This is a genomic window from Saccharospirillum alexandrii (assembly GCF_004000275.1).
In the GTDB taxonomy this organism is placed as follows: domain Bacteria; phylum Pseudomonadota; class Gammaproteobacteria; order Pseudomonadales; family Natronospirillaceae; genus Saccharospirillum; species Saccharospirillum alexandrii.
Map to the genome: position 1 here is coordinate 1 of NZ_RCIP01000003.1, position 57,671 is coordinate 57,671.

Annotated in this window: 51 protein-coding genes, 3 tRNA genes and 1 pseudogene (1 of these 55 running past the window's edge); 31 read left to right on the forward strand and 24 right to left on the reverse strand. The window is 58.1% G+C overall.

Annotation, left to right across the window (positions count from 1 at the left end; genetic code table 11):
* The 14 genes and pseudogenes from EP166_RS21755 to EP166_RS13680 form a co-directional block, all read right to left on the reverse strand.
* Positions 1 to 76 (reverse strand): annotated as a pseudogene (locus EP166_RS21755) (GTP-binding protein); the annotation flags it as partial.
* A gap of 100 nt (positions 77 to 176) precedes the next feature.
* Positions 177 to 251 (reverse strand) — tRNA-Thr (locus EP166_RS13620).
* Positions 252 to 313: 62 nt separating this feature from the next.
* Positions 314 to 387: transfer RNA gene (locus EP166_RS13625), tRNA-Gly, on the reverse strand.
* A 21-nt stretch (positions 388 to 408) separates the two neighbouring features.
* Positions 409 to 493 (reverse strand) — tRNA-Tyr (locus EP166_RS13630).
* 228 nt (positions 494 to 721) lie between these two features.
* Positions 722 to 1,378, reverse strand: a complete 657-nt coding sequence (locus EP166_RS13635; RefSeq protein WP_127558008.1) for an SPOR domain-containing protein — start codon at positions 1,376 to 1,378, stop codon at positions 722 to 724.
* Positions 1,375 to 2,106 (reverse strand): type III pantothenate kinase, encoded by a 732-nt coding sequence (locus tag EP166_RS13640; protein WP_164743945.1) that lies wholly within the window; start codon positions 2,104 to 2,106, stop codon positions 1,375 to 1,377. The genes EP166_RS13635 and EP166_RS13640 overlap by 4 nt, the downstream gene beginning before the upstream one ends.
* A 22-nt stretch (positions 2,107 to 2,128) precedes the next feature.
* Positions 2,129 to 3,094, reverse strand: coding sequence for a biotin--[acetyl-CoA-carboxylase] ligase (locus tag EP166_RS13645; RefSeq protein ID WP_127558012.1), 966 nt, complete (start codon positions 3,092 to 3,094; stop codon positions 2,129 to 2,131).
* A 150-nt stretch (positions 3,095 to 3,244) separates the two neighbouring features.
* Complete coding sequence (locus EP166_RS13650; RefSeq protein ID WP_127558014.1) at positions 3,245 to 4,081, reverse strand: ABC transporter permease subunit; 837 nt, start codon at positions 4,079 to 4,081, stop codon at positions 3,245 to 3,247.
* The gene (locus tag EP166_RS13655) at positions 4,078 to 4,980 is read right to left on the reverse strand and encodes an ABC transporter permease subunit (RefSeq protein WP_127558016.1); all 903 of its coding nucleotides are present in this window, start codon (positions 4,978 to 4,980) and stop codon (positions 4,078 to 4,080) included. Before EP166_RS13655 ends, EP166_RS13650 begins: the two co-directional genes overlap by 4 nt.
* The gene (locus EP166_RS13660) at positions 4,977 to 6,119 is read right to left on the reverse strand and encodes an ABC transporter ATP-binding protein (protein WP_127558018.1); all 1,143 of its coding nucleotides are present in this window, start codon (positions 6,117 to 6,119) and stop codon (positions 4,977 to 4,979) included. Before EP166_RS13660 ends, EP166_RS13655 begins: the two co-directional genes overlap by 4 nt.
* A 296-nt stretch (positions 6,120 to 6,415) precedes the next feature.
* Positions 6,416 to 7,507 carry a polyamine ABC transporter substrate-binding protein gene (locus tag EP166_RS13665; RefSeq protein ID WP_127558020.1) on the reverse strand — a complete coding sequence of 364 codons (1,092 nt, stop codon included), beginning with the start codon at positions 7,505 to 7,507 and terminating at the stop codon, positions 6,416 to 6,418.
* Between the two features lie 109 nt (positions 7,508 to 7,616).
* Positions 7,617 to 9,011, reverse strand: coding sequence for an aspartate aminotransferase family protein (locus tag EP166_RS13670; protein WP_127558022.1), 1,395 nt, complete (start codon positions 9,009 to 9,011; stop codon positions 7,617 to 7,619).
* Positions 9,012 to 9,170: 159 nt separating this feature from the next.
* Positions 9,171 to 10,523, reverse strand: coding sequence for a glutamine synthetase family protein (locus EP166_RS13675; protein WP_127558024.1), 1,353 nt, complete (start codon positions 10,521 to 10,523; stop codon positions 9,171 to 9,173).
* A gap of 18 nt (positions 10,524 to 10,541) precedes the next feature.
* Positions 10,542 to 11,282: a gamma-glutamyl-gamma-aminobutyrate hydrolase family protein gene (locus tag EP166_RS13680; RefSeq protein ID WP_127558026.1), complete on the reverse strand. Its 741-nt coding sequence runs from the start codon at positions 11,280 to 11,282 to the stop codon at positions 10,542 to 10,544.
* A 366-nt stretch (positions 11,283 to 11,648) separates the two neighbouring features.
* Here EP166_RS13680 and EP166_RS13685 point away from each other — a divergent pair, with 366 nt between their 5' ends.
* The 6 genes from EP166_RS13685 to EP166_RS13710 all read left to right on the forward strand — a co-directional run bounded on the left by EP166_RS13685 (position 11,649) and on the right by EP166_RS13710 (position 19,795).
* On the forward strand, positions 11,649 to 13,100 hold the full coding sequence (locus EP166_RS13685) for an NAD-dependent succinate-semialdehyde dehydrogenase (protein ID WP_127558028.1): 1,452 nt from the start codon (positions 11,649 to 11,651) through the stop codon (positions 13,098 to 13,100).
* Between the two features lie 89 nt (positions 13,101 to 13,189).
* The gene (locus EP166_RS13690) at positions 13,190 to 14,554 is read left to right on the forward strand and encodes a glutamine synthetase family protein (RefSeq protein ID WP_127558030.1); all 1,365 of its coding nucleotides are present in this window, start codon (positions 13,190 to 13,192) and stop codon (positions 14,552 to 14,554) included.
* Positions 14,555 to 14,852: 298 nt separating this feature from the next.
* The gene (gene aguB / locus EP166_RS13695; protein WP_127558032.1) at positions 14,853 to 15,722 is read left to right on the forward strand and encodes an N-carbamoylputrescine amidase; all 870 of its coding nucleotides are present in this window, start codon (positions 14,853 to 14,855) and stop codon (positions 15,720 to 15,722) included.
* 1 nt (position 15,723) lies between these two features.
* On the forward strand, positions 15,724 to 16,821 hold the full coding sequence (gene aguA / locus EP166_RS13700) for an agmatine deiminase (RefSeq protein ID WP_127558034.1): 1,098 nt from the start codon (positions 15,724 to 15,726) through the stop codon (positions 16,819 to 16,821).
* A 277-nt stretch (positions 16,822 to 17,098) separates the two neighbouring features.
* Entirely contained in the window at positions 17,099 to 17,758 is a 660-nt protein-coding gene (locus EP166_RS13705) for a hypothetical protein (protein ID WP_127558035.1), read from the forward strand.
* Positions 17,759 to 18,379: 621 nt separating this feature from the next.
* On the forward strand, positions 18,380 to 19,795 hold the full coding sequence (locus tag EP166_RS13710) for a DUF4397 domain-containing protein (protein WP_127558037.1): 1,416 nt from the start codon (positions 18,380 to 18,382) through the stop codon (positions 19,793 to 19,795).
* An 81-nt stretch (positions 19,796 to 19,876) separates the two neighbouring features.
* On the opposite strand, the gene EP166_RS13715 is transcribed toward EP166_RS13710, so the two are convergent.
* The 6 genes from EP166_RS13715 to aptA form a co-directional block, all read right to left on the reverse strand.
* Entirely contained in the window at positions 19,877 to 20,305 is a 429-nt protein-coding gene (locus EP166_RS13715; RefSeq protein ID WP_127558039.1) for a CBS domain-containing protein, read from the reverse strand.
* A gap of 80 nt (positions 20,306 to 20,385) precedes the next feature.
* Positions 20,386 to 21,039 (reverse strand): hypothetical protein, encoded by a 654-nt coding sequence (locus EP166_RS13720; RefSeq protein WP_127558041.1) that lies wholly within the window; start codon positions 21,037 to 21,039, stop codon positions 20,386 to 20,388.
* Between the two features lie 93 nt (positions 21,040 to 21,132).
* Positions 21,133 to 21,588, reverse strand: a complete 456-nt coding sequence (locus tag EP166_RS13725; protein ID WP_127558043.1) for a YaiI/YqxD family protein — start codon at positions 21,586 to 21,588, stop codon at positions 21,133 to 21,135.
* A 292-nt stretch (positions 21,589 to 21,880) separates the two neighbouring features.
* Complete coding sequence (locus EP166_RS13730; protein ID WP_127558062.1) at positions 21,881 to 23,167, reverse strand: NAD(P)/FAD-dependent oxidoreductase; 1,287 nt, start codon at positions 23,165 to 23,167, stop codon at positions 21,881 to 21,883.
* A gap of 250 nt (positions 23,168 to 23,417) precedes the next feature.
* Entirely contained in the window at positions 23,418 to 24,905 is a 1,488-nt protein-coding gene (locus EP166_RS13735; RefSeq protein ID WP_127558064.1) for a CoA-acylating methylmalonate-semialdehyde dehydrogenase, read from the reverse strand.
* 41 nt (positions 24,906 to 24,946) lie between these two features.
* Complete coding sequence (aptA, locus tag EP166_RS13740) at positions 24,947 to 26,308, reverse strand: omega-aminotransferase AptA (RefSeq protein WP_127558066.1); 1,362 nt, start codon at positions 26,306 to 26,308, stop codon at positions 24,947 to 24,949.
* A 292-nt stretch (positions 26,309 to 26,600) separates the two neighbouring features.
* Here aptA and EP166_RS13745 point away from each other — a divergent pair, with 292 nt between their 5' ends.
* From EP166_RS13745 to EP166_RS13845, 21 genes are all read left to right on the forward strand, one after another.
* Positions 26,601 to 28,091, forward strand: a complete 1,491-nt coding sequence (locus tag EP166_RS13745; RefSeq protein ID WP_127558068.1) for an aldehyde dehydrogenase — start codon at positions 26,601 to 26,603, stop codon at positions 28,089 to 28,091.
* A gap of 102 nt (positions 28,092 to 28,193) precedes the next feature.
* Positions 28,194 to 29,021, forward strand: a complete 828-nt coding sequence (locus EP166_RS13750; protein ID WP_127558070.1) for a hypothetical protein — start codon at positions 28,194 to 28,196, stop codon at positions 29,019 to 29,021.
* A gap of 424 nt (positions 29,022 to 29,445) precedes the next feature.
* Positions 29,446 to 32,241 carry a monovalent cation/H+ antiporter subunit A gene (locus EP166_RS13755; RefSeq protein ID WP_127558072.1) on the forward strand — a complete coding sequence of 932 codons (2,796 nt, stop codon included), beginning with the start codon at positions 29,446 to 29,448 and terminating at the stop codon, positions 32,239 to 32,241.
* Positions 32,241 to 32,606, forward strand: coding sequence for a Na+/H+ antiporter subunit C (locus EP166_RS13760; RefSeq protein WP_127558074.1), 366 nt, complete (start codon positions 32,241 to 32,243; stop codon positions 32,604 to 32,606). Before EP166_RS13755 ends, EP166_RS13760 begins: the two co-directional genes overlap by 1 nt.
* Positions 32,606 to 34,111: a monovalent cation/H+ antiporter subunit D gene (locus EP166_RS13765; RefSeq protein WP_127558076.1), complete on the forward strand. Its 1,506-nt coding sequence runs from the start codon at positions 32,606 to 32,608 to the stop codon at positions 34,109 to 34,111. The genes EP166_RS13760 and EP166_RS13765 overlap by 1 nt, the downstream gene beginning before the upstream one ends.
* Positions 34,108 to 34,596 (forward strand): Na+/H+ antiporter subunit E, encoded by a 489-nt coding sequence (locus EP166_RS13770; RefSeq protein ID WP_127558078.1) that lies wholly within the window; start codon positions 34,108 to 34,110, stop codon positions 34,594 to 34,596. The genes EP166_RS13765 and EP166_RS13770 overlap by 4 nt, the downstream gene beginning before the upstream one ends.
* Positions 34,590 to 34,859 (forward strand): K+/H+ antiporter subunit F, encoded by a 270-nt coding sequence (locus EP166_RS13775; protein WP_127558080.1) that lies wholly within the window; start codon positions 34,590 to 34,592, stop codon positions 34,857 to 34,859. The genes EP166_RS13770 and EP166_RS13775 overlap by 7 nt, the downstream gene beginning before the upstream one ends.
* Before the next feature lie 46 nt (positions 34,860 to 34,905).
* Positions 34,906 to 35,283, forward strand: a complete 378-nt coding sequence (locus tag EP166_RS13780; protein WP_127558082.1) for a Na+/H+ antiporter subunit G — start codon at positions 34,906 to 34,908, stop codon at positions 35,281 to 35,283.
* Between the two features lie 256 nt (positions 35,284 to 35,539).
* Positions 35,540 to 36,673 (forward strand): hypothetical protein, encoded by a 1,134-nt coding sequence (locus EP166_RS13785; protein WP_127558084.1) that lies wholly within the window; start codon positions 35,540 to 35,542, stop codon positions 36,671 to 36,673.
* Complete coding sequence (locus tag EP166_RS13790) at positions 36,670 to 37,302, forward strand: tetratricopeptide repeat protein (protein WP_127558086.1); 633 nt, start codon at positions 36,670 to 36,672, stop codon at positions 37,300 to 37,302. Before EP166_RS13785 ends, EP166_RS13790 begins: the two co-directional genes overlap by 4 nt.
* A 41-nt stretch (positions 37,303 to 37,343) precedes the next feature.
* Positions 37,344 to 39,134 (forward strand): OmpA family protein, encoded by a 1,791-nt coding sequence (locus EP166_RS13795; RefSeq protein ID WP_127558088.1) that lies wholly within the window; start codon positions 37,344 to 37,346, stop codon positions 39,132 to 39,134.
* 34 nt (positions 39,135 to 39,168) lie between these two features.
* Positions 39,169 to 39,633, forward strand: a complete 465-nt coding sequence (locus EP166_RS13800; protein ID WP_127558090.1) for a hypothetical protein — start codon at positions 39,169 to 39,171, stop codon at positions 39,631 to 39,633.
* A gap of 38 nt (positions 39,634 to 39,671) precedes the next feature.
* Positions 39,672 to 40,451: a hypothetical protein gene (locus EP166_RS13805; protein ID WP_220432582.1), complete on the forward strand. Its 780-nt coding sequence runs from the start codon at positions 39,672 to 39,674 to the stop codon at positions 40,449 to 40,451.
* 43 nt (positions 40,452 to 40,494) lie between these two features.
* Complete coding sequence (locus tag EP166_RS13810) at positions 40,495 to 41,061, forward strand: hypothetical protein (RefSeq protein WP_127558092.1); 567 nt, start codon at positions 40,495 to 40,497, stop codon at positions 41,059 to 41,061.
* Positions 41,062 to 41,064: 3 nt separating this feature from the next.
* On the forward strand, positions 41,065 to 42,051 hold the full coding sequence (locus EP166_RS13815) for a hypothetical protein (RefSeq protein WP_127558094.1): 987 nt from the start codon (positions 41,065 to 41,067) through the stop codon (positions 42,049 to 42,051).
* Between the two features lie 45 nt (positions 42,052 to 42,096).
* Positions 42,097 to 42,738, forward strand: coding sequence for a hypothetical protein (locus tag EP166_RS13820; protein ID WP_127558096.1), 642 nt, complete (start codon positions 42,097 to 42,099; stop codon positions 42,736 to 42,738).
* Positions 42,738 to 43,937 (forward strand): PASTA domain-containing protein, encoded by a 1,200-nt coding sequence (locus tag EP166_RS13825; RefSeq protein ID WP_127558098.1) that lies wholly within the window; start codon positions 42,738 to 42,740, stop codon positions 43,935 to 43,937. The genes EP166_RS13820 and EP166_RS13825 overlap by 1 nt, the downstream gene beginning before the upstream one ends.
* A 230-nt stretch (positions 43,938 to 44,167) precedes the next feature.
* The gene (locus EP166_RS13830; RefSeq protein ID WP_127558100.1) at positions 44,168 to 44,848 is read left to right on the forward strand and encodes a PASTA domain-containing protein; all 681 of its coding nucleotides are present in this window, start codon (positions 44,168 to 44,170) and stop codon (positions 44,846 to 44,848) included.
* Between the two features lie 77 nt (positions 44,849 to 44,925).
* The gene (locus EP166_RS13835) at positions 44,926 to 45,933 is read left to right on the forward strand and encodes an LLM class flavin-dependent oxidoreductase (RefSeq protein WP_127558102.1); all 1,008 of its coding nucleotides are present in this window, start codon (positions 44,926 to 44,928) and stop codon (positions 45,931 to 45,933) included.
* A gap of 44 nt (positions 45,934 to 45,977) precedes the next feature.
* A complete protein-coding gene (locus tag EP166_RS13840) occupies positions 45,978 to 47,057 on the forward strand; it encodes an SDR family oxidoreductase (RefSeq protein ID WP_127558104.1) in 1,080 nt (359 codons plus the stop codon).
* A 33-nt stretch (positions 47,058 to 47,090) separates the two neighbouring features.
* Positions 47,091 to 47,486, forward strand: a complete 396-nt coding sequence (locus tag EP166_RS13845; protein ID WP_127558106.1) for a hypothetical protein — start codon at positions 47,091 to 47,093, stop codon at positions 47,484 to 47,486.
* A gap of 2 nt (positions 47,487 to 47,488) precedes the next feature.
* Here EP166_RS13845 and EP166_RS13850 read toward each other — a convergent pair whose 3' ends face one another.
* Positions 47,489 to 48,550, reverse strand: a complete 1,062-nt coding sequence (locus tag EP166_RS13850) for a GlxA family transcriptional regulator (RefSeq protein ID WP_164743946.1) — start codon at positions 48,548 to 48,550, stop codon at positions 47,489 to 47,491.
* Positions 48,551 to 48,652: 102 nt separating this feature from the next.
* Between EP166_RS13850 and EP166_RS13855 the strand changes: the two genes are divergently transcribed.
* On the forward strand, positions 48,653 to 49,612 hold the full coding sequence (locus EP166_RS13855) for an alpha/beta hydrolase (protein ID WP_127558110.1): 960 nt from the start codon (positions 48,653 to 48,655) through the stop codon (positions 49,610 to 49,612).
* A gap of 7 nt (positions 49,613 to 49,619) precedes the next feature.
* On the opposite strand, the gene EP166_RS13860 is transcribed toward EP166_RS13855, so the two are convergent.
* Both EP166_RS13860 and EP166_RS13865 read right to left on the reverse strand, forming a co-directional pair.
* Positions 49,620 to 50,282: an SDR family oxidoreductase gene (locus EP166_RS13860; protein WP_127558112.1), complete on the reverse strand. Its 663-nt coding sequence runs from the start codon at positions 50,280 to 50,282 to the stop codon at positions 49,620 to 49,622.
* A gap of 149 nt (positions 50,283 to 50,431) precedes the next feature.
* Positions 50,432 to 52,174 (reverse strand): GGDEF domain-containing protein, encoded by a 1,743-nt coding sequence (locus tag EP166_RS13865; protein ID WP_164743947.1) that lies wholly within the window; start codon positions 52,172 to 52,174, stop codon positions 50,432 to 50,434.
* Between the two features lie 365 nt (positions 52,175 to 52,539).
* Between EP166_RS13865 and EP166_RS13870 the strand changes: the two genes are divergently transcribed.
* Positions 52,540 to 53,313: a YiiX/YebB-like N1pC/P60 family cysteine hydrolase gene (locus tag EP166_RS13870; RefSeq protein ID WP_220432583.1), complete on the forward strand. Its 774-nt coding sequence runs from the start codon at positions 52,540 to 52,542 to the stop codon at positions 53,311 to 53,313.
* A gap of 7 nt (positions 53,314 to 53,320) precedes the next feature.
* Here the strand turns inward: EP166_RS13870 and EP166_RS13875 are convergent, their stop codons facing one another.
* Positions 53,321 to 54,289, reverse strand: coding sequence for an NAD(P)-dependent alcohol dehydrogenase (locus EP166_RS13875; RefSeq protein WP_127558116.1), 969 nt, complete (start codon positions 54,287 to 54,289; stop codon positions 53,321 to 53,323).
* 259 nt (positions 54,290 to 54,548) lie between these two features.
* Here EP166_RS13875 and EP166_RS13880 point away from each other — a divergent pair, with 259 nt between their 5' ends.
* A complete protein-coding gene (locus EP166_RS13880; protein ID WP_127558118.1) occupies positions 54,549 to 55,823 on the forward strand; it encodes an efflux RND transporter periplasmic adaptor subunit in 1,275 nt (424 codons plus the stop codon).
* Positions 55,820 to 57,671, forward strand: partial view of an efflux RND transporter permease subunit gene (locus tag EP166_RS13885; RefSeq protein ID WP_127558120.1) — the 5' portion only. The gene runs 1,241 nt beyond the window's last position; the window shows 1,852 of its 3,093 coding nt (coding positions 1-1,852); its start codon is at positions 55,820 to 55,822; the stop codon falls past the right edge of the window. The genes EP166_RS13880 and EP166_RS13885 overlap by 4 nt, the downstream gene beginning before the upstream one ends.

Sequence of the window (57,671 nt, forward strand, 5' to 3'; positions counted from 1 at the left end):
TTTTACCGTGGTCAACGTGACCGATGGTGCCGACGTTTACGTGCGGCTTGGTACGTTCAAAAGTAGCTTTAGACATAGTCCCAGCCTCTCACCTGGATTCACATAAGCAAAAGGCAGCCACTGTTAAGTGCCTGCCTTCCGATTCACTCAGCCAGCCAAAACGCCGGCTACAAATATGGTGCTCACGATGAGATTTGAACTCATGACCTCTCCATTACCAATGGAGTGCTCTACCACTGAGCTACGCGAGCAAACGAACACTGCAGACAGACCAGAAGGCACAACCCGAAGGCTGACTTTCGACAACACTATCTGGAGCGGGTAGCGGGAATCGAACCCGCATCATCAGCTTGGAAGGCTGAGGTTCTACCGTTGAACTATACCCGCACTGCCTCCCGGAGGAGGAAATGGTGGAGGGGGACGGATTCGAACCATCGAAGCATAAAGCGGCAGATTTACAGTCTGCTCCCTTTGGCCACTCGGGAACCCCTCCAAACCGGGCGGAAGTTTGCATGAAGCCTGCCAGGGTGTCAACTCTGATCGTTAAATTTTTCTCAATCAGAACAAGCACTTAGACGACATGAAACCGGGTAAAACCCACCTTGCCTAACAAGGAGGCGCGCATATTATTGATTATGGGATTGAAATGCAACTGTTCGGCAAGAGTTTTGCTCCGCCGCTAGGGGCCCTGACCAGAGCCCGCCTGAAGCGGTGTACTGCGTTAACAGCGGAAGCGCTGGAACGATGCTCCTTCAAATTCAGAGACGATGGAATCCACAGCGGCATTCGATATCTGGCGGGCGGATTCGGCCCCGACGGTCAGCACCCAGACTTCGCGGGTCCGGTCTACCCGCTCCACCCGGGCTTCTATGTCTTGCCCGGCCAGCTCAGAAACCCGAGTTCTGGCGTTGGTGTCCGATGAGAACAACCCCAGCGATATGCCTCCGGCGAGGCGGCCCTGGTTGATCAGAAAACTCTCGATGTCGTCGGCCTGCAATTGCGCCAGGCGGTCACGACCTTGCTGGTCGGTATCGAAGGGGCCAATCACGACCCAGTAGTCCGAACGCAGAATCTCCTCCCGGGTGCTCATGTCTGATGACACTTCCAGAGCCCGCAACCGGGATTGAATGATGTCGGCCTGATCTTCAGCAGCAATACCGGTAATGCGAATGCACTGCAACGGCTCGACCGCCGGTTCAGCCACCACGGTTTGTTCCAGCTCGGCCAGTTGGTTTCGTGTCGCCTGATCAATCGCCAGATTGTTCATTTGTGCGACCGAGGGTTCAGCCACCTGCGCGGCGGGCTGCGTCGTCTGCCAGTACTGATAACCACCCAGCGCCAGGTTCAGCACCAGCAGGGTCAGAATTATCCACTTCATCCTAGAGATTCCATGTAAGCCGCATCCTTATACAGTTGTTTCATGCCGTCTATTACCAGATCCGGCATCTGCTCACCGACGACTTCTACCTGCCCTGCCAGCACCGGCGCATCGCCTCCGGTCCAAACGAGACGACAAGGCGACAAGGCATATTCGATGCAAGCCGCGCTAACCGCGGCACTGAGCGCCAGTACCGCACCGTTGGCAATGGCATCGGCAGTGTCGTGCCCGGGAGCCTTGCTCTGGCTCGCAGCCACCGCCGGTAATGCGAATGTATCACTTACCAGCGCACGGCGCATCAGCGCCAGACCGGGCACGATATAGCCCCCCCGGTGCTGCCCGCTGGCATCGATCGCATCAATGGTCAGCGCGGTGCCGGCATCTACAACCACCACGTTCTGTTGCCAGTGGCGCACGGCGATCAGTGTCAGCCAGCGATCCACGCCGTAACGTGCGGGGTCGGGATAGGCCAGTTGAATCCCGTGCCAGCCATTTCGCACCGCTATGACGCTGATCTTGCATCGAGCGGACGCTGACAGCGCTTCGCGAAGCCGGGCGCCGAAGGCAGAGACGGTGGCGATCACCACCTGCATGGGTTGCCAGTGGTCTATGTCGGCCAGTGCCGCATCAATGTCGAGCCAGTACCCCCGGCGCTCACCCATCTGGTATTTGCAGCGGCTATTGCCACAGTCGAGGAACAGGACCTGTGCTTCCCGATTCGGTGTCATCGCCGCCACGCTCCTACTGGCCTTACCACAGTACCGACACCTCCCCGCCATTGACGGTTCTGCGTTGCCCGCTTTCGTCATCAACGATCAGTTGACCCTGAGCATCGATGCCGCGAGCAACCACGGTTTCCTGCCCGCTACCCTGCACCAGCGTGACCGACCGGTTCCACAAACAATCGTATTCGGACCACTCTCGCAGGAAATCGGCCAAACCAGCCGGCTGCGTCAGCCTGGCCAGCGCGCTGTGAAGTTCATTAAGCAAGGCCGCCAACAAGTCATTACGATCAATAAACCGACCGGAGAGATCACGCAAACAGGCGATGTCTCGGTCCAGCCCAGGAGGCGCCGCGTTCACATTCAGCCCGATGCCGACGACCAATACCGGCTGATCGAGCGGGTTACCCTGCAGCTCGCAGAGCACGCCGCCGAGTTTGCGACCTTCATAATAAATGTCGTTGGGCCATTTCAGGGCGACCGACAAGGTCGTAATCTGCCGAATGGCCCGCACTACGGCCACACCGACCACCAGGCTGGCGGCATAGAGGGCATCGCCCGTCAGCGATTCCCGCACCGCCGCCGAGACCATCACACTGCTGGCGGGCGGACTCTGCCAGGCCCGCCCGCGGCGCCCCCGACCCTGGTGCTGATAATCAGCCGTACACACCGACCAGCGCCCCGGCGCGGGCGGCTGCGCCAACACCCAGGCGTTTGTGGAATCGACATCGGTGCGGATATCCAGCACCGACAAGCGGCGCGTCACCTCACCCGACAGCAAACTCAGTATCCGCTCCCGGTCGAGCAGGCTGACCGGTTCGGCCAGCCGGTAACCCCGCCCCTTCACCGAATAGACATCCACGCCCTGCGCCACCAGTTCAGCCACCCAGTTGGACACCGTTGGACGCGTCACCTGAAGCTCGTCAGCCAACGCCTGGCCTGAAGTAAATTGCTGGTGGGACAACAGTGGCAATAATCGATAAAGGCTTTTCATGCGAACGAGGCAACCCTGGCGGCCAACGGAATGGTCGACGGGGCACTCAGTGCCCCCTGTGGGCACATCATAGGGAAATTTGAAGCCCCGGCACAGAGCTGATCTCACTCTGGCCAGGGAGGGGAGTGGTCAGCGACCAGTGCGCCGGCGCTAACCCTGTGCAGCCATGCGAGCCGCGGCCCGGTTGTGCTGATCGATCTTGCGGAACAGCAGCCAGCTGGAGAAAGCTACGATCGATACGACACCGATGATGATCGTCGCCAGCGCATTGATCTTGGGCGTCACGCCCAGCTTGACCTGGCTGAACACTTCAATCGGTAGGGTCGTGGCCCCGGGCCCGGTGACGAAACTGGCGATCACCACGTCATCGAGCGACAGAGTGAACGAGAGCAGCCAGGCGGAAATGATCGCCGGGGAAATTACCGGCAGGGTCACCAGGAAGAAAGCCTTGATCGGAGTCGCCCCCAGATCAAGGGCCGCCTCCTCGAGACTCTGGTCCATTTCGCGCAGCCGGGAACTGATCACTACCGTCGAATAGGCCACGCAAAAGGTCGTGTGGGCGATCCAGATCGTCAGCATGCCGCGCTGGGCCGGCCAGCCGAGCGATTGCGCCATGGCGACGAACAGCAGCAACATGGAAATGCCAATGATCACGTCGGGCATCACCAATGGCGCGGTAATCATGCCGCTAAACAGAGTGCGGCCGCGAAAGCGGGTAAAACGGATCATCACAATGGAGGCCAACATACCAATCACCACGGCGGTACTGGCCGAGTAAAACGCAATTTGCAGGGAGCGGCCCACCGCACCCATGAGTTGCTGGTCCTGAAACAGTTCGCCGTACCAGCGCGTCGACCAGCCGGCCCAGACCTGAACCATGCGCGAGGCGTTGAACGAATAGATAATCAGCATCAGCATCGGGCCGTAGAGAAAAAAGATGCCGAGCCAGAAAATGGTGACGCTGAGACTGAAACGACCCGACCTCATAGCCCCGACTCCTTGTTCTGATAGCGATGGAACAGCATGATCGGAATGATCAGCAACAGAATCATCAGCACCGCCAGCGCCGAGGCAACCGGCCAGTCGCGGTTATTAAAGAACTCCTGCCACAAGACTTTGCCGATCATCAGTGTTTCGGCACCGCCCAGCAGTTCGGGGATGACGTATTCACCCACCACCGGAATAAACACCAGCATAGACCCCGCAATGATGCCGTTGACCGACAAAGGCAGGGTTATGCGAAAAAAAGAGGTCACCTTGCGGGCACCCAGATCGCTGGCGGCTTCCAACAGAGCGTTATCATGCTTGACCAGGTTGGCGTACAGCGGCAACACCATAAACGGCAGGTAGGAATACACCACGCCGATGTACACCGCAAAATTGGTGTTGAGCATTTGAATCGGGCTGTCGATCAGACCGATCCAGATCATGAAATTGTTGAACACGCCATTGTTGCCGAGCAGCCCCATCCAGGCATACACCCGAATCAGGAACGAGGTCCAGCTGGGCAGTAGCACCAGCAGCAACCAGGTGGTCTGCAAATGCGACGGTGCCTTAGCAATGGCATACGCCATGGGGTAGCCCAACAGCAAACAGAAAACGGTTGCATTGAACGCGATCTTGATCGAATTCCAGTAGGCGCGAATGTACAAATCATCACTCAGCAACCAGGCGTAATTGCTGAACGTCATACGGATGTTCAGTGTCTGATCCAGCCACTCAAACATCGCCGTGTACGGTGGAATGCCCAGAAAGGTTTCCGACACGGAAATTTTCGCCACCATCACAAACGGCATGAAAAAGAAGACCAGCAACCAAAGGTAAGGGCCGGCAATCACCCAGCGGCGACCGCCCGGCAGAATGCGAGTCAGATCAAGTTTTTTCATGAGCGTAACACCACGCCACTGTCACTCGCCCAGTGCACATACACCGGGTCATCCCAGGTCGGCCGGTCGGCCCGGCGTTCGACATTGGCGAGAAAACACTGAACGATCTTGCCCTGCGGCAACCGAACGTAATAAACGGTGTGGCCACCCAGGTAGGCAATATCGTGCACAATGCCGGACGACCAGTTGTAATCACCGTCCGGCTTTTCGCGCGTCATCAGGGTTTTTTCCGGGCGCAGGGCGAACAGCATGCTACGCTCATCAACACCCGATGTGACCCCGTGGCCGATGTAGATATCGGCATCCAGATCATCGGTATGCAGCGTCATATGATCTTCCTGATCGTCGATGATCTGCCCGTCGAACAGGTTAACCGACCCGATGAATTCAGCCACCATACGGCTGTTCGGGCTTTCGTAAATATCGACTGGTGAACCGACCTGTTGAATAAAGCCCTGGTCCATGATGGCGATGCGGTCGGCCATGGTCATGGCTTCTTCCTGATCGTGCGTCACCATCACACAGGTCACGCCGACGTTCTCCAGAATATCGACCACTTCCAGCTGCATTTCGGTACGCAATTTTTTATCGAGTGCACCCATGGGTTCATCGAGCAGCAACAATTTGGGTTGTTTGGCCAGGCTGCGTGCCAGAGCCACCCGCTGCTTCTGACCACCGGACAACTGGTGCGGTTTGCGCCGTGCATATTTTTCCATATGCACCAGCTTCAGCATGCGCTGCACCCGATCGATGATCACGTCTTTCGACAGTTTTTCCTGCTTCAGGCCGAATGCCAGGTTTTGCTCCACGGTCATATGTGGAAACAGCGCGTAGGACTGAAACATCATGTTGATCTGACGCTGGTAGGGCGGCTGATGGGTTATGTCTTCTCCCTCCAGCAAGATGCGACCTTCGGTCGGATTCTCGAACCCGGCCATCATTCGCAACAGGGTTGACTTGCCCGAACCGGAGGCCCCCAACAGCGCAAAAATCTCACCCTGGCGAACCTCCAACGTGACGTTATCGACCGCCAGATCTTCATCGAAGTACTTGGTCACTTTCTCAATACTGAGCAGCGTTTTTTTCGCTTCTGCACTGGCTTCATGCTGTTGTCGGCGCGCGCCGGCCGCTAATGCCATTTGGGTGTCTCCCCTGTCACGCTGGCCAGGAGGCTGTCGGACTCAGGTGAATCGAAGCGAGGAAGTGAGACGGCGAGGCCAATTTCCCGCTTCCGTAGCCGATTCATCCAAAGTCCAACAGCCTCCTAGTAGTCTGGTTTTTTGGAATTGCGGGCATTCGCCCTGTTGAACCCTGCATCGGGCTGACAGCCCTGCTCCAAACCTACTGGTGTTTCTTGTGCACGTTTTACAGTACCGCTTGGAGCAGACATGTCGGGGCCGGATTATCCGGCCCCGTTGTCATACAGTCAGTTAACTCAGCTGCCGGACTTGAAACGAGTCCAGCTGCGCGTAATTTCCCGCATGATGCTGTTGGGCAGAATTTCGTTGGTGAACAACTCAGTGCCTTCCGGCGGGTAGATGCCGGGGTTTTCAAGAATTTCCGGGTCGATGTAGGGGTTGGCCGCTTCAACCGGGCTGCCGTACCAAACGTAGTTGGTGATGCCTGCCGCCACTTCAGGCTCCAGCACGAAGTTGATGAACTCGTGGGCTTCTTCCACATTGCGGGCGTCCGCCGGAATCACCATCATGTCAGACCAGAGCACCGTGCCTTCTTCGGGAATAAAGTAATCAACCGAGACATCGTTTTCCGCTTCTTCGGCACGCCACATGGCCTGGAATACATCGCCGGACCAGCCGATGGATACACAGACCTCACCGTTAGCCAGATCGGAAATGTAGCGTGAACTGTGGAAATACTGAATGTACGGACGCACCTTGTTCAACTCGTTCAGTGCGGCACGGTAGTCCGCTACGCTGCGGCTGTACGGGTCACGGCCCATATACTGAAGTATCAGCGGGAAGATCTCGTTACCGGAATCGAGGAAGGTAATGCCGCACTCGGCCAGTTGGGAGGCGTATTGTGGATCGAACACCAGGTCCCAGCTGCCAACGGGCGCATCGTCACCCAAAATTTCCTGAATTTTTCCGACGTTGTAGCCAATACCATTCGTGCCCCACTGGTAGGGAACCGAGTATTCATTGCCCTCATCGAAGTTCTCGAGGCGCGCCATCAGCTCCATGTCAAGATTGTCATAGTTGGTCAGCTTGGACTTGTCGAGCTTCTGGTAAGCACCGGCCTGAATCTGACGCGCCATGTAGTTGGTGGTCGGGACGACCAGGTCATAGCCGGTCTGGCCGGACAATACCTTGGCTTCCAGCACGTCGTTGGAGTCGAACACGTCGTACACAACTTCAATGCCGGTCGCTTCGGTAAAGTCTTCCAGCGTGTCCGGGCCAATGTAGTCAGACCAGTTATAGATATAAACAACACGATCTTCCGCGATCGCCGTGCCCGCAACGGCCGCCGCCAGAGCGGCGATCGCGATGGTCTTCTTATGTTTACTCATCGAAAGATACTCCCCTGCATCATTTTTTTATTCGGACCTTCGGCTGACCAGGCCAGCTTCCGGACCACCTGCCTACAGTAAAATGAGATGATCAAAACACCAAAAGAATTTATGCACCGGCCGGAAATTCTTTCTGTAACTGAGCCAGGGTCTGGTCCAGCGCCCGCCGCGTTTTGGCAACAAGTTCATCAATTTCAGCCGGTTTGATCACCAGCGGTGGCGACATCAGCATGGTGTCACCGGTAGCGCGCAACACCAGGCCTTCAGCCAGGGCATAATCGCGACAGAGCGTGCCCACCCGCCCTTCTTCAGGGTAGCGCCTGCGCCTTGCTTTATCCTGAACCAGTTCCACTGCACCCAGCATACCCACACCCCGGACTTCGCCCACCAACGGGTGATCTGCCAGGGTTTGTAATTGCGCCTGCAAGTAAGGTGCCGTTTCCTCGCGGACCCGGTCGACAATGCCTTCTTCACGCAGGATCCGCACATTCTCAAGTGCCACGGCGGCGCAGACGGGATGCCCTGAATAGGTGAAGCCGTGGTTGAATTCGCCCCCCCTGACTTTGAAAACGTCAGCGACACGGTCGGACACCATAACCCCGCCAATCGGCAGGTACCCGGACGAAAGGCCCTTGGCAATGGGCATCAGATCCGGTGTTAACCCATAATAGTCGGACCCGAACCACTCACCGGTGCGCCCGAAACCACAAATCACCTCATCAACCACCAACAACAAATCGTAGCGCTTAACAATGCGCTCGATTTCCGGCCAGTAGGTATCGGGTGGAATAATCACCCCACCGGCGCCCTGAATCGGTTCAGCAATAAATGCGCCGACCGTTTCCGGGCCCAACTCCAGAATTTTCTCTTCAAGGGCGCTTGCAGCGACCAGACCAAATTCGTCTGGCGAGAGATCACCGCCCTCGCCAAACCAGTAAGGCTGACGAATGTGGGCAACGCCGGGAATCGGCAAGTCTCCCTGTGCATGCATATGGCTCATACCACCCAAACTTGCGCCTGCCACCGTTGAGCCGTGATAGCCGTTGTGGCGACCGATGATGGTCTTCTTCCCTGGCTTGCCCTGCAAATCCCAGTACCGTCGCACCATGCGCAAAACTGTGTCGTTGGCTTCACTGCCGGAGTTTGTAAAGAAAGTATGATTGACATGCTTCGGCGCAATCTCGGCCAGTGCTCCGGCCAGTTCGACCGCCGGTGGCGTCGCCGATTTAAAAAACAGATTGTAATAAGGCAACTGGCTCATCTGCTGACTGGCAGCATCAACCAGCTCGCGCCGGCCATACCCCAGGTTCACGCACCAGAGCCCGGCAAATGCATCCAGATACTTATTGCCTTCACTGTCCCAGAGCATCACGCCCTCGGCCCGGGTAATGATGCGAGCACCCTCACGGCCAATGGCACCGCTGTCACCAAAGGGGTGCAGCATGTGGTCGGCACCCTGATGTTGCCAGTGTTCGGTTTGAGTCAATGACGGTGCGGCTGTCATGGAATAACCCCTTATATAGTTCTGATCGAGTGGCGGAGGCAAACGTGACCAATCACGCCGGACACTCTATTTCTCAAGGTTCGGGTTGCGCACAATGCGAGCGGCGGTTGCCGGTGGCCGACGCGGACCTCGCCCGCCAATGGACCCGTGCCTCTAATGTTAAACCGTGCTCAACAAGAACTCGCGTTCCCAGGAACTGATCACCCGCTTGAAGCCTTCGTACTCAGCCCAGCGCGTTGCAATGAAGCCATCAACAAAGGTTGGCCCCAGCAGTTCCCGCATTTCCTGACACTCGGCCATGATTTCGAGCGCGGCCTCCAGGTTAAATGGCACGTCCGGGTCGGCTTCGGCACCGGCGCGTCCGGTGACTGGCTTGCGCGGTTTCAAATCTTTCACCATGCCCAGGTAGCCGCAGGCAAGGTTCGCCGCCATGGCCAGATAGGGGTTGGTGTCGGCACCGGGCAAGCGGTTTTCGACACGACGGGATTCCGGCGATGCCTGGGGTACCCGCAAGCCAACCGTGCGGTTTTCTTCACCCCATTCGATGTTGACCGGCGCGTTGCCGTCGGCGCCCGGCAAATAGCGCCGGTAGCTGTTCATATTGGGTGCGAACATGGGCATCAGTTGCGGGATATAGGCCTGCAAACCACCAATGTAATTGAGGAACTGCTTGGAAGCGGAACCGTCCGGATTGGAAAACAGGTTCTTGCCGGTTTTGGCGTCGACCAGCGACTGGTGAATGTGCATCGAACTGCCTGGCTCACCGGTGATCGGCTTGGCCATAAACGTTGCACCAATGTTGTGCTTTAACGCTGCTTCACGCACCGTCCGTTTAAACACAAATACCTGGTCGGCCAGTTTCAGGGCATCGCCGTGGCGGAAGTTGAATTCCATCTGGGCGGTACCTTCCTCGTGAATCAGGGTGTCGATATCGAGGCCCTGAGCTTCACACCAATCGTAGACGTCTTCAATGATCGGATCGTACTCGTTGGCAGCATCAATGCTGAACGACTGGCGACCACTTTCCTTGCGGCCTGAACGGCCAATCGGCGGTTCCAGTGGCAAGTCCGGGTCGGTGCAGCGCTGGGTCAGGTAGAATTCCACTTCCGGGGCGACAATGGGTTTCCAGCCCTTGGCTTCATACAGGCCCAGCACTTTTTTCAGCACCGCACGTGGCGACAGTTCGATCAGGTTGCCGACGCTGTCGTAGCAGTCGTGAATCACGTGCGCTGTCGGTTCTATAGTCCAGGGCACCAGAAAGGCCGCGTTTGGATCCGGGCGCAGAATCATATCGATATCGGCCGGGTCCAGAATGCTGTAATAGGATTCGTCGTCCGGATAATCGCCGGTTGCTGTCTGCAACAGCACACTCTCGGGCAGGCGGATGCCGCGTTCGGCAATGAACTTGTTGGTCGGCATGATCTTACCGCGCGCGATGCCGGTCTGATCGGGCGTGATGCATTCCACTTCGGTCACGCGGTTGTCTTTAAGCCACTTAATTAATTCTTCCATACAGGGTTCGTTCGGTTGTCACGCTCTACACGCATCACCGAACGCCTCAAACAGTTGTCGTTGTTGGGGATGGTTCATAACCTGCCATTCCGGGTGCCACTGCACGGCCAGGGCAAATCGCATGGCGGCGACTCGCACTGCTTCGATCAAACCGTCCGGTGCAGTGGCTTCAACCTCTAAGCCGCCCCCAAGTGTTGCTACACCTTGAACATGCAAGGAGTTTACCTCCAGGGTGTCAGTCGAAAGTATCTGCTGCAGCAACCCACCCCGGGTCAGTGCAACAGGGTGTGCCGGCGCGTACTGCTGTGCCAGCGACTCGTCTTTGTTTTCGCGATGTTCCTGCAAACCCGGCACCTCATGCAATGCCTGATGCAAGGTGCCGCCCAGAGCCACGTTGACCTCCTGAAAACCACGGCAGGCAGCAAAGAGGGGCAGGTCCCGATCCAGAGCGGCATTGATCAGGGCCAGACTCAACGCATCACGACGTTCATCATAGGCCTGATCCGGCAACGGCGCTGCCCCATAGTGCCGTGGATGCACCATGGAGTACCCTCCGGTCAGAAAGAGACCATCGAGACGGCTTACAAAGGAAGTGGGATCGAGCAGATCGGTCAGAGCAGGCAACAGCACGGGGGTTACACCAGCGGCCTGGGCCAGTGCGGTCAGGTACTTGTCGCCAGCCATGTGGAAGACATGCGGCGGTACCATTTTGACATCGCAGACGACGCCGACCAGTGGCCGGGCACGCTCGGGCTGCATGCTAACCCCCTCTTGTGCTGTGCTTTATTATTACCATGAGCACTCCGGTTTCGACGTCCATCAGGCGGCAATAACCGATGGGTGCTCAGGTGTTTATTTTTTACCACGTTACCATAAAAAATAATCAACACAAGGCACTCAAATGACCGAATGTTAATTATATAAAACATAAACCCCCGATTTAGGGCCCTAAAACCCGGTAAAGTGTCAATTATTTTCACCACACCTCTTGAGCTTAACCGCTTTTTGGGGTTAGCTTGCTTTATCGATTAATCCTCTCCGGGGCACGACTATAACCACTACACTGGGTGGTTCACGGCGACACGGTCTCGCCCGTTAGCGATGCAACCCATAAGGAGCGCCTTCATGACAGAATCCATGATTCACAGCCTCAGTTTTATCGATGGCGACTGGGCAACGGCCCAGTCTGGCCGAACCTTCGATGTCACCAACCCGGCCAATGGCGACTGCCTGGCCGTGGTTACCGACTGCGGTCCCGAAGATGCCGAGCTGGCCATTGAAGCGGCGCACCGGGCTTTTGCATCCTGGAAACAGGAAACGGCCAAGAGTCGTGCCACCATTCTGCGCCGCTGGTTCGAACTGATCATGAACCATCAGGATCAGTTGGCCGAACTGATGACACAGGAGTGCGGCAAGCCACTGGTCGAATCGAAAGGCGAAGTCGCCTACGGTGCTTCCTTTATAGAGTGGTTCGCCGAAGAGGCCAAGCGCGCCTCGGGTGATGTCATTCCGACCCCGAACAACGACCGCCGCATTCTGGCCATCAAACAGCCGGTCGGCGTCTGCACTGCCATTACACCGTGGAACTTTCCACTGGCGATGATTACCCGCAAGGTCGCCCCGGCGCTGGCCGCCGGGTGCACCATCGTCGTCAAGCCAGCCGAAGCGACGCCGCTCACGGCCCTGGCGCTGGCCGATCTGGGCCGGCAGGCGGGCTTGCCAAAGGGGGTGTTGAACATCATCACAGCCAGCAATGGCAAAGCCGTCGGTGAAGTGCTCAGTACTCATCCACTGGTGCGCAAGGTGAGTTTTACCGGCTCAACCCCGGTGGGCAAGACGCTCATTCGCCAGGCCGCTGACACGGTGAAGCGGGTATCGATGGAGCTCGGCGGTAATGCCCCTTTTATTGTCTTTGACGATGCCGATATTGAGGCGGCTGTTAAAGGTGCCATGGCGTCCAAGTACCGAAATACCGGCCAGACGTGCGTCTGTGTAAACCGCTTTCTGGTCCAGGAAGGCGTATATGACCGCTTCGCCAGCGCCATGGCCGCAGCCAGTGAACAGCTTAAGGTGGGCAACGGCATGGACGACGGCGTCACCATTGGGCCGTTGATCAATGAAGCCGGGCTGGAGAAAGTCGAAGCCCTGCTCAACGAGGCGACCGATCAGGGCGCCAAGGTACTGCTCGGTGGCAAACGTCACAGCCTGGGCCACTGTTTTTTTGAACCGACCGTGCTAACCGACGTGAAACCGACCATGCGCGTCAGCCAGGAAGAAATTTTTGGCCCGATCACCGCCCTGACGCGGTTCAAAACCGAAGAGGACGCGGTGCAACTGGCCAACGATACTCCCTTCGGGCTCGCCGCCTACTTTTACAGCAGCAACCTGTCGCGCATCTGGCGGGTCGCTGAAGCGCTGGAATATGGGATGGTAGGCATTAATGAGGGTATTATCTCGACGGAGGTCGCGCCCTTCGGCGGCGTGAAGGAGTCGGGCCTCGGCCGCGAAGGCAGCCAGTACGGTATCGATGAGTATCTGGAACTGAAGTATTTATGCATGGGCGGTCTCGACCGCTGATCCTTTTGGCGGCAATGCCGCCCAACTGTTAAGTCGCTGTGTCAGGCCCGGTAAGCCCGGGCCGTCATCGCCAACGATGAGAAAGCATCATGTCACACCCTGAAGTAACCGCCTTTCTGGAGCAACACCCGAACGTCACCACCATCGAACTGCTGGTCACCGACCTCAACGGTGTGCTGCGCGGCAAACGCATTGAGCGTGAGCTGCTGGAAAAAGTGTATGAAGAAGGCTTTAACCTGCCCGGCTCTGTGATGGCGCTGGACGCGACCGGTACCACGGTTGAAGAGACCGGCCTCGGTGCTGAAGACGGCGACCGCGACCGGCTGTGTCTGCCGGTTCCCGGCACTCTGGCGATGGTGCCCTGGCACGCCGACGGCGACCGGGCTCAGGCGCTGTTCACCATGTTCGAGACCGACGCTGAAACCCCCTTCCTGATGGACCCGCGCCAGGTACTGGTGCAGGCGGTGAAGCGCTTCAATGAACTGGGCTATACCCCGGGTATTGCGGTGGAGCTGGAATTTTATCTGATCGACACCGAGCGCGATGCGGATGGCAAACTGCAACCCCCGGTCTCTCCGGTCAGTGGCCGGCGTATGAGTTCCAAGCAGGTCTATTCGATGGATGACCTGGATGACTACGATTTCTTCATCCGCGATGTACTCGACACCGCCCACGAACAGAATATCCCGGCCGACACGGTGATCACCGAATACGCGCCCGGCCAGTTTGAGGTGAACCTCAATTACGGCAACGATCCGATGCGTGCAGCGGACGAGGCGGTCATGCTCAAACGCGTCATCGCCCAGGTAGCGCGCAAGTGGGAAATGGAAGCCACCTTTATGGCCAAGCCCTACATCGAGGAAGCGGGCAGCGGCATGCACATTCACCTAAGCCTGATGGATAGTGAGGGCAACAATATCTTCGCCAGTGAGGACCCGGAAAACGTGCCGGAGATGCGCTGGGCCATGGGCGGATTAATCGACATGGCCGACCACGTTCAGGCATTGCTGTGCCCGAACATCAACAGCTACCGCCGCCTCAACCCCGATGCCTTCGCTCCGACCGCCAAAACCTGGGGTTACGATAACCGCACGTCTGCCTTGCGCATTCCCTCTGGCAGCATCGAAGCCACCCGCATCGAGCACCGCCTGAGCGGAGCCGACACCAACCCCTACCTGGCAGTAGCGGTGGTATTGGCAGGCGTCACCGAAGGTCTGCAAAACCACATAGAACCGCCCGAACCGGTCGAAGGCAACGTCTACGACCAGGACCACCCGGAGCTCGCCGACAACGCCCGCGATGCGCTGCGTTCCATGATTCTGGATGAACGTGTCCAGAAATGGTTCGGTGCCGACTTCATCGAGATGTACCGCATCTGCAAATGGAGCGAAGTGCGGTTATTCGAGCGCCAGGTCACCCCCATGGAATACGAGCTTCTGCTACCCTATATTTGAGTGCTCAGGGTTTGGAGCCTATGTTGCCGTGAGTCCGTGTCAGCCACCGGGTGTGACTATCCGGGGGTCGGCGTGGACCCTTCCATGGGGCCTAGACCGCAGCATCCATGCTGCGGACTTCCCCGGATAGTCACACCCGGCACCTGACACTCGCTAGGTAATCAGCCTTAAATTGAATGAAATAAACCGCTGGCAGAACGGTGAGAAACACCTCAAAAATAACGCTGGTGTTTTCGTCAATTTCAGGAAAAATACGCGCCCCTGAGAACCCAGGGTTAACCCCGAGGAGCCAAGATAGATGAGACCGGTAACTGTAGCTGCCACCCAGATGAGCTGTGGCTGGGACGTTGACGCCAACATTGCCAAAGCCGACGCCCTCGTGCGTGAGGCCGCCGCAAAAGGCGCACAGATCATCCTGATACAGGAACTGTTTGAGCGCTGCTACTTTTGCCAGAAGCAAATCGAAGGCTACATGGCGTTCGCGACACCGGTTGATGAGAATCCGGCTATCCAGCATTTCAGTAAAGTGGCTGCCGAGCTCAAGGTCGTGCTGCCCATCAGTTTTTACGAGCGCGCCAATAATGCGTTTTACAACACCGTCGCTATCATCGACGCCGACGGCAGCAATCTGGGTATCTATCGCAAGACCCACATTCCTGACGGCCCGGGCTATTCCGAAAAATTCTATTTCACACCGGGCGACACCGGCTTCAAAGTCTGGGATACCGCCTATGCGCGCATCGGCGTCGGCATTTGCTGGGACCAGTGGTTCCCGGAAACCGCCCGCGCCATGGCGTTGATGGGGGCGGAACTGCTGTTCTATCCGACGGCCATTGGCAGCGAACCGCAAGACCACACCATCGATTCTCGCGATCACTGGCAAATGACCCAGCAGGGTCATGCGGCCGCCAACCTGACGCCGTATATCGCCAGCAACCGCACCGGCGTTGAAGCCGAGGGCGAGCAAACCATTTCGTTTTATGGCTCGTCATTCATTGCCAATGAACTGGGCCAGAAAGTGGCTGAGTTTGATCGCAATGACGAGGGCGTTCTGGTTCACACCTTCGACCTGGATGAAGTGGCCAGCACCCGCCGCGCCTGGGGCGTGTTCCGCGATCGTCGGCCAGATTTGTACGACCCGTTAATGACCAAGGACGGAGGCCGCTGATATGCCGGCGCCGCTAACCTCGACACCGCGTGCAGACGGCTATGGCATGCCCGCCGAATGGGCACCGCACAGCCAAACCTGGATGCTGTGGCCGGAACGGCCGGATAACTGGCGCTACGGCGCCAAGCCCGCCCAAGCTGCCTATACGGCGGTTGCCGAAGCCATCGCCCGCTTTGAACCGGTGACCATGGGTGTCTCGGCCGATCAGTACGAAAACGCCTGCGCCCGACTCAGTGCCGGCATTCGCGTTGTTGAAATCTCTTGCAACGATGCCTGGGTCCGGGATACCGGGCCGACGTTTATCACTAACGGTGAAGGCGGTCTGCGCGCCAACGACTGGGAATTCAACGCCTGGGGTGGTCTTACCGGCGGTCTGTATCAGCCGTGGAACCGGGATGACCAGGTGGCGCAGAAGATCTGCAATATGGAGCGCATCGAACGCTACCGCACCGAAGGTTTTGTGCTCGAAGGCGGCGCCATTCATGTCGATGGCGAAGGCACATTGATGACCACCGAAGAGTGCCTGCTGAACAATAACCGCAATCCGCATCTGACGCGGGCGGAAATAGAGCAGCGGCTGCGGGATCATCTGAATATCGATACCATTTTGTGGGTACCCGATGGCATTTACAACGACGAGACCAATGGTCACATCGACAACATGGCCTGTTTCATCAGCCCGGGCCAGGTCGTCCTTGCGTGGACGGACGACGAGACCGACCCACAGTATCATCGCAGTCGCCAGGCTTACGATTACCTCAGCGCCCATCGCGACGCCAAAGGCCGGTCACTGAGCATCACCAAGATGCCATTGCCCAAGCCACTGATGCAGACCGAAGCCGAGGTCGATGGTATCGACTGGGCCCAGAAAGCCTGGCCGCGCCGGGCCGGTGAACGCATGGCCGCCAGCTATGTGAACTTTCTGATGGTCAACGGCGGCATCATTCTGCCAAGCTTCGATGACCCGCAAGACGACATCGCCGCCAGCATTCTCAGCGACCTTTGCAAAGAGCGGGAAATAGTACAGGTGCCGGGCCGTGAAATTCTGCTCGGTGGTGGCAATATTCACTGCATCACCCAGCAGCAACCATTGGCCTGAGAACGCGAGTTAGCCTGGCAGTCACCTTTTGGAGACGGCTTAATTCGATGTTGTGGCGAATCCGCGTCAGGCATCGGGTACGCCTCAGGCGGTCGCTGCAAGTACATCCGTGTAAGCTCGGCGGTCCCCATCCCTGGGGACCGACGCCCGCCTGAGGCGTACCCGACCCCTGGCGCTAGTCCTTCAGGGTTTATCAACCTGTTCTTTTGTTAAAGATGCCTTTCCAGCCGCATTTCGTTACTCTTCCCCAACCTCATTACTGCCAGACGAGACCTACATGCTTTACACCTTTTTAAAGGACACTGCCCAGTTCTTTCGCCAGCACTTGATCGCGCTGATCATCATCACCGTGGGTCTGGGGTTCCTCTTCGAAGTGCTGTTTGTTTTGCTGCAGGGGGCATTTGCCGAGTTTCCCTATGCCTGGCCCCTGATGTTATTGCAATGGGTGGGTGGTGTCTGGGCCTCAGCGGCCGTGGTTCTGTACGTTCGCCAGTCACTGAATAACCAGTACCTGCCCCCTAAAGACGCCATTACCCAGGCCCTACCCTGGGTGTTGCCACTGGCCGGCGTACAAATTCTGACCGGCTTTGCAGTGGGCCTGGGTCTATTACTCATTGTTCCGGGAATCTATTTTGGTGTGCGCCTGGCGCTGGCCACTTTTTACCTGATCGATGGTCGCGAACCCATACCCGATGCACTGCGCAAAGCCTGGACCGGCAGCATGGGGTTCGGCTGGATCATCTTTGGCGGCTACGCGCTGATTTACGGGGTGTTGCTGCTGGTCAGCCAGATCGTCGTAGGCAGTCTGGATTTGGCGGAGGGCTATGGGCCACTGAATTTTATCATCGCACTGATCTTTAAGCCGGTCGGTGCCTTTGCACTGATCTTCGGCTTCCGCATCTACTCGGAAGCCGTCAAACAGCCCGCCAAGCCCTGATCGGGGGCGGGTGCAGCGCAGTGGATAACACAGCCTAGATGCCGTCGCAACCGGCTTTTATTCACACCTCAGCTGGCCACCCGGCCGCTCGCTGTCAAGCCATTTTTTCATCAAAAAGGCTCTAAAACAGGCTTGACAGCACCTGCTCTCCTCACAACCTCCCTAAGTCCATCGCATTCTACTTACCCACAGAAAATGTGGATAACCTTCTGCATAACTTTGGGACAAACCCATTGAATGCGAACCTTTCCCCACTACCATGGCGTTGCAGCCAGATTGGTAAAATTGACTGATTTTCCAACACCCGCTTTGTGCTCACTGGAACATAAGGCCGTTAAGGTCGAAACCAAACTGTGCGCCTGTTCACTTTTTACACACAGAATCTGACTCTTTTTACACTCGTTAGGCGGTCATTCCAATGCCAGGCCTGTTTCTGCGGGTGACGCCAAGGGTTTGAATTTTCAGGCATTTCCTGGTTTGGCCGGCACTCGCCCACCAACGTTGTTCATTAAATCCGACCATGTCGTTCAAATCTTCTGATTGATCAGTTGGAACCTGCGCTGTCGTATCCCCTCTCGCTGGCCAGCACCCACAACAACTTATTCTGGAAGGATAACAACAATGCACACTCTAAAAGTGATCGCCGGAATCGCGGTCAGCGGCCTGATTCTGGCCGGCTGTGAGTCCACCAGCGACGATGATGACACCACTACCGCCCAAGCTTCGCTGCGGGTGCTCCATGCGTCACCCAATGCCCCTGCGGTAAACATTTACCTCAACGATGCTATGACGCCTGCTGTCGATACGCTCGACTATGGCTCGGCATCCGCCTTTGCGTCTGTGGACGCAGGCACCTATGACACCGAAGTCTATGGCATTCTGCCAGGCGGAGCCGATACCGCTGACGCCGTTATCGACGCAGACCTGACTCTGGAAGAGGATATGGAATACACCGTGGTTGCGGTCAATCCATTGGCTAACATCAGTGCCAAGGTCTTCGCTGACGACGGTTCAATGCAAGACAGTACCAAAGTGCGGGTTCAGGTTGCCCACCTGGCACCGGATGCACCGACTGTTGATGTTCACGTAACAGCGCCCGGAGCAACGCTGACCGCCAACACGGTCCTAGGCACTCTGGAATTTACCGCCGAGTCTGATTTACTGGGCCCGACTCTGGTCGATGAAGGCACCTACCAAATTCGCGTCACCGCGCAGGGGGATACTGATCCGGTTTATGATTCCGGATCCGTTGAACTGACTGCCGGCAGTGATCTGTTCATCGGTGCCATTCCCAATATGTCAGGGATTGGCAGCTCCCCGATAACCCTGGCCGTGTCTGATGGCACTACTACAAGCCTACTGTATGACAAGAATTCAAGCGACGTCGCTGTACGCGCTGTTCACAATGCAGTCGATGTGCCGGCGGTGGATATCTTTGCTGCCGCAGACACCACAAGCGCGCTCGACGTCACCGATTTCACAAGCGCCGACGCCTTGTATTCCGACGTATCCTTTCCGGCTATTTCGGCTTACACAGAGGTAGGGTCTGGTGATTACGACCTGGCCGTCAGTCTGAATCCGGATGCCGCTGATGCGTCAATTTCTGCTGAAGGTATCACGCTGGCCAATGGCACTAGCTACACCGTATTCGCCATGGGTACGCTGGATGGGGGCGACAGTGCGGACCTGGAACTCGTGCCTTACGTCGATGACCGGCGGTCGGTCGCGACTGCCGCCAAAGTCCGCATCATTCATGGCTCTGCCGGCACAGCGGATGTTGACCTGTATGCCACCGCTGGTACCGACATTACCAACGAAGACCCGGCCTTTGAAGACGTTGCCTACAAGGGCAGCACTGGCTTTATTGAACTGGCCGCTGGCACCTACAATTTCACGGTCACACCTGCCGACAGCAAAACCATTGCTGTTCAGGCGGAGTTGACGGTCGCTGCAGGTGACATTGTTACCGTATGGGCCAGAGATGAAGGTGCCGGTGTCGACCTAAGTGTTCAGGATGACAGCCCGGCTGCTCCCTGACACAGTCTGTCGACGATACACCCGGATGTAACCACTAAAAAAGGCCGCTTATAGCGGCCTTTTTATTGCAATGAACGCCGATTAATCAACCTTGCGTTTGTGCTGACTGACTCGCTCCATTGTTCTTAAAATATCCCGCCAACTGACCATACCCAAAGGTTGATTGCCCTGTGAGACCACGGGCAAACAGGAAATTTTGTTCCGGTTAAACAGACTGACGGCATCGGCCAGCGAGGCCTCTGGCGATATGGTGATGGGGTCGCGCGTCATCACCTGATGGGCGCGCCGGAACAACGTGCTGGTATCGCGCGTTTGCTCCGACGGTGTCCCTACGTAAGGGGACAGGGCTTTCAGAATGTCCCGATCGGAAACAATGCCCTTAAGAATGCCGCGCTCGGTAACCAGCAAGTGGTGAAACCGATGTTCTTCAAACAACTCGCGCATGCGCGCCACGGTATCTTCCATCCCGACCACCACCGGGTTGGGATTCATGATTTTTTTGACACTCATACCGGCCTACCCTGCTGTTACCGTTCTGCACAGCATACCGCCATCGCTCTGGAGTGTCTTCACCTCCCAGCCCGGTCGGGTCAGTCGAGCCCCTCTACCTGACGTATTGCCGTCAATTCTTCACGGGCCACCACGAGCCCCCCTTCTTCACGCGTCGCATCGATGGTGCCATCACCGTTTTCATCAACGCCGTTAACCAGGGCATTGATCAGCCAGGCCATATCGTCGAGAGGCTCCTGTGCGGCAGAAACGGACCGGGCGTCCAGGGCTGTATTGCCTGCGCGAACAGCCAGCTTGGCCAGCGATTCGGCGTTGCGCAACGGATTTCGAACCCTGAGGTTATTATTGATGATGTTGTCGGACGCACCCGGCGACTGGGCTGCATACAGGGTGTGTTTTTCTGCACCGTCGGCCCCTTCAATTACACCAAAACCCAGGCCTGGCCCGCTGCTCTGTTCATCGGGGTCCAGCGCATGCAGTGCATGAGCCACATGCTGTTTGAGGGTAGCGAGGTCACCGTTGTGATCTTCAGCCAGCCTGACATGAGTCTGAGCAATCTCGGCTTCCTGCAGGGCCACGGTCATGAACCCGACCTGGCCGGGCGCCTCCGGCCAGGAGGTCGAAACGTGTTCCAAATGCATGTGCGCAACGTTCATGGTGGACTCGGCCTGAACGCCACTCATTAGAGCCAACGCCACACAACACCCAGCCATACTGATGGTTCTTTGCTTCATCCTGCTGCCTTCCATGTTTATGAATGTGAGAATCGTACTGCTTAGACGAAGCCTAGCGGGTTTTGGATGCAAGCGAACACAAAAAGCAGGATTTCAGCCCTTGCGGCCGTATCGGGCGAGGTAGCTGTCGAGTTTGTTGGCAAACGCCATCCGGTCGGTGTTATCCATCGTCTTCTGCCCGCCAGACTGAATGCCGCTGGCGCGCAGCGTCTCCATAAAGTCGCGCACGTTCAGCCGACCACGAATATTGTCGCGGGTAAAGGCTTCACCGCGATGACTCAGCGCACTGGCGCCTTTCTCAATCACTTCTGCCGCCATCGGAATATCACTGGTGATCACCAGATCTTCCGCCTCGGCCAGTCGAACAATTTCATTGTCCGCCACATCAAACCCGGCCGGCACCTGCACTGAGGTCACGTATTTCGACGGCGGCGTCTTGATGTACTGATTGGCCACAAAGGTGGTCTGAACCTGCGTCCGCTCCGCAGCCCGCACAATAATGTCGCGGATCACAGTCGGACAAGCGTCGGCATCTACCCAAATGCGCATATCTCATTCACTGCATTACATGTTTAGGGGCATTTTCGCATGTTCTGAGGTTAGTCGGTATTTCTGGTTAGTGGCTGTGGGTGGCTAGGTGGCGATTTCAATAGCGGCTTAACGTTATTCGGTGGCAGGAAGCCGCAACCGGCATCGCGCGCGGCTCTGGCGGTCGCTGCAAGTACTTCCATGTAAGCTCGACGGTCCCCATTCATGGGGACCGACGCCCGCCAGAGTCGCGCCCGATGCCGGTTGCTGGTCTTAATTGGTCAAATCTACTGTGCTTGCAGTACCAACTGGATTAGATGCCCAGTTTATCTCGCAACCCATAGTAGGTCGCTCCGATAGCCGTATAAGGCGCCCTGAACAGTTGGCCGCCTGGGAAGCGGAAGTGCTTCAGGCTGGCAAACGCATCGAAGCGTTCGGCCTGGCCGCGCAGGGCTTCGGCGATCAGTTTGCCGGCCAGGTGGGTGGTGGTGACACCGTGACCGCTGTAGCCCTGGGCGTAATAGATATTGTCGCCAATGCGGCCGAATTGCGGCAGCCGGCTCATGGTGAGCAGGAAGTCCCCACCCCAGGCGTAATCCAGCTTGATGCCGGTCAGGCTGGGAAAGGTCGCTTCCAGGCGCGGGCGCAGGAAACGCTCAATCGAGGCCGGGTCGCCACCGCCGTAGGTGACACCGCCGCCGTACAGTAGGCGGAAATCGCCGGTGATCCGGTAATAATCGAGCTTGTAGTTGCAGTCTTCCACGCATTCCAGCTGTGGAATCAAAGACCGGGCACGCTCTTCACCGAGCACCTCGGTAGCGACGATCTGGGTGCCACAGGGCATCGATTTGGCGGACAGTTCCGGAACCAGATTGCCAAGGTAAGCATTGCCGGCGACCATGACGTATTTGGCTCTAACCTGGCCTTTGTCGGTGTGCACCACCGGCTCTGCTCCCCGGTCGATTTTCACCACCGGAGAATCTTCAAAAATCTGGCCACCGTGTTGCTCAATCGCTGCGGCTTCGCCTAACGCCAGATTCAACGGGTGAATATGCCCGGCCCGGTTATCGCGCAGACCGCCGATGTACTGATCGGATTTCACCACGTTGCGTACCGCATCCCGATCCAGAAAATCGAGCTGAGTATGGCCGTAGCGCTCCCAAAGCGCTTTTTGCTCCTGCAGTTCGTGCAATTGGCGCTTGTTGAACGCTACAAACACACCGCCATCGCGATAGTCACACTCAATAGTGTAATCGCGAATACGCTGACGAATGATGTCGGCGCCTTCAAAGGCCATGCCGCCCAACATTTTGGCGGTATCCATACCGTAATTTTTTTCGATCACATCGATGTCGCGGCTGTAGCTGTTCACCAACTGGCCGCCGTTGCGACCGCTGGCGCCAAAACCAATACGCGCCGCTTCAAGCACCACTACGCTGAACCCGGCTTCGGCCAGATGCAATGCGGTCGACAGGCCGGTAAAGCCCGCGCCAATCACACAGACATCAGCCTGAATTGATTCAGTCAGGGCCGGGCGATCCGGAGTCGGGTTGGCACTAGCCGCATAATAGGAACCGGTGTGTTCAGTACGACGGGTCATCTGGGGCTCCGCTATCAAAAATAAAAAAGGAGGAAGAATGGCACTCTAGCAACTCAAGTTCCGGCGTTCAGTTCTGCTATGTTGCCAGTGGTCCGTGCCAGGCACCGGGTGTACCTATCCGGGGTCGGCGTGAACCCGTCCATGGGGCCTAGACCGCAGCATCCATGCTGCGGACTTCCCCGGATAGGTACACCCGGTACCCGGCACTGTTCTGAGTGCGAACGCCGAAACTTGAGTTAACCCGCTATTGTTATTCCAGGGTGGGCATCACGAAATCTGCACCCATGTCACCTTCCGGCCAGCGTGCAGTCACGGCTTTGCGACGGGTATAAAAACGTACGCCTTCCATGCCGTGCATGTGGTTGCTACCGAACAGCGAGCGCTTCCAGCCGCCGAAGGCATGGAAGGCCATCGGTACGGGGATAGGCACGTTCACGCCGACCATGCCGACCTGGATATCGCGGGTAAACTGGCGTGCTGCGCCACCGCTACGAGTGTAGATAGAGGTGCCATTGCCGTATTCGTGAGCGTTGATCAGTTTGACCGCGCTGACGTAATCCGGCACGCGCACTACGCACAATACCGGGCCGAAAATTTCTTCCTGATAGATCGTCATTTCTGGCGTCACGTGGTCGAACAGGCAGCCACCGATGAAATAGCCTGACTCGTGTCCGGCTACTGTGTGGCCACGGCCATCGACGACCAGCGTAGCACCTTCTTTCACACCGGCATCGACATAACCGGTCACCTTAGCCAGGTGTTCACGGGTAACCAGCGGCCCCATATCCAGGCCTTTCTCAGCACCATTGCCAATTTTCAGGGTGCGGGCTTTTTCCGCCAACTTGTCGACCAGCTCGTCGGCGATATCGCCAACCGCGACCGCCACTGAAATTGCCATGCAACGTTCACCGGCCGACCCATAGGCCGCGCCAGTCAGGGCGCTGACGGCGCCGTTAATATCGGCATCGGGCATGACCACTAAATGGTTCTTAGCGCCGCCGAGTGCCTGCACACGTTTGCCATTGGCGCTAGCGGTGCTGTAAATGTATTCAGCAATAGGCGTCGAACCGACAAAACTAACCGCCTGAATCGACGGGTGAGTCAGCAATACATCGACGGCTTCCTTATCACCGTTCACCACATTAAACACGCCATCGGGCAAGCCCGCTTCTTTCAGCCATTCAGCCACCAGCAAGGGCGCGCTCGGGTCTTTCTCTGAGGGTTTCATGATGAAGGTGTTGCCACAGGCAATGGCCACTGGCCACATCCACATCGGTACCATGGCCGGGAAGTTGAACGGCGAAATGCCAGCGACCACACCCAGCGGCTGATTGACCGACCAGGCGTCTACGCCACGACCGACCTGCTCGGTAATTTCGCCTTTCAGCAGGTGCGGAATACCACAGGCAAACTCGACCACTTCCATGCCGCGCACCACTTCACCGCGGGCGTCTTCAAACACTTTGCCGTGCTCGGCGCTGATCACTTCAGCCAGCTCATCCAGCCGTTCTTCAAGCAGCATTTTAAAGCGAAACAGAATGCGCGACCGGTTCAGGGGAGTGGTTTCAGACCAGTCAACAAAAGCCGCCTTCGCCGCTTCAATGGCGTCGGCGACTTCGTCGACACTGGCCAGAGAGACCTCGGCCACCTGTTCACCCAGCGCGGGGTTATACACCGGGCCGGTACGCTTGCTCGGCGCGGTGGTTGCGCCGTTAATAAAATGGCTAATCTGTTTCATCGAATGTCCAGTTTGATCAGTAAAAGTAAATCGGAGCCGATTCAGTCGGTGGCTTCAATGGCCGTCTTCAGTGTCGCTATCAACTCGGCGATCTGCGCCTCATTGATGATCAGCGGTGGCGACATGGCAATGGTGTCACCGGTGCACCGCACCAGCGCATTGCCTTTCCAGTAGCAATGGTGGAACACATCATAGCCACGGGCACCGGGCGCTTCGCGCGATTCCAGTTCTACTCCACCAATCAGGCCTATGTTGCGAATGTCTTTGACGTTGCGCGTGCCCTTCAGGCTGTGCAAGGCATCTTGCCAGATAGGCTCCATCTCCAGCGTGCGTTCGAACAACCCTTCCTGTTCGTATATATCGAGTGTCGCCAGGCCAGCGGCAGCGGCCACCGGGTGACCGGAATACGTGTAGCCATGGAACAGCTCGATAACCGACTCCGGGCCGTGCATAAAGGCATCGTGGATGAAGTCGGCCGCGAACACCGCGCCCATGGGAATGGCGCCGTTGGTCAGGCCCTTGGCGGTGGTCATCAGATCCGGTGTTACGCCAAAGCGGTTGGCGGCGAACGGCTTGCCGACCCGGCCAAAGCCGGTGATGACTTCATCGAAAATCAACAGAATGCCGTACTGTCTGGTCAGGTCGCGCAGTCGCTGCAAATAGCCTTTGGGTGGCAGAATGACGCCGGCCGAACCGGCCACAGGCTCCACGATGACGGCCGCAATGGTTTCTGCGCCGTGCAGCGCGATCATCCGTTCAAGATCCTGAACCAGGTCGGCACCGTGCTCGGGCAAGCCCTTGCTGAAGGCATTTTCCGGTAACAAGGTATGACGCATGTGATCGACGCCGTTCAGTCCCATGCCGAACGCCTTGCGATTGTTCACCAGGCCGCCGACGGAGATGCCTCCGAATCCAACCCCATGGTAACCCCGTTCGCGGCCGATCAGGCGCGTACGCTCGCCCTGGCCCCGTGCCCGGTGATAAGCCAAAGCGATTTTCAGAGCAGTATCGACCGACTCAGAGCCGGAATTGGTGAAAAACACCTTATTAATGCCGTCTGGCGTGTGTTTGATCAGCCGTTCGGCCAGTTCAAACGGCTTGGGGTGGCCCATCTGAAACGTCGGAGCGTAGTCCATTTCACGGATCTGCCGGGCGACGGCTTCAGATATGTGCGCCCGGCCATGGCCGGCATTCACGCACCACAGCCCCGCCGTCCCGTCCAGAACTCGGCGGCCGTCTTCCGTGGTGTAGTGCATGCCTTCGGCACCGACCATCAGCCGGGGTTCAGCTTTGAATTGCCGATTGGCGGTAAAGGGCATCCAGAACGCATCGGTTTGCGCCGGTGAATCGGCCGAACGGGCCGTCTGGGTTTGCTGAGACGTGTTGTCTGGGGTCTGGGTCATGGCCGTTCTCACTCCGACTGAACCGTGGCGCTACCGTCGGGCCGCACCTGTGATGTTTGTTATTTCAAACACATGGATGCCAGTGTATGTAAAATAATTAAAACATCAAGTCTTGCTGTAGCCTTGATTCGATAGGGTCATCAAGGCGCAACTGCTAATAGCTGAGGGTCATATGGTCGGCATCGATGATCGGGGTCAGCCGTGCCCTTTGCGTTCAATATATTGAAACCCGGCCAGCGACTGGGGTAAGGTAGCGTGCAATAAGAATGACGCTAACTAACAGGTTCCCAACATGACCGATACCCTCGAATACTGGACCCAACGCGCCGCCGAACTCAAGCCGGAAGGCCGTGCCTTTATCAATGGCGACTATCAGCCGGCTCACTCCGGCGAGACGTTCGAAAGCCGCAGCCCGATCGACAACCGGCTGCTGGCCAACGTCGCGGCCTGCGACAGTGCCGATGCCGATATTGCCGTGCGCCACGCACGCGCCGCCTTTAATGATGGCCGCTGGTCGCAACTGCCGCCTGCAAAGCGTAAAACCATCATGCTGCGCTTCGTCGACCTGATCAAACAGCACGGCGACGAGCTTGCCTTGCTGGAAACGCTCGACATGGGCAAGCCCATCTCTGATGCCCGCCATGTCGATATCCCGGCTACCCGTCGTAGCCTGCAGTGGTCGGCAGAAGCCATCGACAAACTCTATGATGAAGTTGCTCCCACCGGCCCGGGCGAACTCGGCCTGGTCACGCGCGAAGCCGTTGGCGTGGTTGCCGCCATCGTGCCCTGGAACTTCCCGCTGATCATGGCCAGCTGGAAAATCGGCCCGGCCCTGGCCATGGGCAACTCGGTCATTCTGAAACCGTCTGAGAAGTCGCCGCTGTCAGCCCTGCGCCTGGCCGCCCTGGCAAAAGAGGCTGGCATTCCCGATGGCGTTTTTAACGTACTGCCCGGCTTCGGCCACACGGTCGGCAAGGCGCTGGCGCTGCATATGGATGTCGACACCCTGGTGTTCACCGGCTCTACGGCCATTGCCAAACAACTGATGATCTACGCCGGCGAATCCAACATGAAACGGGTCTGGACCGAAGCGGGCGGCAAATCACCCAACGTTGTCTTCGCCGACGCACCGGACTTGTCGGCTGCCGCCAAAGCCGCCGCCGAGGGCATCTGCTTCAATATGGGCGAAGTCTGCACCGCGGGCTCTCGTCTATTAGTCGAGGCCAGCATTGCTGATGACTTCATGGCCGAAGTCGTGCGGGCAGTACAGGACTGGAAGCCCGGCAACCCGCTCGACCCGGCCACCAATGTGGGCGCCATTGTCGACGAGACTCAGCTCAAACGCGTTCAAGGTTACATAGACACCGGCAAAACCCAGGGCGCTCGGCTTTCGACCGGAGGTAACCGCGCCGACACCGTCGACGGCGGTTTCTTTATGGAACCGACCGTGTTCGAAGACGTCACCCGGGACATGACCATATTCAAAGAAGAGATATTCGGACCCGTGCTGTCGGTGGTACGATTTACCGATGAAGCCGAGGCCCTGGCCATCGCAAACGACACCATTTATGGCCTGGCCGCCGCCGTCTGGACCAGCAATCTGAGCCGGGCACACCGCTTTGCACGCGGTCTGCGGGCCGGGTCGGTCTGGGTCAACCAATGGGATGGCGGCGACATGACCGCGCCTTTTGGGGGCTACAAGCAATCCGGCAATGGTCGCGACAAGTCGCTGCATGCGTTTGACAAATACAGCGAAATTAAAGCCACCTGGATCAAGCTGTAACGTCGCGGCATACCAGGGAGCCTCTGAACCCGTTGATGGGCTGAGGCTCTCAGAAACAGGCCTCAGCTCGGCCAAACTAACCTGCAACGGCGGATGAATCGGATGCACGTACTGACTGACCCGCCCCAACTCCGCCGCTGGCTGCTCATCAGCCTGCTGTGCCTACTGCCGCTTTTCCAGGCCCAGGCCCGGGAACCGGTCAGACTCACCATGGGAGGAACACCTGCCTCCTTTAACTATATGGCTACCCTGCTGACGCGTTCGCTGAACCATCAGGGCTATGACGTGGACATTACCAACCTCGGTAACATGCCAACCACACGCCTCGAAGTGCTGATGGAGCAGGGCGACATTGACACACTGATTCTGGGCCAGACACCCGCCCGCGACCAGCGGTTCCTAAATGTCCAAGTGGGCATGACCGACAACCTGGTCAATCATCGCATCCTGTTCATACCTCCGGGGAGCCAACCGGAATACGATCCGATCATCACACTGGAAGACTTTATCGCGCTCGACAAAACCGCCGGTATGGGTCAGGCCTGGGGCGATAAACTCATATGGGAAACCAACGCTTTGCCGGTACAGGGCATTCCCGGCGACTGGAAACGGCTGTACCAGATGGTGGCCTCGGGCCTGCGCGGCGTCGATTACCTGCCTCGGGGAGCGCATGAAATCGTACTCGAATGGCCCCAGCAACGGGAACTGGCCGTCGAGGAAAACCTGGTCTTCGTATACGACCGCGATCACATTCTGTACGTCACCCCCACCAACCCGGAATTGCACACCCTGCTCAATACCGTCATGAAAGCGGCTTATCAGGACGGTGTCATTCGTGATGTCGCCAATGAGTTGTTCAGTGAAGTCTATGAACCGCCGGTTAATTTGCACCAGCGGCGGGTTATTACGCTGGTTACACAGCCGGGTTGAGGGGTGTGGTGATCGGGTTTTGTGCGAATAGATGATTTCACTGGCACTGCCTTCTTCCAGTCGCCCAGGGGACTGGCCTCTTACAAAAGATGAAAACCGAACATGCCACCGTGCCGAGTGGAGGCTGCCGGGTAGGCCTATCCGGGGTAGTCCGCAACATGGATGTTGCGGTCTAGTCTCCATGGAGGGATTGAGTGGGCGGCATCCCGCAAGACCCCGGATAGGCCTACCCGGTGGCTTCCACGAACTCTTGGCACTTCACCAACAATTCCGGTTTTTCTGGACGCTTGTTGCCTGCCTCGTTATCCTCTTTCGCCATTGAACAGCGAGCGAGCGGACCCATCTGTGCACCGCGCTGGAGCGTAGGTTCAAGGGTCGTCTCGCTGGATGTTGCCGTTTTAACCAAGGGGAGTCTTACCCACTCATGAGTCTTTTCTGGATACTGCTGTTACCTTTGCTGGGGACAGTTGTACCCCTGCTGACGGACCGCTTCGGTCGCACGGCCTGTGCCTTTGCTACTGCTGCCCTTCCGGCGATGGCCCTGGTGCTGGTGCTCTCCCACCTGCCCGCCGTATTTGACGGCCAGGCTGTGGTCGCGACCATGCCCTGGATCCCCCTACTCGGCCTTGAGCTGTCGGTGCATCTGGATGGACTGGCCCTGTTGTTTGCGATACTGGTACTCGGCATCGGCCTGCTGATCATCCTCTACGCCCGCTATTATCTGTCCGACAAAGACTCAATGGGTCTGTTCTACGCCTACCTGATTCTGTTCATGACCGCCATGCTCGGCATCGTGGTCTCGCACAACCTCCTGCAAATGTGGGTCTTCTGGGAAATGACCAGCGTCAGTTCCTTTTTGCTGATCAGCTTCTGGAACCACAACAGCGACGCCCGCAAAGGTGCTCGCATGGCCATGACCGTCACCGGCCTCGGCGGCCTGGCACTGCTGGCCGGCGTCATCATGATCGGCAACATCGTCGGCAGCTACGACCTGACCGCCGTGCTCAACAGTGGCGACCTGCTGCGCGAACATGCCGCTTACCCGGTCATCGTCGTCCTGGTATTGCTCGGCGCCTTCACCAAATCAGCCCAGTTTCCGTTCCACTTCTGGCTGCCCTATGCCATGGCCGCGCCGACACCCGTGAGCGCTTACTTGCACTCCGCCACCATGGTGAAGGCCGGCATCTTCCTGATGGCCCGGTTTTACCCGGTGCTGTCAGGCACCGAACTCTGGTTCGTGATCGTCAGCCTTACCGGCCTGACCACCCTGCTGATCGGCGCCTACACCGCCCTGTTCAAACACGACCTCAAGGGTCTGCTGGCCTACTCCACCGTCAGCCACCTGGGCCTGATCACCCTGCTGCTTGGCATGGGCTCCGACATGGCCGCCGTCGCCGCTGTGTTCCACATCATCAACCACGCCATTTTCAAAGCCTCGCTGTTCATGGCCGCCGGCATCATCGACCACGAGACCGGCACCCGCGACATGCGCCGCCTGAGTGGGCTGTGGAAATACATGCCCTATACCGCAACGCTGGCCATGGTAGCGGCTGCCTCAATGGCCGGGGTGCCGCTGCTCAACGGCTTCCTGTCCAAGGAAATGTTCTTCGCCGAGACACTGGATCAAAGCTCGCTGGGTTCCCTTTCCTGGATGATTCCGGTGCTGGCGACCGTCGGCACCGCTTTCTCGGTGGCTTACTCTCTGCGTTTCATTCACGACGTCTTCTTTGGCGGCGAGCCGGAAGAACTGCCCAAGCAACCGCATGAGCCGCCGCGCTACATGCGCCTGCCAATCGACATTCTGGTTGCCTTGTGCCTGCTGGTGGGTATCTGGCCTGCGCTGCTGATCGGTAATCTGCTGGCTGTTGCAGCCGGTGCCGTAGTCGGCGGCGACCTGCCCGACTATGGCCTGTACATCTGGCACGGCTTCAATTTGCCGTTGCTGATGAGCGCCCTGGCGATGACCGGCGGCGCCTATGTCTACTTCAACCGGGAAAAACTGTTCACCTTCCAGGCCCAGTTCCCGGAAGCCAATGCCAACCTGATCTTCGACAAATCGGTGAAATGGGTGATGAAGCACTGCGCCCGCTTTATCGACTGGTTCGAAAACGGGTCGTTGCAACGCTACGCCTTCCTGCTGATTCTGCTGGCGCTGGTGCTGCTGGGGTTACCGCTGATCGATCTGAACACCACCGCCGGTCTGCGCCCTCAGATTCCGGTTGATGCTGTCATGCTCTCCGGTGCTGCCCTGCTGGCACTGTCGTCCCTGGCGACCGTTATCTGGCACCGCAAGCGGCTGATTGCGCTGTTGATGCTGTCGGTGGTCGGACTGATCGTGTCGCTGGCCTTCGCGCTGTTCTCCGCACCCGACCTGGCACTGACCCAGCTATCGGTTGAAGTGGTCACCATCATTCTGTTGCTGCTGGCGCTGTTCTTCCTGCCGCAAAACACGCCCAAGGAATCGAGCCCGCGCCGGGTCGCTCGCGACCTGACCATTGCTGCCATCTTTGGTGGCATCATCGGCACCATCAACTACGCCATCATCACACGGCCGCTGGACAGCATTTCCGACTTCTTCCTCGACAACGCCAAAAGCGGCGGTGGCGGAACCAACGTGGTCAACGTCATTCTGGTCGACTTCCGGGGGTTCGATACCCTGGGTGAAATTACCGTACTGGGGATTGCCGCACTCGGCATCTACAAACTGATCGCCCGGATGGGGCTGTTCAAACCCACCAGCGACGACGATGGCCGCCCCTGGACCGAAGACAAACACCCGATGATGCTCTCGGTCATTTCCCAGGGCTTACTCCCTCTCGCCTTGCTGGTTTCGGCTTACATCTTCCTGCGCGGGCATAACCTGCCCGGTGGCGGCTTCATTGCCGGGTTGGTTACCTCCATTGCCATCATTCAGCAGTACATTGCCCACGGCGTCGACTGGCTCAAAGACCGCCTGAAACTCGACTACCAGAAGGTCATCGGCAGCGGCCTGCTAATCGCCACGCTCACCGGCCTCGGCAGCTGGGCATTTGGCTACCCCTTCCTGACCTCCTGGTACGACTACTGGACCTGGCCGGTCATCGGCGAGTTCGAGGTCGCCAGCGCCATTGCCTTTGACCTGGGTGTCTACCTGACCGTGGTCGGCGCTACCATGCTGATTCTGGCGAATCTGGGTCAGCACACCACCACTGAACGCGCACGAGAGACGGAGCACCAATAATGGAAGCCATCTTTGCCTTTTGCGTCGGCCTGATGACCGCCTGCGGCCTGTTTTTGACCTTGCGCGGCCGCACCTTTCCGGTGGTTGTCGGCATTACTTTGTTGTCTTACGCGGTTAACCTCTTTCTGTTTTCCAGCGGTCGACTGCTGATCAACGGCGCCACCATTCTGGGCCAGTCGGATCAGTACGCCGACCCCCTGCCCCAGGCCCTGGTGCTGACCGCCATCGTCATTGGGTTCGCGATGACCGCCTTCGTGGTGATTCTCGCCATTCGTGCCCGCTCCGATCTGGGCAACGACCACGTCGACGGCCGCAACCCACCGGGTGCTGGCCTGCCCAGTGATCGGCTCAAGGAGAAGAATTAATGCAACATTGGGCCGTGCTCCCCATTCTGATTCCCTTGCTGGCTGGTACCCTGATGCTGCTGCCACCGCTGGCCGGAACGATCCGTCGTCAGCGGATTGCCAGCCTGGTCAGCCTGGCGCTGATGCTCGTCGGGGCTCTGGTGCTGTTCCGCCTGAGCACTCAGGCAACGCAGCTGTATGTACTGGGCGACTGGCAACCGCCGTTCGGCATTCTGCTGGTGGCCGACCGGCTATCGTCCCTGCTGGTGTTGCTGACCACCGTGCTGGCGATCGGGGCGGTGCTCTATTCTCTGGCTGGCGACGACAACCGGGGCAAATATTTCCATTCACTGATGATGTATCAGTTGATGGGCGTCAACGGGGCCTTTCTGACCGGCGATATTTTCAACCTCTTCGTCTTCTTCGAAGTGCTGCTCATTGCCTCTTACGCCTTGCTGATTCACGGCGGTGGCAAGCAAAAAACCCAGGCCAACGTGCACTATATTGTGCTGAACCTGATCGGCTCGGCCTTTTTCCTGTTTGCGCTCGGCATGCTCTACGGCACCCTCGGGACCTTGAACATGGCGCAAATGTCGACTCGCATTGCCGGGCTGACGCCCGGTGCCAGCATTCTGGCCGAGGCCGGGGCGCTATTACTGCTGGTCGTGTTCGGCCTGAAAGCCGCGATGATGCCGTTGCACTTCTGGCTGCCCAAAGCCTATGCCTCGGCCAGTGCGCCGGTTGCGGCGATGTTCGCAATCATGACCAAGGTGGGCATCTACAGCATCTTCCGGGTGCATACCGTGGTGTTTGGTGAGCAGGCAGGAGACCTGGCCTACATTGCCATCCCGTGGATCTGGCCGATGGCGCTGCTGACGCTGGTGATTGGCGCGGTAGGCGTACTGGCTGCCCCGACGCTACGCACCCTGGTCGCCAACCTGATTCTTATTTCCGCCGGCACCTTGCTGGTGGCCGTGGTGTTGCTCAATACCCAGGCGGTCATCGGCGGGCTTTACTATCTGGTGCACACCACGCTGGTTACCGGCGCCCTCTTTCTGCTGGCCGACGTGATCGCCCAGCAACGCGGTCAGGCGTCCGACCGTTTTGTGGTGTCACGGCCCATGAAACAGGCCCCCATGCTTGGCCTGTTGTTCTTTATCGGTGCAGTTACGGTTGCGGGTTTGCCGCCGCTCTCCGGTTTTGTCGGCAAGGCGTTGTTGCTGCAAGCGGCCGAAACCGCCACGGAGATGGGCTGGGTCTGGTCCACCATTCTGCTCAGCAGCCTGGCGGTGATCATTGCGTTGTCCCGGGCTGGCACCAACCTGTTCTGGCATGTATCAGGCAATAAAACCGGTACCGACAACGCCCAGCCGATTCAGCTGATTGCCATTGCCTTCTTGCTGTTGGCCTCGCCGGCGCTGGTTATTTTTGGCGGCCCGGCTACCGACTTTGCCGAGGCAGCGGCGTTGCAAATGCAGCAGATGTATCCTGAAGTCCAGACGCTGATGGCGGAGGGCCAGCCATGAAACGACTACTGCCGTTCCCGTATTTGAGCCTGCTGCTGTTGATCGTCTGGCTGCTGATGAACAACAGCGCTTCGCCCGGTCACATTTTGCTCGGGCTGATATTTGCATTGCTGATTCCGCTAGGCACCTCGTCCATGCGCAAGAACCAGCCAACCCTGAAAAAACCACTGTCGGCTGCGAAATACTTGTTGATGCTGATGGGTGACATCATCGTCTCCAACGTTGAAGTCGCTATTCAGGTTCTGGGCCCGGTACGCAAGATTAGCCCCGGCTTTATCGCCGTGCCGCTCGACATTACCCAGGACTTGCCCATTACACTGCTGGCGAGCAGCATTTCACTCACCCCCGGTACGGTGAGTATCGAGGTATCGGAAGACAAGCAGTGGTTGTATGTTCATGTGCTGAATCTGGTCGACGAGACAAAGACCATTGCTAACATAAAACAGCGCTATGAATCGCCGCTGAAGGAGATATTCGGATGCTGACGATTGTTGTTCTGATCAGTTGCACCTTTGTGGGCATCGGGCTGCTGCTAAACCTGTGGCGATTGTTAAAAGGGCCCAGTGTGCTCGACCGTGTCCTGGCGCTCGACACCATGTACATCAACAGCATCGCGCTAATTGTACTGCTGGGTTTGTATTTCGGGTCCCCACTGTATTTCGAGGGTGCTCTGCTCATTGCCATGCTGGGTTTTGTCAGCACCGCGGCGCTGTGCAAATACCTGGTGCGCGGCGATCTGATCGAATAAAACCGGGTGGCACGTGCCGCCCGCCGACCACTTATGGAGTTGTTCAATGAGCCTGTTTGTAGAATGGCTGGTCATACTACTGTTATTGCTGGGTGCCTTTTTTCTGATGGTCGGTTCCATTGGCCTGGCCAAGCTGCCCGACTTTTACACCCGCCTCCATGCGCCCACCAAAGCCTCAACCCTGGGCATTGGTGCGGTGCTGATCGCCTCAACGCTGTTCTTCAGCGTGACTCAGGATGGCATCAGCGTGAAGGAACTGGTGATCACCCTCTTCCTGTTCATCACCGCCCCCATCACCGCTCACATGATGGGCAAGGCCGCCATGCATAAAGAAAAAAAGGCCATCGACCGCACCCGGAACCTGCACCTGCAGGAACCCGCCCGCAATCGGCAACCGCCTAAGGCACCTGAAACGACCGAATAAAGCGACTTTCAAACTCATGGCACGGACCTACCACCGGTAAAACTGCGCACCTGCTCACAAATTTAGCTTTTTACCGTCTACCTTGCCGTAGCCAGTTTGACAGCTCTGCCACCCGCTGCTTTTCTTCCGCATGCACTTATGTTGTCGCGATGTTCAGATCGTGAAGTGACTTGGGTGTCCCCGTATCGTGTTGCTGTCTGCGTGGACAAGGAACAGCCACTGGTGTCATCGCACCAGCTAGGGAACGGGGTAGCCTATGTCTGATGCGTCAGCCAACACTGTGCCTCAAACACCGCCTGCTGAAGGCGAGTATCGACTGGTCGTCACCTCTATTGGTACGGCCACACCGGCATCTGCCAAATCCATTGCACTTGGACTCGGCGTATCCGTTCAAAGCGTACTCAATGCCCTCTACCGCGCGCCCTCCATTTTGGTTGACCGGGTATCGGTCGATATCGCCGAACAAATGCAAACGTTGCTGGCCAGCCTCGGCTACGAAACGAGAATTGACTCCTGTGATCAGCCCCTGACACCTGCGGATGGCTACTTCGACATCGCCGCTTATATTACTGATGTTCAGGCTTACGACCGCATTCTTGATGAACTCGCGCGCTTTCTCGGCACAACCGCCGCTGAGACATCGCACCTGCTCACCTCGCCGCCCGGCATCATTCTCGGCAATGTCAGCCAGGCTACACTGACTGCGCTGCGTGACCGACTGGGCGATGGCATTGAACTGATCGCCTCGAACCCGAAAACCGCTCGCTACAGTGTCTTTCTGACGGCAGACAGCCCCGAGCAGGCTCAGCGTACCGGTTTGGAGCTGCGCCGACGGGGCTACCAGCCTATTGCCGACCAGGGCTGCGTATTGATTGACCTCGACAAAACACAAGCCGATGCACTCTGGTCAGCCTTTCAGAAAGCCAACACCCTGCGAGTGATCAACCAGGATTTCCTGCGCTACGATCTGGTACTGACCGAACCTGGCCAGGGTGCCACCGCCGATGCCTGTGCCGCCCTTGGCGACTTGGCAGGCATCCCTGAACACATCATTGCGAAACTCTTCGCCAATACCCCCATCACCCTGATCGAAGCACTGCCCAACGAGCACCTGCAATCCACACTGCTGGCGCTGACACAGGCCGGGCTCAGCGTCCGCGCCGACCTGATCAGCTTTATGCCACTGGGGCTGAAAATCACGCACACCCGGGAGCCCCGGCAATTGCAGCGCACGCTGCAATCTCTGGGCTTGCTCGACGTCGCCCAAACGACCCTGCCTGCACTCCCCTTCCAATTGCCCTACGCCCTGCCTGAATTGCAGGCCCGGGTGGTACGCGGGGCTTTGGAGGCATCCGGTACAGCCGCAGAACTGGTGGAGATAGCCTCATGACCCAGGCGAAGCCAAAACCGTCAGGCAAACCAACCAGCGCCGACGCACACGCCTACCATCTCGGCGTGGCTGAAGCCGGAAAATGCTGTGCACTCAAAGGCGACCATGACGAAGCCCTGCGTCACTATCGCGAAGCCATCAAGCTCGCCGTCTCGGCCCGGGCGCCCGAAGTATTTTTCCGGCACTACAGCCAATGCGTTCTGGAAAGTCTGGAACTGACCGGCAGTTATCAGGACGTGCTGGACTACTGCGAAAAGGCCGACGAGTACTATCAGACCCTTCGGCAGGAGTCGGGCAATCAGCGCCAGCTGCACGCCCGGGATCACGGCAGCATCCTCGAACGCCAGGGGCTGATCTACGCCAAACTCGGCGATCGCAAGGCGGCCTTTGCCAGTCTGGAGAAAGCCCGCCAGATTGCAGGGCAAAACACCCTGGAGCTGACCGAACAGGTCATCGGCTGGTTGCAACGCGGTCTGCACCCGGACCCGGCTCGCCTGACCGACGCACAGCGCAAGCATCACTATTTCAGCGTTCGTGCCGACCAGGTTGACGCTCGCCGGGCACGCCCGTTACCGGCAGCGACGAACGCCGGTCCAGCGTCGAACCGCACCCGCAGCTCACTGTTATAAACCGCTGATGACCCCGCCGGCAGGCGGCCAGGAGAAAGGCAATGACAGATTACGATGGACTCACACCCGGCCAGGTACTGGCAGACGCCAGTGTCGCCGAGTTTATTAAGACCCTGGGCTTGTCCATTGCCGAAGCGCAGCAGGCACTGGATGAAAACTCGGTCGATCAGATTGCTGAATTCATCACCCCCAGGGACGGACTCGGCGGTCGCACCTTGCTCGACCTGGGTCTGTCTCCGGCGTTTTATCATTACCAACACGCCGATATTTCCTGTTCCTTGCAATTGAGTTTGCGCGTCGAAAAAGACCTCAGCGTTGGTTTGAATCTGAACGGTTCATTCAGCGATACCCAAACCTCCGACAGCGACCAGTCCGAAAGCAGTGAAAGTACCGAGAGCGGGTCAAGCACGGCCTCGCGTGAGCGCACTGCTGAAATCAGCGTGCAATCATCCAGTACCGGTGCACTGACCCTGGGTGGCCGCCAATTCCAGATCAGCGGTGATGACCCTCTGGCACGCATCCGCGCACTGCAGGAGGCAGTGACGTCCGATGCCCAGGCCGGTGTCCCACGCCTGCTGTACGAACACCCCGATCGCACCTTCACCATCAGCACCGATGCCGAACCTGAAAAAGTAGCCACGACCGACCGCACCGTCGCGTTCAAAGGCGGGGGCTTCGACCGCTGCGTCATTCAGATCGACGCCAACAGCGCTACCGATTATGAATTCAATGGCAGTACCACGGTAAACACCACCGCCCAGGGGTCACTGCAGGCGTACGCCGACCATGTCAAAACCGAAGTGGAAGGCGCGGGCTACACGGCAACGCTCTATGCGCCAAGCGACCCGATTACCACTACCCATTTCAAAACCGGCAAGCACCACCTGGAAACCTTCGACATCGATGGCACCACCTATAACGACGACATGATTCAGAGCCTTGGCTATCTGGCCCAATTTGCACAGGATCATAATTTTGATCTGGAAGTTGAAGGCTTTGCCGACGCCCAACCCTACCGCAATCAATCCTCTTCCAGTTCGGACCAGAGCAACATTGATCTGGGCAACCGCCGGGCGGATGAGATCATTCGGATTCTGGTGGGTCAGGGTCTGCCAGCCAACAAAGTCGCCCGAAAGGCTTCCCGAGGCTCCGCCGATGCCCGCGCCGCCGGTGGTACGCCCGATAACGTGAACTTTCGCAAAGCCGAAATTCGCATTAAAAACCGCTCGGTTTATTACCTGCTGGTGCGCTCGCCCAACTCAGGCCTGACCATCGAAAGTGTCACACCGGATAAAACCACGCCCGGTACCAGCGGCAATGGGTTCGCCTGGTTGTACCGGCCCCAGGCCCTGTCTCTGTCTGGCAAGAAAGTCACCATTGAGGGGACGGATTTTCCCTTCTCCGGTGCGTCAGCCGCAGGCCATGCAGCGGGCAGTCCGTCAGCCTATGCTGAGAACCTGAAGAACGATATTAACGCCAACGGCAGTGTCGATTTCAGTGCCTCTGCCGAAGCCAATGTGGTGACGGTGTTTGGCAAGAGCACACCGTTCCGGCTAACGCTGGTCTCCTCAGAAGAACGCTCGATACAAATCAGCGGTACCGAGGGTATCACCGTCACCCGGCAGTTCACGCGCACTGAATCATCGAGTCTTACCCGGCAAAATACCGGCAATCGCGCCGTAGCAGTTGGCGCCTCACTGGATGTGCGTTTCTCGCGCCAGTTTGAAATGAACGTCACCGGCAACTCTTCCATTTCGGCGCGACTGGTCTCCATTCCCGCGCCACCGGAGTTTCTGGAAACCATAAAAACCTTTCTGGCACAGAACGATTGAACGGCCATGATGCAACGACCGAGGAGCATTCATCATGAGTGAGGTACCGGCGGTTACTCGCTCGTTAATGTCGGCCCCGCTGCCGCAGATTATTGAAAAACTGGGGGTCGCCATTGCCCAGGCGCAACTGGCACTCGATAAGAACTCGATCGAGATTGCCCAGTCGCTGGCCGAGTCGGAAGTCGAGATTGGCGACACCACCTACAACCTGTTGTCGCTCGGGTTTGTGCCCAGCTTTTATGCGTTTACCGAGGCGACGGTGGAAGCCAAGCTCAGTTTCAGCATGACGGAAAGCACCGAAACCTCGGTAAATGTCGGGGTGCAGGTGGGCGTTCAGTACGGCGTTTTTATGGCAGCGGCGTCGGTGGATGTGGGCTATGCCCGAAAGTTCTCGGTATCGGCCGAAGGCATGTCGTCCATCGCGGCAAGGCTGGTGTCGTTACCCGCACCGGAAACGTTTTTATTGTTACTGAAACAACAATACCAGCAAGACATTTGACCAGCCGGAACTGAACAGTCAGCCAGAGGAGAACGGCAATGGCAATCGGACAAGAACTGCTGAACGTACCCATGGGCGATATGATCCGGCAAATGGCCTTCGCCATCGCCGACGGTCAGTATCAGCTTGATGAAAACTCGATTAACGTTGCCGAAATGATGGGCGGCCTGACGACGGTGTACGACGAACGCGGCGAGGTCTCCTTTGACGACAGTCGGGTCTTTTTCGGCTACGAATACATGACCATCAAAGAGGCTCGTGCCTTCGCGCTGACCGACGATGCCCTCTCTGGAACCCTCAGTGACGACGCCATCAAACTGTCGGAAGTGCTTGAGCCGCTGACCAAAGATTCTGAAGGCGCCGACCTCGACGACAATACCGAAATTCGGGTACCGGTACGTCACTCGATGATGGAGCTGGGGTTTGTACCGACTTTCTATCAATTCGTCGACACCATCATCGAAGTCAAGATTGCGATCAAAATTACCCGTGAACGCGAATACACCCATACCCGGAGCAAGAAGACCACCGACCGGGCCAATGCCTACAAACGCAAACGGTCATTCTGGGGCACCTCCCGGTCAGCCGGTTCACAAAGCAATGTATCCACCAGCCAGGTTGATGCCACCTACTCCAGCAAATACTCCTACACCGCCGAAGGGGCTTCCATTTTACGCACCAAGATCGTTCCGGTGCCACCACCGACCGTGCTGGAAGATCGCATTCGTTCCTTCATGGAATCCGAAGAAGCACGGCGCGAAGCCAACCTGGAAGTCCGGCGCCGTGACCTGGGTCTGGACACCGACGATGATGCGTAAATTCCCGCACGTTCTTTGCGGCCGACAGGCGGAGGGCTAACCCATGTCCATTGGCACCGAAATGCAAAACACGCCCTTCCCCGAGATGGTGCGAACGCTCGGGATCGGCATCGCAGAAGCCCAGTATGAACTCGATCTGGTCTCACTCAAGATCGCCCGGATGATGGCCGGCTACGCACCCGACCCGGAACCCGAAGACGGCGAACCCGCCCCCGCGCCAACCACACCACCGGAACGCAACATGCTGGTGAAGCTGGGCGATGGCAACGAGTACTCCCTGCTGGAACTCGGCTTCGTGCCCACCTTCTACCAATTTGTCGACACCCTGATTGAACTGAAGCTGTCGATTTCAATGTCACGCGAAACCAACTTCAAACGCTCGTCCACCAATGTGAATGCGTCGGTCAGCGGCAAGGTCGGTTTCTTTTCGGCCTCCGCTAAAATGAGCGTCAGTTCGGTGTCGGCCAGTTATTCCTCCAAATATCAGTACTCGGCGGAGGGCTCTTCGCTGATGCGCACCAAGCTGGTACCGGTTCCGGCCCCGGCGATACTGGAAGAGCGCATCCGCTCAATGATCGCCAGCACGCTGACAGACGCCGACGATGAGTGAACCATGACCCGACGGACCTGGCGCGACCTCGATCAGGATTCAAACGGCCGCTCAGCATCGTCCGCCGAGCCGGTGCCCGCACCGGCGGCGGTGACCAGTTCCCGCGGGGCGTCTGACTTGGCCGAGGCCGCCCGATTGGCCCCGAACAGTCAACTCAACCAGCTGTTAAACCGGCGCAATGAACTGGAATCCAAACTGCGCGGCCTGACCGGCGACTCGCAACAGGACCCGGCCATCAGCCAGCGATTTCCGGTCGCCAGCTTCGCCGAACGGCGCCAGCAGGAGCAGGACTGGGCCGCGCAACGGGCTGCTGCCCGGCAACGGCAGAGTGACCCTGTGCCGATGGGTGCGCCACGCGGCCGCCTTCCTGCGTCGCCACTCGAAGGCCGTATGGATGCCGGGTTACCGGGCCGCAGTGGCTTGAGTGAGGGGCCGGACAACCGCTTTGCCACAGCCAGCGATCAGGTTCGCTCTGGCTTGGGTCGCGTCGGCGACGCACTGACGCCACTGCAATCGGTTAGCCAGCCGATACGAAACGCCCGGCAGTCGGTCGACGGTGCACGTGATCAACTGCGCGATCTCGACCAGCAACTGGCCAGCGAAGGGGTATCTGAAGCAGACCGGGCCGAGCTGCGCAACACCCTGCAAAGCGACCGGCTCGACAAAACCAGCGCCGTTCTGAACCGCGCCCAGTCGGCACTTGATGCACCGCAACGGGCCGTCGAGCGCATTGAATCCGGCTGGCAAGCCCGTGAACAACGCCTGACTGGCGCCATGGATCGGTTTTCCAGCTACGCCGATCGTCGCGAACAGCGCCTGTCGCTCGACAGCGGTGGCTCCGGAGACCTGTTCGCTCGCATGCAGGCGAACCGACAGCGCGCCCTGGAACGACGGCGCGAACAACAACAGGCCGAACAACGCGATCAGCAGCGCCGGGAGCGGGCGCTGGCCAAACAGCGCGAACGATCACGGGAGCAGGACAGTGCCTGATACACCCTGGACGCCAACGTAACGGGCATCAATCGAGGTAGTTGAATGAGCGAAGGAAAATTCATTGCAGACACGCTGGAAAGCGTACTGGTCGGCATTGCCGAAAGTCTGCGCGAAGCCCAGGAGGAACTGAACAGCATCGCGCCACTCGACGGTTATGGACGGCCTGCCCCTCAATACCGCATACCGCATCTGGATTTCGAAGTGGGCTTTCAGCTCAAATCCGAAACCAAATCCAGTGGCGGTGTCCGCCTTATTTTTGCACCGGTTACCAGTGGTGAAGCGTCCAAAGAAGTGACCAGCCGCATTACCGGCCGGTTTGTGGCTGTACCTCCGGGTGAAGGGATGCCAGTCCCGCAGCTGGCCGCCGACGTTACCTCAGCGGGTAACCGCCGCACCGTGACATTCACCGCCACCACCAGTGCCGGCGAAGTACTGACCGGTGCCGACATTGAAGTGAACCTCGACCGGGAAGCCTCCATCGGCTTGTCCAAAGCCGCTGGCGTCAGTTCACCCCGGCTAACGGCGGTGTCGCTGAGCAGTGCCGTGGTGCAGACCGATGCGTCGGGTGTGGCAACCACAGAAGTGCAACTCGGCGGTGCGCTGCAAACCGCTGCCAGGGTCGTTCTGGTCGCAGAGCTCGGCTTTGAAACCCTGCGTCTGGTCATCGGCAAGGAGGTCAGCTGATGGGCAAAGTCGTCGCCACCGTTCACCTGCTGACCGATGAAGGCAAAGTCGCCGGAGGCCATACCCTGAGCCTGGAAGCCTACCAGTTGAAAAACCGTCGCTGGCAACCCGTTGCCAGAAGCAAAACCGACGCCGAAGGCAAGGCCACGCTGACCACCAACAACAGTGCCGTCAGCGACACCCTGGCCCCGGCGTTACGCCTGACGGAAGCCGGTTCACCGGCGCCGCGCGTCCTCGCCCATGGCGGTCTGATGCAATATGACACCCGTCAGCAAACCCTGTTTCTCGATTTCGGAAAAATCGAACGGCTGGAAGAAACCGCACACCGCTTGCAACACGTCGACAATCGCTTCGCCCGCACCAATGAATCGGTGGCCGGGGCACCGGTCGCGCCGCAGATTTCAACGCTGGCCGTCAACCGCCTGGTGATGGCCAACCCGACCTTAACCGCCAATCTAACCCGGGTCGATGTGGCCGGCGAACGGGCAAAACCAGCGGTTGAGGCCACCGACTTGAAGCTGGACCCGGCCGTCACCGCCACCCTGCTGAACACCAAAGAACTCGATACGCTCAAAGCCCGCGAAGTGCAGCTGAACGCCCAATTGCTGGATAAAAGCCGGGAATTTACGCTGACCAACGAACAACTCTCAACCGCCAAAAGCCGCATCAGCACCCTGGAAACCAACCTGTCGCAAACCGCGACCGAAAAGGAAGCGCTGGCCGCAAAAGTCAAACAACTGGAATCCACCACCCGTAAACCGGCCGCGATTGAAACGGTGCTGGTAGGCCTGGGCTCCAAGGTGAGCAGCTCCAATACCCGCATGAAAGCTGAGGCACTGCCTTACCGGCTGGGGAACGTGAAAATCGATTTGCGCGGGTCCATGTCGGACGACGGTAGTTCCATCGTCATGGGCGAAGCCGGTGGCGGCTTCAGCACCGAGCTGATCAGTGAGTCAGCCGATACCGGTGACACCAAAACGTCGGTCCCGGACGTCATCGGCCTGACGGAAAGTGCCGCTCGCCGGGTATTGCGATCGGTCGGGTTGCGCATGGCCAGCGCCCACCAGCAACTTGCCGAGGGCGCGGGCGTGCCCGGCCAGGCACTCAGCCAGCACCCGGCCCCCAGCAGCGAAGCGGAACACGGCAGCTCGGTCATGGTGGTGTTTGGCGAACGCAAACAAGAGGCTGCGCCGAGATGATCCTGATACAAGGGCCTTTCCAGTGCTTCGGAGTTCGCAGGCAAAGGACTAGCACCGGGTGCCAGGTAGGGCTATCGAGGGTGGTCCGCAGCAAGGATGCTGCGGTCCAGGCCCCATGGACGGGTTTACGCCGACCCTCGATAGCCCTACCTGGTGGCCGGTGCGGGCGACTGGCAACGTAACCAACCGCGAACTCCGAAACTCGAGTCATTAACAACAGGAGCACGTCCATGAAAAATTTGCGCTCACTGGTACAAGATGTAGTGGCCTCGCCACTGGGCGATGTCATTGCCTCGGTCGGCGAAGGCGTCGCAAGCGCGCAACAGGCACTCGATGACGGATCGCTGGCCGCCGTGCTCGAGCTGTACGCGGAGAATGACGACGCCAAAATGAAGCTGTTGCAGGACATCGGCTACCGACCCACCTTCTACGCCCTGCCGGACACAACCGGTGAAGTGCGGGTGGCCTTGCGCCTGGGCCAGGGGGCAGCCGGCGCGTCACAGGCGACCGCGGTTAAGAAAACACCGGTGCCGGCGGTTCGTGCGGCGCTTGGGCGGCAAGGGCTGAATACCAGCCGGAAGCTCTACGCCTCGCCGGTCGATGCCGGTTACACCAACCAGTACGGGTTCAGTGCTGACGTCAGTGCAAAGCTGACCTTCCGTATTGTACCCATCCCACCGCCCGACGGCGTCGACGAACTGCGCCTGGTGCCAAACCTGGTCACCGACCGGGACGGGAATCCACGCAGCCTGGCTGGTGCCCGCACGGTGCTCGAACAACTGGGCTTAAGGGCTGCGCTGGCTGACGATGAACAGGATGCCAATGACACCTCGCTCATCGCCAGCCAGGACCCCACCCCCGACAGTATTGCGCGTGCCGGTGATGAGATCCTGCTTACACTGGCACAGTGACTATCGACACCTTGTGACCGGCGGCTTACCCCTCATGTTGGGGGTATCATTCACTGACTACGCGCCCGGAGGCTCCAGTGACCGCCTATTCCATACTCGATCTGTCACCCGTTAACCAGGGCAGCACCGCCGGTGAGGCCCTGCACCGCTCCCGCGCCCTGGCGCAGCACGCCGAAAAAGTGGGCTACACCCGCTTCTGGATGGCCGAACACCACAACATGCCCGGCATTGCCAGCGCCGCGACGGCGGTGGCGCTCGGCTTTGTCGCCGAAGGCACCCAGCGCATCCGCATCGGTGCCGGTGGCGTCATGCTGCCCAATCACGCGCCTCTGACCATCGCCGAACAGTTCGGCACCCTGGCCGCCCTCTACCCGGACCGGGTGGACCTTGGCCTCGGCCGCGCGCCCGGCACCGATGGCGCCACCATGCGGGCCCTGCGCCGCAACCCAATGAACGCTGCCGATACCTTCCCGGACGATGTGCAGGAACTGCTGCACTACTTTGAAGCGGTGCAGCCGGGTCAGACGGTGCAGGCCGTGCCCGGCGCTGGCTTGAAAGTACCGGTCTGGTTGCTCGGCTCCAGCCTCTACAGTGCCCAGCTTGCCGCCGCACTCGGCCTGCCGTTCGCCTTCGCCTCGCACTTTGCGCCCGACCATCTCGATCAGGCCCTGGCCATTTACCGCGAACGCTTCAAGCCTTCCGAGTATCTGGATGCTCCCTACGCCATGGCGGCCGTGAATGTGTTTGCGGCCGACACCGAGCATCAGGCCCGGGTGCTGAAAACCTCGGTCGAACAGCAATTCATGGCGCTGCGTCGGGGCACACCGGGCCCTTTGAAACCCCCGGTCGAACCGGATCAGGTCGGCAGCCCGATTGAGCGCGCCCAGGTGGATCACGCTCTGGCTGAATCGGCCGTGGGCACACCCGGCCAGGTGGAAGCCTGGCTGCGCCGCTTCATTGACCGGACTGACGTCGACGAAATCATCTTTACCGGCCAGATGTTCGACGACAAGGCGCGGTTCAAATCGTTCGACATAGCGGCCGATGCGATGCGAGCCATCGCCGCCACCCAGGTGGCCGTATAACCTTAAGCCCCTATTCTCCCAATAATCGATCAGGAACCCATGATATGACCGACGCCCTAACGATAGACCCGAACCAGTCCGCACTGGTGACCGGCGCCACCGGCTACGTCGCCGGCTGGATTGTGAAAAACCTGCTCGACGCCGGCGTCACCGTGCACGCCGCCGTGCGCGACCCGGACAACGCCGATAAGGTCGCACACCTCAAACAACTGGAACAGGAAGCCCCAGGCACGTTGAAACTGTTCAAAGCCGATTTACTCGATCCGGGCTCCTATACCGACGCCATGGCCGGTTGCTCCGTCGTGTTCCATACCGCATCGCCGTTCATTCTGTCGTTCGATGATGCTCAGAAAGACCTGATCGAGCCCGCCCGCCAGGGCACCCTGAACGTGCTCGACAGCGTGAATAAGACCGAAAGCGTCAAACGCGTGGTACTGACCAGCAGCTGCGCGGCCATCTATGGCGACAATATCGACCTGGAAACCTCAGGCAAGCCGGCGCTGGATGAAACCGACTGGAACCGGACATCATCACTGACCCACCAGCCGTACTCCTACTCCAAGACCCTGGCCGAACAGGCCGCCTGGAAAACCGTGGAACGGCAGTCGCGCTGGGATCTGGTCACCATTAATCCCTCCCTGGTACTGGGGCCGGGCATCAACCCGCGCAGTACCTCGGCCTCGCTCGGCATGTTCAAACAATTTGCCAGTGGTCAGCTCAAGGCGGGCGTTCCGGCCTTCTACATTGCCGCTGTCGATGTGCGTGACGTGGCCGATGCACACATCAAGGCCGCTTTCACACCGCAGGCGAAAGGCCGCTACATTGTCTCCGGTCACGACAGCAGCTTTATCGAATTTGCGGAGATCATGCGCAGAGAATTTGGCGATGGGTACGGCTTTCCGAAGCGCATTCTGCCCAAACCGCTGGTCTGGCTGGTCGGGCCACTGGCCGACAAGGCCATGACCCGGGCCATGGTCAGTCGCAATGTCGGCCACCCGATCCGGTTTGACCACAGCAAGAGTGAGCGTGAGCTGGGCGTGCAGTACCGGCCACTGCAGGAATCAATCACCGATTTCTTTAACCAGTTGCTGGAAACCGGCCAGATTCCTAAGGCCAGCGGCTAACCTGGCAAGACAACGGCATGAGAGGAGTGTGTTATGAAAGGTTGTCTCACCGTGAGCCTCACTGCACTGGTGACCCTGTTCAGCACGAGCCTGGCGTTCGGTGAAACAGACGCCGAACAACGCCACCCGGATGTGATCGACGTCCGTGTCAGCGCCACAGGTGACAACCGGTTCACCTTTCAGGTGACACTGTCATCACCCTACGACACGCCCCAGCGATACGCCGATGCGTTAAGGGTAATGACCGATGAGGGCGACACCCTGGGCGTGCGTGAACTGCTGCACGACCACGCCAGCGAACAGCCGTTCACCCGAAGCCTTTCCGGTGTCTCCATCGCGCCCGGCATTACCCGGGTGGTCGTTCAGGGGCGCGATCAGGAATATGGCTACGGTGGCCAGACCATGACGGTCTCACTGCCCGACCGTTGACTTCATGGCATTGCCTGCACATCGGTTATATCGGGCGTCGCTGGATTACCACCGGGCCGAAAGCCGAACTGATCCCGGTATTTCTCCATGGTCATGCCCAGTTCGCGTTTAAACAGACGACGAAAGTTGCTTTCGTCCTGGTAGCCGACATCGAGCGCAATCCGGGCCGACGTTAGCCGACTGTTTTCCAACAACTGACAGGCACGCTTCAAGCGCTCTTTTTGCAAGTACTTCAGTGGCGACACGCCCGTCGCCTGCTGAAACCGCCGTTTGAACTGCCGGCTGCTGATGTTCAGTTGCTCTGCTGCCAGCTCCATATTGACCGGGTCGTGCAGGGACTCCCGAAACCGTGCCTGTGCCAGACGCACCAGTTCATCGTTATGCGGTTTATCATCATCCGTTGCACTGAAGGCCGTCGGCGGCGTCGGGAAACGATCAACCTGCATCATTTTGGCTCCTGTCAGCGCCAGATCCCGGCTGCCCACTTTTTCCGCCAGGTGCAACACCAGTTGATACGTCGTTTGAGCACCGCCCGTGGTACAGATGATGCGACCATAATCAGCCAGTACAGAACGCGTATCCACTCTCAGCCGGGGAAACAGCTGGCGGAAATTCAACTCACTGCGCCAGTGCATCAACGCCGGACAATGCTCAAACAAGCCCGCGGCCGCCAGCAAAAACGAACCGGTGCAGCAACTGGCAACCCGCCCTCCGCGCTCATAGTGAGCGGCAACGACATCGACCATCGGCTGCAACTGCGCCAGCGCACTCTCAATCCTGGACTGACGGGAAATCGCATCGTAAATAGACGGCACCACCCATAGCTGCTCGTCCAGTGGTGTACGGGTATCGGCATAGGCCTGGTGTATCGAACAGTCGGGCATCAGCGTCATGCCGTTAAAGGGTGTTACCGCCTGGCCATCCATCGAGGCGGTGACCCATTCGAACAAAGGCTGTTCGCCGCCCGCTTTCAGGTGACAGTAGTTGAGCGTGATCAAACCATCGATCAGGCTCATGGCCATTGAGCCCACACAGCGCTCAGTTAACAGAATCACAACCTTCATGACTTTGTCCATTTTCGCCAGCATTAGGGCAAATATGACACTTATGCACCGGGGTCGCAAGGCGCACACTCGCTGAACACTCACCCCGTCAGGAGACTCATCATGACGCTGCGACCCGAGCTGTCACACCCGGCCGAGCCCCATTCACCCCCGGCAAACATCGTGCTCCAACATGCCGAACCGGGTCGAGTACCCGCCAGCTACCGGGCCCTGGCTGCAGGCCTGAACCTGATTGGCCGGGTATCACCCACGCTCTCGGCCCGCGTTCTTCAGACACTCTGGTTTAGACCGGTTCATGGCCGACCAGGGCAGCGAACACAGGCGTTCTGGCAAAGCGCCGAGCGTCGCCACTGCCTGATAACCGATATCGACGGTATCGACCTTCACTTTTGGGGCAACCCTGACGCACCGCTGATTTTAGGGGTCCACGGATGGCGCGGCACTGGCGCTCAATTCCGGCACCTGGTGCCAGGTCTGGTTGAGGAGGGCTATCAGGTGTGTCTGTTCGACATGCCCGCACACGGCATGAACCGTACCCGCTTTACCCATGTTTTCGAGTTTATGCAGGTACTGCTGTCAATTCAGGGCCAGCTCGGTCGCCCGGCTGGCGTCATCGCTCACTCGCTGGGTTGCCAGGCGGTGGTGCAAGCTGTTTCACAAGGCTTTGAGCCCGGGCATCTTGCCTTCATTGCTCCAGGAATAAACATGGATGCTATTCTGGACCGGTTTTGCCAATCACTCGGCTTAAGCAGCAACGTACACAAGCGGTTCAAAACCAGGCTGGGGACACAGTCGATTCCGCTCAGCCAAGCCTGGATTGGCACACGCGAAACCCTCTATGAACGTCTCTCCCATCAGGTCGCCCGCCAGTACCTGAACCATCCCGGATTGCTGATCGCCGATGATCAGGATGAAGAAATACGCTGGCAGGATTTCCAGTCGATTACCGGGTACTGGCCACAGGCCGAAACCAGCTTCAGTTCCGGGCTGGGCCACTATCGGATTTTAAAGGATGAGGCGGTTGTGCACCGTGTAGCCGCGTATTTCGGGCGACAGCTGTAACGCGGCCTTACCAGGGTAACGCATCACCGTTGCTGTGCCAGAACGACCCGGTGTTTTCCAGTGTCAGCCCGTCGATGCGTGCCGCCAGCCCGGCAGCGGCTTCCTCGGGCGTAATGAAACCGCCAAAGTTAACCATCCGGGTTTTAACATAGCCGGGATGCAACAACACTACCGCAATCCCTCTGGCTTTAAGGTCAATCGAGAGCGACTTGCCGAAAGCGTTCAGGGCGGCTTTCGACGCCCGATAACCGTAACGGCCACCGGAATCGTTATCGGCGATGGACCCCATTCGGCTGGTGATTAACGCGATTTTACCACCCGCCGCCATGTTGGGCAGCAAGGATTCGGTGACTCGCAACGGTGCGTAGGCGTTGATTTCCATCTGGCCACGAATGGAATCAAAATCAATCGACCCGAGTTGCTCGTCTTGCAACAGGCCGGCGTTGTTGATCAGCAGATCAATCTGTTCGCCGGACACTGCCGACACCAGCCTTTCCACGTTGGTGACCTGAGTAACATCGATGCCCTGTACGACCTTCTTCGCTACCGACTCGAGCTCGGACGACGTCTGTCGGCAAACGCCAATCACCTGCCAGCCATTCGCAGCATAGTGACGGGCCAGTTCCAGACCAATCCCTCGATTGGCACCTGTAATCAGTACCTGTTTCATCGTTGCTCTCCGTAATTCAACATGAATGTGACGTGTACGGGTCAGTGATCACGACGGTCCTTCATTGTATCGTTGATAGCCTGCTATTCCAGCCCACCCAGTGACGGCTGGCCTGCCCGCGATATCGTGCTTCTGTGCTCGCCCCGGTATCAGACCAACTCGGCATCAACAACGACCCGATCACGCCCCTGCGACTTGGCCCGGTACAACGCCTGGTCAGCGCGATGAATGAGCGTATCCTTCTCGTCTGCCGACTTGAGCAGCGTGATACCCGCACTGAGGCTACAGCGCAACGGCTGCCCTTGTTCATTGTGCACCTCAACCCTTGAGAAATGAGCACACACCCGCTCAACAATGCCCGTAGCTTCTTCCAGGGAGCGAACTTTCAGCAATAATGAAAACTCCTCGCCACCAATTCGAAAACCCTGATCCCGATCCCGATCCCGGATGTTGTGCTGAATAATGCGTCCAAGCTGCGCGAGCACACGGTCACCGGTCAAATGTCCATGCTGATCATTGAACGCCTTGAAGTGATCGACGTCGAGAATAGCGCACGCCCAGACCTCCTCATCGTCGAGCGGTTGAATCACCACTTCGTTCAGCCGATCATGGTAATACCGTTGATTGTACAAACCCGTCAGCGCATCGGTTTTACTCAGCTTGTCCAGCTTGTGGTTTTCTTTCCTGATGCTTTGGAACCGTAACCCGAGCGCATAGGACATCAGCACCATTTCGATTGCCATTGCAATCAACACATTCATGCCTTTTGGAAATTCAACGCCCAGGATTCTCGGTTGGAACCCGAGTGATAGCAGAATGATCCCCACCCCCAGAGAGCCCCAGGCCAATACAAATGGCAGCGCGAACCGATAGCCTTTCACGGCGAGTTGAATCGTTGGGACAACAACGATAAGTGCAGCCAATCCGGCCAGAACATACTGCAACTGATGCAGCAGAACGAATGTTAGCTCATCACTGACGCCATAACTGGCAACCCCCAGCAACAAGTTGCTGCCCGACACAACAAGCACCATCCGCCCCTGCCATTGGTTTTGTAAATGCAAGCGCAGGAAAACAAAGGTAAACAGGGCCCCGGCCATGTTGGCCAGCCCTGCCGACAAGTTTGGCGTCACCAGGCTGTAATAAGCAAGGCCAAAGGGTTTGTTCAGAAAAAGCATGTACCCGAGTACTTGCGACAGCCAGAGCACCATGCCTGTCGCGTAGGCGACGTACAATAAATACGCTTTATCCCTGAGGAAAAAATACAACACCAGGTTATATCCGATCAGCCCCAGTACCGAGCCGACAAGCAAGGAGATCAAGGCGACCCGGACACTGGTCTGCTGTGCGCTGGCGTGTGCAGATTGCCACAGCAGTGTCGCCCCAAGCGGCAGCTTACCGGAGACTTCCAGCCAGAGTGGCCGACCGGTATCGATGTCCTCAGGGATGAGAAAATTGGACATGGTGGTGCCCTGAGTAGAGGCGACTGGGCCGTGGAGCGTATCTTCCAGCGCCCGATAGTCCGCCTGTCCTTCAACGACGACGGGTACATGCAGGATGATCCGAGTCAGATGCATCACATCCTGAGTGCTCAATACCCAGGACCTATGCCGCAACGCGTCATCCTCAAAGGAAACCCGAAAGGCCAGCCATTGTGTTTCATTGCTTTTGGTCGTTTTAACCAGATCGGTAAATCCGGACTGTGCGATCAGACCCCGATTAAGAGCCCCTTGGGCACTGGCTGGGTCGGTGACTGCGTCATTCTGTTTCAGTAGGGTTACGAATGGGGCAATAGCGATGTTGTCAGAATCGGAGCTGACCTGAAGGGAATCTGACGCCAGGGCTGTCTCTACCGACAAAACGAGACTGCAAAACACACTGAAAACCAACATACACCGCGTCACAACGGTATGCGGCCTGTCCAACCAACAGGGTGCAAGAGACTTCATGTTTTATCGGCTTCCTTCCTGCAATAAAGGCAGTCTACCTCCCTTTTTTACAGTGATCGACCTTTCGGCACCATTAAATGGAGACTCAGACCCTCCTTCTTAGGCCGTCTCAACGGTACTGAGAGCAGTTCATGATAGATCTCCGGCGCCGGCTCGCTTACCTTTGCGATGTACCGCGCCAACCCTGAGAAGGGAGTGCCGTTGATTGAGCGCTGCTCTGGTACAACTTTCTGGACATATACCCGGGCCGGTCAGATTGATCCACTGCAACCAGCTCCAGTCGTTAATATTACCTTGCAGGAGTAGACATGATGCAATCCATTGGCCGAATGATGGCCGCTTACCTCAGTCGAGGTAACCCCAAGAATCAGTCTGTTGAAACCAGCGCCCTGGTTGCCGTGCTACCCGCACTGAAACGGGCCGATGTGTTACTGGTTGAAGGCAACAGCAAAATAAGCCAGGGCATCAAATACCTGACTCAATCAACCTGGTCGCACGCTGCGCTCTACATTGGCGATACTTTGCTACCAGGAAGCCAGGGTTCACCGACGCCTGCACTGATCGAGGCCGATGTGCACGACGGTGTGCGGCTGGTTCCGGTTAGCCGTTATGCGAGTTTCCATACCCGTATCTGCCGGCCTGTAGGGCTGAGCGACGACGATGTAGATCGGCTGATCGCGTACGCCATGCAACACCTCGGGCACCAGTATGATTTAAAAAACATTATCGATCTGGTTCGCTACCTCTTGCCTACGCCACCGGTGCCACAACACTGGCGGCGTCGCATGATCGCGCTGGGCAGTGGCGACCCGACCCGGGCGATCTGTTCCTCTCTCATTGCCAAAGCCTTCCAGCATGTTCACTACCCCATCCTGCCAGACATAGAACACATTGACCGTCAGAACCCGGGGTGCATTCGCTGCCGCGACGAAATACTGCATATTCGCCACCACAGTCTGTTTACCCCACGGGATTTTGATGTATCGCCTTTTTTCCAGATCATCAAACCCCGAATTGCCGCCGGCTTTGATCCGTACCGGATAACCTGGTCTCATGAGCCATCAGCAGCGCCCCGTGAATAAGGTCAGACTACCCTACACGGATCACAATCTTGCCCAGGTGATCAGCCCGACCAAACCGAGTCATGGCAACGGGCACGTCGGCTAGCGAAAAAGGTCCGTCGATAATGCAGTTCAAGGCACCGGATTCGAACAAATTATTGAGCGTGTCCAGCCCCTGGTTTGGTTTCAGTGCCAGTAACTTCAACTGCTTGCTCGTCACCTTGCGAATAACCGGCCCCACACAAAACAGCTGTAACAGTTTTGGCAAATATCCACCAACCGATACGTAACGCCCGCCGGGTTCCAGTGCATTCAGATACCGCCAGGGCGAGTGCGTAGTCTTGGCATCCAGCACCAGATCGTAGCGTTGTCCGTGCCGGGTAAAGTCTGTTTCTTCGTAGTCGAGCGCGTCATCAAAACCCATCGCATTCAGTGCGCCGAGTTTTGATGCTTTATCCACACCGGTTACCCTGCAACCATAGGCTTTTGCAATACCCAGGCCTATTGCACCTACACCGCCGCCAGCGCCATTAATCAGAACCCGTTCCCCGTGTCGGATAGCACCTGCCCCGACAAGGCCCTGCAAGGCAAGCAGCCCGGCATGGGGCAAGGCAGCCGCCTGCTCGAATGTCATGTTGGCCGTCATCGGGTGCACAGCCTTTTCCGGAACGCTGACGTATTCAGCAAAGCCGCTAAACCCCGCCTCCGACAAATCGCCATATACCCGGTCGCCGAGGGCAAAACGCGTAACACCTTCTCCCAGTGCCTCAACAACACCCGCGACTTCCGTTCCCAGAATCGTTATTTTGGGTTTAAATGGCCCGGAGAATAAACGCATCAGATGAGGCTGGCCACGCAAGAGCGTCCAGTCCCAATCATTAATGGCAGTGGCATGCACTTTAACCCGCACCTGGCCTCTGCCGGCAATGGGCACAGGTTGTTCCCGCAGCTGCATCACGTCAGGCGTGCCGTAGCGATGGTAAATGATGGCTTTCATAGCATCTGGCGGCTCCTAAGCTGATCACTCCGTTCTATAACGCAACGGTGCGGAGGTCAACGTTAGCGCCCAAAGAAGTGACGATCAGCCAACGCAAACCAGGGTCAACCAAACCGCCACCCCGTGTGAACGGTTATTCATTATCCAAAAGTCACAGACTGTAATATGACCGCTGGCACTGTGACGACCTGGCAAAACGCTGAACACTTTGCGTTTTGAATAACAACAGCCCAACCAAGGGGCGACAAGGAGAGTAGCAATGAAAACCTGGCAGACGCTGTTAGTAAGCGCCGCTATTTTGGCGGCGGCCGGGACGGCCGTTGGAATCATGATGAACCAGACACCCGAGCCGGAAAAAACCGAAGCGACGGAAACCGAGTGGCGTATTGAAAGCGTTCGGGCTGAACCCGGTTTTTATCACCCCGAAATTCGCCTGGTTGGTCAACTTGAAGCGGCGCGTCAGCTTACCGTGACAACACCGCTGAGTGCCGACATTATTGAACTGAATGTAACGGAAGGCAGCCGGGTTGAATCCGGAGACCTGCTGCTGCGTCTGGATGATTTCGATAGCCGCCAGCAACGCCAACAGGCCGAAGCTGACCTTGCCGATATCACCTCTCAACTTGACATCCGCCAACTGCAACACGCTCAGGAAACCCGAGCTCTGGCGGTTGCCTCCGCCGAACTCGAACAACTGCAGTCGCGCCTGACCCAGCAGCAACGGCTGGCCGAACGCGGACTCGCCCCCCAGCAACAACTGGAAGACCTTCAACAGCAAGTCGACCACCAGCAATTGAGTGTCTTGCAACACCGAACCGTCGTCGACAGTCATCCCGCCGAGCAAGCCCGACTGAATGCCAGCCGCACCAAGCTGCAGCTCAATCTGGACCGTGCGCAACGTACGCTGGACGATACCGTTATTAGAGCGCCTTTTGCCGGCCGCATAGCCAGCGTAGCGGTACGACAGGGCCAAACCACCCAGCCGGGCCAGGCATTGCTCACTCTGTATTCTGATGACGCCCTGCAATTGAAAGTCCAACTCCCCCACGCCCTGGCCGGAGAAGAACAGGCACTGGGTGCCACGCTGACGCAAGGCAATCGCGAAACAAAGCTTCAGTTCGATCGCGCCCAGGCCCAGCTGAACGCCAGCCAAAGCGGCTTTACCGCCTGGTTCCACTTGACCGACGCCTCTGGCTGGCTGCCGGGTGGCTATGCCCGAGCCACGGTGCAACTGCCGGCCAGGTTCAGTTACCGGGTACCGGAAGGCGCAGTTTTTCAGGATGGCTGGCTGTACCGCATTACCGACGAGCGCCGCCTGCAGGCTGAAGCGGTCGACATCCTGGGCATCAACCAGGAAGGCGATAAGCGCTTTCTGGTGGTTCATGGGCCCGACCTCACGGGTGAGCTGCGTCTGCTGACCACCCGCCTGAGCAACCCCATTACCGGCATGCGTGTTTACGAGCCCGGCGTCGACCCGGACCCGGATCCCAAGGCTGAGTCTGAAGCGGCGGAACCAGGCGGGGTAAATTTATGACAACGCACAACAACCAGGGCCTGTTGGCCTATTTCAGTCAGCACCGGGTCGCCGCCAACCTCATCATGATTGTTGTTGTACTGTTTGGCTTAATGGCGCTCAGCCGGTTGCCGACCCAGTTAATGCCCGACTACAGCTTGCCGGGCATTGAAGTCTCGACCCCCTGGCCGGAAGCCAACGCCCAGGCGGTTGAAACCTACCTGACCACACCGCTGGAACAGGCTTTTCGGCAACTGGATGACGTGGAAGAAGTCTGGTCCTGGTCGAGCCAGGGTCACAGCCAGATCATTGTGCGTTATACGATGGACGCCGACATGGACAGCGCCCTGTCGGACATGTCTGGCCTGCTGAGTGGCTTTAACGACCTGCCCGAAGGTGCCGAGACACCCAATCACCAGCAAGTGGTCGAAAAAGAAGCGGTATTCTCGCTGCTTATACGCTCTTCCGGGCCACTGAACGAATTGCGCCCACTGGTCCACGATTTCAAAAACGACTTAATGTCGCGAGGCATTGCGGACATCGACGTGCGGGGGTTTCCCGATCAGGAAATCGCCATTGATGTTCCCCTCGAACGGCTGCTGGCCAGTGGCCAGTCACTGAACGACATCGCCCACCAGATTCGTACCGTCAACCGCGATGACAGCGCCGGCCAGGTTGGAACCGATTTCTCCCGAGCTTCGGTCATCAGCCAACGCCGCGCCGATGGTGCCATCGCGTTAACCGACCTGCCGCTCGCCAGCCAGCAACCGTTATCGACTCTGGCGGAGGTGAACCGTCAGGTTGCCCCCGGCGCTCGCCATTATGTGCTCGAAGGACAGTCCGTCGCCCGGATGCTGATTTACCGTTCCGATCATCTCGACAGCCTCGACACCAGCGAGATCATCTACACCTGGCTCGATGACGTTCGTCCCGACTTGCCGGTCGGCACCGACATCGTGGTCTGGTGGGACATGTCGGAATTCGTGCAGGGCAACATGGACATGCTGTTGCAAAACAGCCTGATGGGCCTGGTGCTGGTGGTCGTCATTCTGTTCGTTTTCCTGAACCGGCGCGTAGCCTGGTGGACCGCCATGGGCATCCCGGTGTCAGTGCTGGGCACACTGATTCTACTCTACTTCACCGGCGGCTCGATGAACTTCCTGTCGATGTTCGCCTTCCTGATGGCGCTTGGCATTATTGTCGACGACGCCATCGTCGTCGGCGAAGAAACCGTTACCCAAATGGAAAAAGGTCTACCCCCGGACGAAGCCACCCGGGTTGCCGCCAAACGGATGTTTGGCCCGGTCATGGCCAGTTCGCTAACCACCATCGCCGCCTTTTTCCCCCTGTTGCTGGTACCAGGCCCGTTCGGAGAACTGCTGCGCCCGATACCCGTGGTAATCATCAGCGTCATTGTCGCTTCGCTGATCGAATGCTTCCTGATTTTACCCGGCCACCTGAACCACAGCTTTCACGGGCACAACCCAAAGCGCAGCCGTTTTCGCCTGTATATGGACACAAAGATCCACCACCTGCGCGAGCACTACTACCGCCCCTTCGTCACCTTTGGCATCCGCAACCGGTCAGTAACGCTGAGCCTGGCCGTCGGGCTTTTTGCAGTGGCCATCGGTCTGCCGCTTTCCGGCCTGGTGCCGGTCACCGATATGAACAACATCGAAGACAACATGGTGACGGCTTACATCGAGTTCTACGATGGCACCGAGGAGTCAGTAATCGACGAATACACCGCCCAGGCAAAAACCGCTCTGGCCGAGACCGAAACGGCCCTGGGCAACGGCCAGCCAATCATCGATCAGGTGTATGAGATTTACAGCGCCGACGAAGGGTTTACCCAGGTTCAGGCCAGGC

Excerpts from the sequence above, each read along its gene's own strand:
- EP166_RS13805 (WP_220432582.1), top strand. The coding sequence starts at position 39,672 with ATGGCAATCGGACAAGAACTGCTGAACGTACCCATGGGCGATATGATC.
- EP166_RS13670 (WP_127558022.1), bottom strand. The coding sequence starts at position 9,011 with ATGACAGCCGCACCGTCATTGACTCAAACCGAACACTGGCAACATCAG.
- EP166_RS13860 (WP_127558112.1), bottom strand. The coding sequence starts at position 50,282 with ATGAAACAGGTACTGATTACAGGTGCCAATCGAGGGATTGGTCTGGAA.
- EP166_RS13785 (WP_127558084.1), top strand. The coding sequence starts at position 35,540 with ATGTCTGATGCGTCAGCCAACACTGTGCCTCAAACACCGCCTGCTGAA.
- EP166_RS13650 (WP_127558014.1), bottom strand. The coding sequence starts at position 4,081 with ATGAGGTCGGGTCGTTTCAGTCTCAGCGTCACCATTTTCTGGCTCGGC.
- EP166_RS13685 (WP_127558028.1), top strand. The coding sequence starts at position 11,649 with ATGACAGAATCCATGATTCACAGCCTCAGTTTTATCGATGGCGACTGG.
- EP166_RS13710 (WP_127558037.1), top strand. The coding sequence starts at position 18,380 with ATGCACACTCTAAAAGTGATCGCCGGAATCGCGGTCAGCGGCCTGATT.
- EP166_RS13875 (WP_127558116.1), bottom strand. The coding sequence starts at position 54,289 with ATGAAAGCCATCATTTACCATCGCTACGGCACGCCTGACGTGATGCAG.
- EP166_RS13665 (WP_127558020.1), bottom strand. The coding sequence starts at position 7,507 with ATGAGTAAACATAAGAAGACCATCGCGATCGCCGCTCTGGCGGCGGCC.
- EP166_RS13840 (WP_127558104.1), top strand. The coding sequence starts at position 45,978 with ATGACCGACGCCCTAACGATAGACCCGAACCAGTCCGCACTGGTGACC.
- EP166_RS13810 (WP_127558092.1), top strand. The coding sequence starts at position 40,495 with ATGTCCATTGGCACCGAAATGCAAAACACGCCCTTCCCCGAGATGGTG.
- aptA (WP_127558066.1), bottom strand. The coding sequence starts at position 26,308 with ATGACCCAGACCCCAGACAACACGTCTCAGCAAACCCAGACGGCCCGT.
- EP166_RS13845 (WP_127558106.1), top strand. The coding sequence starts at position 47,091 with ATGAAAGGTTGTCTCACCGTGAGCCTCACTGCACTGGTGACCCTGTTC.
- EP166_RS13780 (WP_127558082.1), top strand. The coding sequence starts at position 34,906 with ATGAGCCTGTTTGTAGAATGGCTGGTCATACTACTGTTATTGCTGGGT.
- aguA (WP_127558034.1), top strand. The coding sequence starts at position 15,724 with ATGCCGGCGCCGCTAACCTCGACACCGCGTGCAGACGGCTATGGCATG.
- EP166_RS13655 (WP_127558016.1), bottom strand. The coding sequence starts at position 4,980 with ATGAAAAAACTTGATCTGACTCGCATTCTGCCGGGCGGTCGCCGCTGG.
- EP166_RS13725 (WP_127558043.1), bottom strand. The coding sequence starts at position 21,588 with ATGCGCATTTGGGTAGATGCCGACGCTTGTCCGACTGTGATCCGCGAC.
- EP166_RS13635 (WP_127558008.1), bottom strand. The coding sequence starts at position 1,378 with ATGAAGTGGATAATTCTGACCCTGCTGGTGCTGAACCTGGCGCTGGGT.
- EP166_RS13645 (WP_127558012.1), bottom strand. The coding sequence starts at position 3,094 with ATGAAAAGCCTTTATCGATTATTGCCACTGTTGTCCCACCAGCAATTT.
- EP166_RS13750 (WP_127558070.1), top strand. The coding sequence starts at position 28,194 with ATGCACGTACTGACTGACCCGCCCCAACTCCGCCGCTGGCTGCTCATC.
- EP166_RS13770 (WP_127558078.1), top strand. The coding sequence starts at position 34,108 with ATGAAACGACTACTGCCGTTCCCGTATTTGAGCCTGCTGCTGTTGATC.
- EP166_RS13790 (WP_127558086.1), top strand. The coding sequence starts at position 36,670 with ATGACCCAGGCGAAGCCAAAACCGTCAGGCAAACCAACCAGCGCCGAC.
- EP166_RS13715 (WP_127558039.1), bottom strand. The coding sequence starts at position 20,305 with ATGAGTGTCAAAAAAATCATGAATCCCAACCCGGTGGTGGTCGGGATG.
- EP166_RS13755 (WP_127558072.1), top strand. The coding sequence starts at position 29,446 with ATGAGTCTTTTCTGGATACTGCTGTTACCTTTGCTGGGGACAGTTGTA.
- EP166_RS13730 (WP_127558062.1), bottom strand. The coding sequence starts at position 23,167 with ATGACCCGTCGTACTGAACACACCGGTTCCTATTATGCGGCTAGTGCC.
- EP166_RS13760 (WP_127558074.1), top strand. The coding sequence starts at position 32,241 with ATGGAAGCCATCTTTGCCTTTTGCGTCGGCCTGATGACCGCCTGCGGC.
- EP166_RS13765 (WP_127558076.1), top strand. The coding sequence starts at position 32,606 with ATGCAACATTGGGCCGTGCTCCCCATTCTGATTCCCTTGCTGGCTGGT.
- EP166_RS13705 (WP_127558035.1), top strand. The coding sequence starts at position 17,099 with ATGCTTTACACCTTTTTAAAGGACACTGCCCAGTTCTTTCGCCAGCAC.
- EP166_RS13825 (WP_127558098.1), top strand. The coding sequence starts at position 42,738 with ATGGGCAAAGTCGTCGCCACCGTTCACCTGCTGACCGATGAAGGCAAA.
- EP166_RS13855 (WP_127558110.1), top strand. The coding sequence starts at position 48,653 with ATGACGCTGCGACCCGAGCTGTCACACCCGGCCGAGCCCCATTCACCC.
- EP166_RS13680 (WP_127558026.1), bottom strand. The coding sequence starts at position 11,282 with ATGCAGCCCGAGCGTGCCCGGCCACTGGTCGGCGTCGTCTGCGATGTC.
- EP166_RS13640 (WP_164743945.1), bottom strand. The coding sequence starts at position 2,106 with ATGACACCGAATCGGGAAGCACAGGTCCTGTTCCTCGACTGTGGCAAT.
- aguB (WP_127558032.1), top strand. The coding sequence starts at position 14,853 with ATGAGACCGGTAACTGTAGCTGCCACCCAGATGAGCTGTGGCTGGGAC.
- EP166_RS13820 (WP_127558096.1), top strand. The coding sequence starts at position 42,097 with ATGAGCGAAGGAAAATTCATTGCAGACACGCTGGAAAGCGTACTGGTC.
- EP166_RS13865 (WP_164743947.1), bottom strand. The coding sequence starts at position 52,174 with ATGTTGGTTTTCAGTGTGTTTTGCAGTCTCGTTTTGTCGGTAGAGACA.
- EP166_RS13735 (WP_127558064.1), bottom strand. The coding sequence starts at position 24,905 with ATGAAACAGATTAGCCATTTTATTAACGGCGCAACCACCGCGCCGAGC.
- EP166_RS13690 (WP_127558030.1), top strand. The coding sequence starts at position 13,190 with ATGTCACACCCTGAAGTAACCGCCTTTCTGGAGCAACACCCGAACGTC.
- EP166_RS13775 (WP_127558080.1), top strand. The coding sequence starts at position 34,590 with ATGCTGACGATTGTTGTTCTGATCAGTTGCACCTTTGTGGGCATCGGG.
- EP166_RS13800 (WP_127558090.1), top strand. The coding sequence starts at position 39,169 with ATGAGTGAGGTACCGGCGGTTACTCGCTCGTTAATGTCGGCCCCGCTG.
- EP166_RS13870 (WP_220432583.1), top strand. The coding sequence starts at position 52,540 with ATGATGCAATCCATTGGCCGAATGATGGCCGCTTACCTCAGTCGAGGT.
- EP166_RS13815 (WP_127558094.1), top strand. The coding sequence starts at position 41,065 with ATGACCCGACGGACCTGGCGCGACCTCGATCAGGATTCAAACGGCCGC.
- EP166_RS13830 (WP_127558100.1), top strand. The coding sequence starts at position 44,168 with ATGAAAAATTTGCGCTCACTGGTACAAGATGTAGTGGCCTCGCCACTG.
- EP166_RS13795 (WP_127558088.1), top strand. The coding sequence starts at position 37,344 with ATGACAGATTACGATGGACTCACACCCGGCCAGGTACTGGCAGACGCC.
- EP166_RS13745 (WP_127558068.1), top strand. The coding sequence starts at position 26,601 with ATGACCGATACCCTCGAATACTGGACCCAACGCGCCGCCGAACTCAAG.
- EP166_RS13660 (WP_127558018.1), bottom strand. The coding sequence starts at position 6,119 with ATGGCATTAGCGGCCGGCGCGCGCCGACAACAGCATGAAGCCAGTGCA.
- EP166_RS13850 (WP_164743946.1), bottom strand. The coding sequence starts at position 48,550 with ATGAAGGTTGTGATTCTGTTAACTGAGCGCTGTGTGGGCTCAATGGCC.
- EP166_RS13675 (WP_127558024.1), bottom strand. The coding sequence starts at position 10,523 with ATGGAAGAATTAATTAAGTGGCTTAAAGACAACCGCGTGACCGAAGTG.
- EP166_RS13880 (WP_127558118.1), top strand. The coding sequence starts at position 54,549 with ATGAAAACCTGGCAGACGCTGTTAGTAAGCGCCGCTATTTTGGCGGCG.
- EP166_RS13720 (WP_127558041.1), bottom strand. The coding sequence starts at position 21,039 with ATGAAGCAAAGAACCATCAGTATGGCTGGGTGTTGTGTGGCGTTGGCT.